This window comes from Prochlorococcus marinus str. MIT 0917 (genome assembly GCF_027359575.1).
In the GTDB taxonomy this organism is placed as follows: Bacteria; Cyanobacteriota; Cyanobacteriia; order PCC-6307; family Cyanobiaceae; genus Prochlorococcus_B; species Prochlorococcus_B marinus_D.
In genome coordinates this window covers 1,123,469-1,180,636 of record NZ_CP114784.1, presented here as the reverse complement: position 1 = coordinate 1,180,636, position 57,168 = coordinate 1,123,469, and the positions used below count along the sequence as shown (strand labels likewise).

At 36.2% G+C, this 57,168-nt stretch carries 59 protein-coding genes, 2 tRNA genes, 1 other RNA gene and 1 riboswitch (2 of these 63 only partly in view); of the genes, 42 read left to right on the top strand and 20 right to left on the bottom strand.

Annotation, left to right across the window (positions count from 1 at the left end; translation table 11 throughout):
• Positions 1–197: the 3' portion of a fluoride efflux transporter FluC gene (locus O5637_RS06870; protein WP_269603670.1), read on the top strand. The gene continues 145 nt to the left of window position 1, outside the view; the window shows 197 of its 342 coding nt (coding positions 146–342); its start codon lies off the left edge, out of view; its stop codon occupies positions 195–197.
• Here O5637_RS06870 and O5637_RS06865 read toward each other — a convergent pair.
• Positions 194–670, bottom strand: coding sequence for a glutathione peroxidase (locus O5637_RS06865; RefSeq protein WP_269603668.1), 477 nt, complete (start codon positions 668–670; stop codon positions 194–196). The genes O5637_RS06870 and O5637_RS06865 overlap by 4 nt on opposite strands.
• Positions 671–733: 63 nt before the next feature.
• Between O5637_RS06865 and mgtE the strand changes: the two genes are divergently transcribed.
• Both mgtE and O5637_RS06855 read left to right on the top strand, forming a co-directional pair.
• Positions 734–2,143, top strand: coding sequence for a magnesium transporter (mgtE, locus tag O5637_RS06860; protein WP_269603666.1), 1,410 nt, complete (start codon positions 734–736; stop codon positions 2,141–2,143).
• A 100-nt stretch (positions 2,144–2,243) separates the two neighbouring features.
• Entirely contained in the window at positions 2,244–3,251 is a 1,008-nt protein-coding gene (locus O5637_RS06855) for an RpoD/SigA family RNA polymerase sigma factor (RefSeq protein WP_269603664.1), read from the top strand.
• On the opposite strand, the gene O5637_RS06850 is transcribed toward O5637_RS06855, so the two are convergent.
• Positions 3,236–4,135 carry an alpha/beta fold hydrolase gene (locus tag O5637_RS06850; RefSeq protein ID WP_269603662.1) on the bottom strand — a complete coding sequence of 300 codons (900 nt, stop codon included), beginning with the start codon at positions 4,133–4,135 and terminating at the stop codon, positions 3,236–3,238. The genes O5637_RS06855 and O5637_RS06850 overlap by 16 nt on opposite strands.
• A gap of 707 nt (positions 4,136–4,842) precedes the next feature.
• Here O5637_RS06850 and O5637_RS06845 point away from each other — a divergent pair.
• From O5637_RS06845 to O5637_RS06835, 3 genes are all read left to right on the top strand, one after another.
• Positions 4,843–6,726, top strand: a complete 1,884-nt coding sequence (locus O5637_RS06845; RefSeq protein ID WP_269603661.1) for a tetratricopeptide repeat protein — start codon at positions 4,843–4,845, stop codon at positions 6,724–6,726.
• Between the two features lie 91 nt (positions 6,727–6,817).
• A complete protein-coding gene (gene mutT / locus O5637_RS06840) occupies positions 6,818–7,243 on the top strand; it encodes an 8-oxo-dGTP diphosphatase MutT (RefSeq protein ID WP_269603659.1) in 426 nt (141 codons plus the stop codon).
• Between the two features lie 46 nt (positions 7,244–7,289).
• The gene (locus tag O5637_RS06835) at positions 7,290–8,306 is read left to right on the top strand and encodes a carbohydrate kinase family protein (RefSeq protein ID WP_269603658.1); all 1,017 of its coding nucleotides are present in this window, start codon (positions 7,290–7,292) and stop codon (positions 8,304–8,306) included.
• On the opposite strand, the gene tsaE is transcribed toward O5637_RS06835, so the two are convergent.
• A complete protein-coding gene (gene tsaE, locus O5637_RS06830; protein ID WP_269603656.1) occupies positions 8,252–8,776 on the bottom strand; it encodes a tRNA (adenosine(37)-N6)-threonylcarbamoyltransferase complex ATPase subunit type 1 TsaE in 525 nt (174 codons plus the stop codon). The two genes, O5637_RS06835 and tsaE, sit on opposite strands and share 55 nt — an antisense overlap.
• Positions 8,777–8,800: 24 nt before the next feature.
• Between tsaE and ahcY the strand changes: the two genes are divergently transcribed.
• Both ahcY and O5637_RS06820 read left to right on the top strand, forming a co-directional pair.
• Positions 8,801–10,234, top strand: a complete 1,434-nt coding sequence (ahcY, locus tag O5637_RS06825; protein ID WP_269603654.1) for an adenosylhomocysteinase — start codon at positions 8,801–8,803, stop codon at positions 10,232–10,234.
• 24 nt (positions 10,235–10,258) lie between these two features.
• Complete coding sequence (locus O5637_RS06820) at positions 10,259–10,915, top strand: DedA family protein (protein WP_269603653.1); 657 nt, start codon at positions 10,259–10,261, stop codon at positions 10,913–10,915.
• A gap of 9 nt (positions 10,916–10,924) precedes the next feature.
• Here O5637_RS06820 and O5637_RS06815 read toward each other — a convergent pair whose 3' ends face one another.
• A complete protein-coding gene (locus O5637_RS06815) occupies positions 10,925–11,314 on the bottom strand; it encodes a single-stranded DNA-binding protein (protein WP_269606944.1) in 390 nt (129 codons plus the stop codon).
• A gap of 85 nt (positions 11,315–11,399) precedes the next feature.
• Here O5637_RS06815 and O5637_RS06810 point away from each other — a divergent pair, with 85 nt between their 5' ends.
• From O5637_RS06810 to O5637_RS06785, 6 genes are all read left to right on the top strand, one after another.
• Entirely contained in the window at positions 11,400–12,452 is a 1,053-nt protein-coding gene (locus O5637_RS06810) for a rod shape-determining protein (protein ID WP_269603652.1), read from the top strand.
• A 3-nt stretch (positions 12,453–12,455) separates the two neighbouring features.
• Positions 12,456–13,211: a rod shape-determining protein MreC gene (gene mreC, locus O5637_RS06805; RefSeq protein ID WP_269603651.1), complete on the top strand. Its 756-nt coding sequence runs from the start codon at positions 12,456–12,458 to the stop codon at positions 13,209–13,211.
• The gene (locus O5637_RS06800) at positions 13,198–13,698 is read left to right on the top strand and encodes a hypothetical protein (protein WP_269603649.1); all 501 of its coding nucleotides are present in this window, start codon (positions 13,198–13,200) and stop codon (positions 13,696–13,698) included. The genes mreC and O5637_RS06800 overlap by 14 nt, the downstream gene beginning before the upstream one ends.
• 179 nt (positions 13,699–13,877) lie before the next feature.
• Entirely contained in the window at positions 13,878–14,618 is a 741-nt protein-coding gene (gene rpaB / locus O5637_RS06795; RefSeq protein ID WP_269603647.1) for a response regulator transcription factor RpaB, read from the top strand.
• Positions 14,619–14,688: 70 nt separating this feature from the next.
• On the top strand, positions 14,689–16,209 hold the full coding sequence (lysS, locus tag O5637_RS06790) for a lysine--tRNA ligase (protein ID WP_269603645.1): 1,521 nt from the start codon (positions 14,689–14,691) through the stop codon (positions 16,207–16,209).
• Between the two features lie 41 nt (positions 16,210–16,250).
• Complete coding sequence (locus O5637_RS06785; RefSeq protein WP_011295538.1) at positions 16,251–16,502, top strand: hypothetical protein; 252 nt, start codon at positions 16,251–16,253, stop codon at positions 16,500–16,502.
• A gap of 64 nt (positions 16,503–16,566) precedes the next feature.
• Here the strand turns inward: O5637_RS06785 and smpB are convergent, their stop codons facing one another.
• Positions 16,567–17,064 (bottom strand): SsrA-binding protein SmpB, encoded by a 498-nt coding sequence (gene smpB, locus O5637_RS06780; RefSeq protein ID WP_269603642.1) that lies wholly within the window; start codon positions 17,062–17,064, stop codon positions 16,567–16,569.
• Positions 17,065–17,111: 47 nt separating this feature from the next.
• On the opposite strand from smpB, the gene ruvB reads away from it, so the two are divergent.
• From ruvB to thiC, 5 genes are all read left to right on the top strand, one after another.
• Positions 17,112–18,182, top strand: coding sequence for a Holliday junction branch migration DNA helicase RuvB (ruvB, locus tag O5637_RS06775; protein WP_269603640.1), 1,071 nt, complete (start codon positions 17,112–17,114; stop codon positions 18,180–18,182).
• Positions 18,179–18,967 (top strand): tetratricopeptide repeat protein, encoded by a 789-nt coding sequence (locus O5637_RS06770; RefSeq protein WP_269603639.1) that lies wholly within the window; start codon positions 18,179–18,181, stop codon positions 18,965–18,967. The genes ruvB and O5637_RS06770 overlap by 4 nt, the downstream gene beginning before the upstream one ends.
• A complete protein-coding gene (locus tag O5637_RS06765) occupies positions 18,964–20,148 on the top strand; it encodes an amidohydrolase (RefSeq protein WP_269603637.1) in 1,185 nt (394 codons plus the stop codon). The genes O5637_RS06770 and O5637_RS06765 overlap by 4 nt, the downstream gene beginning before the upstream one ends.
• A 12-nt stretch (positions 20,149–20,160) precedes the next feature.
• Positions 20,161–20,382: a DUF3188 domain-containing protein gene (locus O5637_RS06760; RefSeq protein WP_269603635.1), complete on the top strand. Its 222-nt coding sequence runs from the start codon at positions 20,161–20,163 to the stop codon at positions 20,380–20,382.
• A gap of 60 nt (positions 20,383–20,442) precedes the next feature.
• Positions 20,443–20,546, top strand: a riboswitch (TPP riboswitch).
• Between the two features lie 44 nt (positions 20,547–20,590).
• Positions 20,591–21,991: a phosphomethylpyrimidine synthase ThiC gene (thiC, locus tag O5637_RS06755; RefSeq protein WP_269603633.1), complete on the top strand. Its 1,401-nt coding sequence runs from the start codon at positions 20,591–20,593 to the stop codon at positions 21,989–21,991.
• 56 nt (positions 21,992–22,047) lie between these two features.
• Here thiC and tkt read toward each other — a convergent pair whose 3' ends face one another.
• From tkt to acpP, 3 genes are read right to left on the bottom strand one after another with little or no spacing between them, the layout of a single operon-like run.
• Positions 22,048–24,060 (bottom strand): transketolase, encoded by a 2,013-nt coding sequence (gene tkt, locus O5637_RS06750; protein WP_269603631.1) that lies wholly within the window; start codon positions 24,058–24,060, stop codon positions 22,048–22,050.
• A 56-nt stretch (positions 24,061–24,116) separates the two neighbouring features.
• Entirely contained in the window at positions 24,117–25,364 is a 1,248-nt protein-coding gene (gene fabF / locus O5637_RS06745; RefSeq protein WP_269603630.1) for a beta-ketoacyl-ACP synthase II, read from the bottom strand.
• Positions 25,365–25,371: 7 nt separating this feature from the next.
• Positions 25,372–25,614, bottom strand: coding sequence for an acyl carrier protein (gene acpP, locus O5637_RS06740; protein ID WP_011295529.1), 243 nt, complete (start codon positions 25,612–25,614; stop codon positions 25,372–25,374).
• Between the two features lie 136 nt (positions 25,615–25,750).
• Here acpP and psaC point away from each other — a divergent pair, with 136 nt between their 5' ends.
• Both psaC and glmS read left to right on the top strand, forming a co-directional pair.
• Positions 25,751–25,996: a photosystem I iron-sulfur center protein PsaC gene (gene psaC, locus O5637_RS06735; RefSeq protein ID WP_011295528.1), complete on the top strand. Its 246-nt coding sequence runs from the start codon at positions 25,751–25,753 to the stop codon at positions 25,994–25,996.
• Between the two features lie 65 nt (positions 25,997–26,061).
• A complete protein-coding gene (gene glmS / locus O5637_RS06730) occupies positions 26,062–27,966 on the top strand; it encodes a glutamine--fructose-6-phosphate transaminase (isomerizing) (protein ID WP_269603628.1) in 1,905 nt (634 codons plus the stop codon).
• A 72-nt stretch (positions 27,967–28,038) separates the two neighbouring features.
• Here glmS and O5637_RS06725 read toward each other — a convergent pair whose 3' ends face one another.
• Together O5637_RS06725 and rimM are read right to left on the bottom strand one after the other, a co-directional pair.
• Positions 28,039–29,493, bottom strand: coding sequence for a mannose-1-phosphate guanylyltransferase/mannose-6-phosphate isomerase (locus tag O5637_RS06725; RefSeq protein WP_269603626.1), 1,455 nt, complete (start codon positions 29,491–29,493; stop codon positions 28,039–28,041).
• Between the two features lie 52 nt (positions 29,494–29,545).
• Entirely contained in the window at positions 29,546–30,076 is a 531-nt protein-coding gene (rimM, locus tag O5637_RS06720; protein WP_269603625.1) for a ribosome maturation factor RimM, read from the bottom strand.
• 44 nt (positions 30,077–30,120) lie between these two features.
• Between rimM and O5637_RS06715 the strand changes: the two genes are divergently transcribed.
• Complete coding sequence (locus O5637_RS06715; protein ID WP_269603623.1) at positions 30,121–30,306, top strand: NAD(P)H dehydrogenase subunit NdhS; 186 nt, start codon at positions 30,121–30,123, stop codon at positions 30,304–30,306.
• Positions 30,307–30,331: 25 nt separating this feature from the next.
• Here the strand turns inward: O5637_RS06715 and rnc are convergent, their stop codons facing one another.
• Positions 30,332–31,075, bottom strand: coding sequence for a ribonuclease III (rnc, locus tag O5637_RS06710; protein WP_269603621.1), 744 nt, complete (start codon positions 31,073–31,075; stop codon positions 30,332–30,334).
• A 76-nt stretch (positions 31,076–31,151) separates the two neighbouring features.
• An RNA gene (gene rnpB, locus O5637_RS06705) (RNase P RNA component class A) lies at positions 31,152–31,555 on the bottom strand.
• 35 nt (positions 31,556–31,590) lie between these two features.
• Here rnpB and O5637_RS06700 point away from each other — a divergent pair.
• From O5637_RS06700 to O5637_RS06690, 3 genes are all read left to right on the top strand, one after another.
• Positions 31,591–31,664 (top strand) — tRNA-Arg (locus tag O5637_RS06700).
• A 100-nt stretch (positions 31,665–31,764) separates the two neighbouring features.
• A complete protein-coding gene (locus O5637_RS06695) occupies positions 31,765–32,103 on the top strand; it encodes a hypothetical protein (RefSeq protein WP_269603619.1) in 339 nt (112 codons plus the stop codon).
• A gap of 37 nt (positions 32,104–32,140) precedes the next feature.
• Entirely contained in the window at positions 32,141–32,593 is a 453-nt protein-coding gene (locus O5637_RS06690; protein WP_269606942.1) for a hypothetical protein, read from the top strand.
• A gap of 4 nt (positions 32,594–32,597) precedes the next feature.
• Here the strand turns inward: O5637_RS06690 and O5637_RS06685 are convergent, their stop codons facing one another.
• Positions 32,598–35,117 carry a glycogen/starch/alpha-glucan phosphorylase gene (locus O5637_RS06685; protein WP_269603617.1) on the bottom strand — a complete coding sequence of 840 codons (2,520 nt, stop codon included), beginning with the start codon at positions 35,115–35,117 and terminating at the stop codon, positions 32,598–32,600.
• 164 nt (positions 35,118–35,281) lie between these two features.
• Here O5637_RS06685 and O5637_RS06680 point away from each other — a divergent pair, with 164 nt between their 5' ends.
• From O5637_RS06680 to O5637_RS06660, 5 genes are all read left to right on the top strand, one after another.
• Positions 35,282–36,655 (top strand): cation:proton antiporter, encoded by a 1,374-nt coding sequence (locus O5637_RS06680; protein ID WP_269603616.1) that lies wholly within the window; start codon positions 35,282–35,284, stop codon positions 36,653–36,655.
• A 117-nt stretch (positions 36,656–36,772) separates the two neighbouring features.
• Positions 36,773–37,684 (top strand): alpha/beta fold hydrolase, encoded by a 912-nt coding sequence (locus O5637_RS06675; RefSeq protein WP_269603614.1) that lies wholly within the window; start codon positions 36,773–36,775, stop codon positions 37,682–37,684.
• Positions 37,685–37,687: 3 nt separating this feature from the next.
• The gene (locus O5637_RS06670) at positions 37,688–38,545 is read left to right on the top strand and encodes a galactose mutarotase (protein ID WP_269603612.1); all 858 of its coding nucleotides are present in this window, start codon (positions 37,688–37,690) and stop codon (positions 38,543–38,545) included.
• Between the two features lie 148 nt (positions 38,546–38,693).
• Entirely contained in the window at positions 38,694–39,875 is a 1,182-nt protein-coding gene (locus tag O5637_RS06665) for an alpha-hydroxy acid oxidase (RefSeq protein ID WP_269603610.1), read from the top strand.
• Positions 39,876–39,908: 33 nt separating this feature from the next.
• Positions 39,909–41,261, top strand: a complete 1,353-nt coding sequence (locus O5637_RS06660) for a four-carbon acid sugar kinase family protein (RefSeq protein WP_269603609.1) — start codon at positions 39,909–39,911, stop codon at positions 41,259–41,261.
• A gap of 28 nt (positions 41,262–41,289) precedes the next feature.
• On the opposite strand, the gene O5637_RS06655 is transcribed toward O5637_RS06660, so the two are convergent.
• Positions 41,290–42,714, bottom strand: a complete 1,425-nt coding sequence (locus O5637_RS06655) for an NADP-dependent isocitrate dehydrogenase (RefSeq protein ID WP_269603607.1) — start codon at positions 42,712–42,714, stop codon at positions 41,290–41,292.
• Between the two features lie 79 nt (positions 42,715–42,793).
• Here O5637_RS06655 and O5637_RS06650 point away from each other — a divergent pair, with 79 nt between their 5' ends.
• From O5637_RS06650 to O5637_RS06635, 4 genes are all read left to right on the top strand, one after another.
• Positions 42,794–43,501, top strand: a complete 708-nt coding sequence (locus O5637_RS06650) for a heme oxygenase (biliverdin-producing) (RefSeq protein ID WP_269603605.1) — start codon at positions 42,794–42,796, stop codon at positions 43,499–43,501.
• A 159-nt stretch (positions 43,502–43,660) separates the two neighbouring features.
• Positions 43,661–44,362, top strand: coding sequence for a 15,16-dihydrobiliverdin:ferredoxin oxidoreductase (locus O5637_RS06645; RefSeq protein WP_269603603.1), 702 nt, complete (start codon positions 43,661–43,663; stop codon positions 44,360–44,362).
• A gap of 26 nt (positions 44,363–44,388) precedes the next feature.
• On the top strand, positions 44,389–45,165 hold the full coding sequence (locus O5637_RS06640; RefSeq protein ID WP_269603601.1) for a phycoerythrobilin:ferredoxin oxidoreductase: 777 nt from the start codon (positions 44,389–44,391) through the stop codon (positions 45,163–45,165).
• Between the two features lie 18 nt (positions 45,166–45,183).
• Positions 45,184–45,657 (top strand): low molecular weight protein-tyrosine-phosphatase, encoded by a 474-nt coding sequence (locus O5637_RS06635; RefSeq protein WP_269603600.1) that lies wholly within the window; start codon positions 45,184–45,186, stop codon positions 45,655–45,657.
• On the opposite strand, the gene O5637_RS06630 is transcribed toward O5637_RS06635, so the two are convergent.
• Positions 45,647–47,197 (bottom strand): bifunctional pantoate--beta-alanine ligase/(d)CMP kinase, encoded by a 1,551-nt coding sequence (locus tag O5637_RS06630; protein ID WP_269603598.1) that lies wholly within the window; start codon positions 47,195–47,197, stop codon positions 45,647–45,649. The genes O5637_RS06635 and O5637_RS06630 overlap by 11 nt on opposite strands.
• Positions 47,198–47,319: 122 nt before the next feature.
• On the opposite strand from O5637_RS06630, the gene purM reads away from it, so the two are divergent.
• Positions 47,320–48,360: a phosphoribosylformylglycinamidine cyclo-ligase gene (gene purM, locus O5637_RS06625; RefSeq protein ID WP_269603596.1), complete on the top strand. Its 1,041-nt coding sequence runs from the start codon at positions 47,320–47,322 to the stop codon at positions 48,358–48,360.
• Between the two features lie 162 nt (positions 48,361–48,522).
• Positions 48,523–49,155, top strand: coding sequence for a histidine phosphotransferase (locus tag O5637_RS06620; RefSeq protein WP_269603594.1), 633 nt, complete (start codon positions 48,523–48,525; stop codon positions 49,153–49,155).
• A 7-nt stretch (positions 49,156–49,162) separates the two neighbouring features.
• On the opposite strand, the gene O5637_RS06615 is transcribed toward O5637_RS06620, so the two are convergent.
• Complete coding sequence (locus O5637_RS06615) at positions 49,163–50,134, bottom strand: aldo/keto reductase (RefSeq protein ID WP_269603592.1); 972 nt, start codon at positions 50,132–50,134, stop codon at positions 49,163–49,165.
• Between the two features lie 50 nt (positions 50,135–50,184).
• Here O5637_RS06615 and O5637_RS06610 point away from each other — a divergent pair, with 50 nt between their 5' ends.
• Positions 50,185–50,364, top strand: a complete 180-nt coding sequence (locus O5637_RS06610) for a hypothetical protein (protein ID WP_269603590.1) — start codon at positions 50,185–50,187, stop codon at positions 50,362–50,364.
• Between the two features lie 13 nt (positions 50,365–50,377).
• Here the strand turns inward: O5637_RS06610 and O5637_RS06605 are convergent, their stop codons facing one another.
• Positions 50,378–50,809 carry a hypothetical protein gene (locus O5637_RS06605; protein WP_269603588.1) on the bottom strand — a complete coding sequence of 144 codons (432 nt, stop codon included), beginning with the start codon at positions 50,807–50,809 and terminating at the stop codon, positions 50,378–50,380.
• Positions 50,810–51,150: 341 nt separating this feature from the next.
• Positions 51,151–51,221 (bottom strand) — tRNA-Cys (locus O5637_RS06600).
• A gap of 57 nt (positions 51,222–51,278) precedes the next feature.
• Here O5637_RS06600 and O5637_RS06595 point away from each other — a divergent pair.
• The gene (locus O5637_RS06595; RefSeq protein WP_269603586.1) at positions 51,279–52,499 is read left to right on the top strand and encodes a lipid-A-disaccharide synthase-related protein; all 1,221 of its coding nucleotides are present in this window, start codon (positions 51,279–51,281) and stop codon (positions 52,497–52,499) included.
• Between the two features lie 57 nt (positions 52,500–52,556).
• Positions 52,557–52,826 (top strand): hypothetical protein, encoded by a 270-nt coding sequence (locus O5637_RS06590; protein ID WP_269603585.1) that lies wholly within the window; start codon positions 52,557–52,559, stop codon positions 52,824–52,826.
• Positions 52,827–52,847: 21 nt separating this feature from the next.
• Here O5637_RS06590 and O5637_RS06585 read toward each other — a convergent pair whose 3' ends face one another.
• Positions 52,848–53,492, bottom strand: coding sequence for a ribonuclease D (locus O5637_RS06585; RefSeq protein WP_269603583.1), 645 nt, complete (start codon positions 53,490–53,492; stop codon positions 52,848–52,850).
• A gap of 187 nt (positions 53,493–53,679) precedes the next feature.
• Between O5637_RS06585 and O5637_RS06580 the strand changes: the two genes are divergently transcribed.
• Together O5637_RS06580 and O5637_RS06575 are read left to right on the top strand one after the other, a co-directional pair.
• On the top strand, positions 53,680–54,237 hold the full coding sequence (locus tag O5637_RS06580) for a cofactor assembly of complex C subunit B (RefSeq protein ID WP_269603581.1): 558 nt from the start codon (positions 53,680–53,682) through the stop codon (positions 54,235–54,237).
• 12 nt (positions 54,238–54,249) lie between these two features.
• Positions 54,250–55,002, top strand: coding sequence for an N-acetylmuramoyl-L-alanine amidase (locus O5637_RS06575; protein WP_269603580.1), 753 nt, complete (start codon positions 54,250–54,252; stop codon positions 55,000–55,002).
• Positions 55,003–55,013: 11 nt separating this feature from the next.
• On the opposite strand, the gene hemF is transcribed toward O5637_RS06575, so the two are convergent.
• Entirely contained in the window at positions 55,014–56,060 is a 1,047-nt protein-coding gene (gene hemF, locus O5637_RS06570) for an oxygen-dependent coproporphyrinogen oxidase (protein WP_269603578.1), read from the bottom strand.
• Positions 56,061–56,240: 180 nt separating this feature from the next.
• Here hemF and O5637_RS06565 point away from each other — a divergent pair, with 180 nt between their 5' ends.
• Positions 56,241–57,168, top strand: the 5' portion of a protein-coding gene (locus O5637_RS06565; protein WP_269603576.1) for an Mrp/NBP35 family ATP-binding protein. It continues 164 nt past the right edge of the window; only the first 928 of its 1,092 coding nucleotides appear in the window; the start codon lies at positions 56,241–56,243; its stop codon lies off the right edge, out of view.

Here is a 57,168-nt window from a genome sequence, read left to right as displayed (position 1 = left end):
CTAGGAGATATAAATTGATTTTTGGATTTGGATTTTGTGGGTCTTTAACTACATTTAGTGGATGGTCTTTTCAACTATTTAAACTAATCAGTCACGGTTTTTACAAATTATTTTTTCTTAATTCAATCCTAACAGTAATAATTGGATTATTGGCTGTTTGTTTAGGACACTTTTTTGCTAAGAAAATAAAAGCCTAATCAAGCAATTGTTCAATTGCTTTTGTGATTTCAATACTGTTGGGCTCTATTGAGCTTTTAAATCTTGCGATTGCATCTCCCTTTCTATTGATTAGAAATTTTTCAAAATTCCATTCAACGTCTCCGGCTGGATCTAGTTTATTCAAAGAAGTAAAAGGTTCTGTTGTGTCGCCTTTAGCATGAACTTTTTGGAAAAGTTGGAAATTTACTCCATAAGTTATTGAACAGAATTTTTTTATTTCTTCCAATTCACCAGGTTCTTGGTTCCCAAAGTCATTACAAGGAAAAGCTAAAACATGGAAGCCTTGTGATTGATACTTATCTTGAAGATTTTGAAGCGCTTTGTATTGCTTAGTAAATCCACACTTGCTTGCGACGTTGACAACCAATAAGACATTTCCTTTGTAATGATCAAAAGTGATTTTCTTATTGTCAAAAGAGATGACCTCAACTTTACTGATATTTACGGACATGGATATGGAAGTAATAAAAATTGTGGGTTAGCCATAAAATAATAAAGGCTTGCTGCTCCAAATATGAACGAACAAAAAGGGGCATCTCGTGAGACTCAATCATTGGCAAATGGCAGTTTGGTCGCTGAGGCGGTTGCTCAGCAATTAGAGGCTATGCTTTCTGCTGGTAATTACGATGGGGTCAAATTACTGCTCAGTCCTGTCCAGCCTGTAGATATAGCTCAGGCTATTGGAACATTGCCGATGATTTTGCAAGCCTTGGCTTTCAGGCTTTTGAGTAAAAACGAAGCAATTGAGGTTTACGAATATTTAGACCCTTCCGTACAACAAAATCTTTTAGATCGCTTGAGGTCAAACGAAGTACTCGATTTAGTGGAGGAAATGTCACCCGATGATCGTGTTCGACTGTTTGATGAATTGCCTGCAAAAGTCGTCAGGCGTTTACTTTCAGAGCTAAGTCCTGAAGAAAGGCGTGTAACTGCTCAGCTGTTGGGGTATGAGTCTGAAACGGCTGGCAGACTCATGACTACGGAATTTATAGATCTTAAAGAATTTCTTAGTGTCTCTCAAGCTTTGAAACTAGTTAGACAAAGAGCTACTTTTTCTGAGACAATTTACAGCCTTTATGTGACTGATAAAGAGAGGCATTTAACCGGAATTTTATCTTTAAGGGATTTAGTAGTTGCTGATCCTGAATCACTTATTGGGGAGGTGATGACAAGAGAGGTTGTCAATGTCAGAACTGATACTGATCAAGAGGAGGTTGCAAGAGCAATTCAAAGATATGATTTTTTAGCTTTACCGGTTGTAGATCTTGAGAAAAGACTAGTTGGCATTGTAACTGTTGATGATGTGATTGATGTCATAGAACAGGAGGCAACTAGGGATATTTATGCGGCTGGAGCTGTTCAAGCTGGGGACGAAGATGATTACTTTCAAAGCAACTTATTCATAGTGGCCAGACGGCGCATTGTCTGGCTTGCCGTTTTGGTTGTAGCAAATGGACTAACAACTCAAGTTATTGCTATGAATGACGAGGTTTTAAAGCAAGTAGTTTTATTGACTGCTTTTATTCCTTTGTTGATTGGCGCGGGGGGCAATGTTGGAGCTCAAAGTTCAACTGTTGTTATTCGAGGTTTAAGTACTCAACGAATACAAAGACTTGGCCTTTTTAGGGCTATTGCAAAAGAAGCCTTGGCAGGGGCTTTGCTGGGAGTTTTGATGGCTTTATTTGTTGTACCTTTCGCTTGGTGGCAAGGTCAGGGACCTTTGGTCGCAACTGCTGTAGGAATAAGCCTGATTGCTATTACAACCCTTGCCGCTACTGCAGGGGCCTCATTACCTTTGCTTTTTGATCGGATGGGTTTAGACCCTGCCTTAATGTCTGCTCCATTTATCACTACCGCAACAGATGTTGCAGGGGTGTTGATTTATCTGAAAACAGCTTCTTGGCTTTTAGGCAGACTGGCGTAGAACCCGAATAAGTGTTTTTACTCAAAGTGTGGGAAGCCGAGCTGTTCTTAATTGATCTTTACAATTCTTAGTAGTAAGCTTAACAAAACTCAATAAACAAATGACAGCGGTAGCAGATCCTGTTCAGGCTAAAAACTCATCCTTTCCTACTGCTGCAAGATCTGTAACAGACATCGACTTAGTTCGTTCTTATCTAAGGGATATCGGAAGAGTTCCCTTGTTGTCACACGAGCAGGAAATAACCTTGGGAAGACAAGTTCAAGATCTTATGGTTCTTGAAAATCTTGAAACCGAACTCGAAAGTGATCTAGGGGAAAAACCAGATATAAATTTTTTCGCTGATAAGGCTGGAATTTCTCCTTTCCAGCTAAAAAAGAAATTGAAAAGTGGTAAAAGAGCAAAAGAGAGAATGGTTGCAGCCAATCTTCGTTTGGTTGTAAGTGTTGCGAAGAAATATACAAAAAGAAATATGGAATTACTCGATTTAATTCAAGAAGGAACTATCGGCTTAGTTCGGGGAGTTGAAAAATTTGATCCCACTCGTGGATATAAGTTTTCAACCTATGCATATTGGTGGATTCGCCAAGGTATTACAAGAGCAATTGCTGAAAAGAGTAGATCTATAAGACTTCCCATTCACATAACTGAAATGCTCAATAAACTGAAGAAAGGTCAAAGAGAATTAAGTCAAGAACTTTCTAGAACTCCAACGTTAAAGGAATTGTCTGAGTATGTTGATTTGCCTGAAAATGAAGTTAAAGATTTAATGAGTAGGGCTGGTCAGCCAGTTAGCTTGGAAACTAAAATTGGCGATGGTGAAGATACTATTTTACTTGACTTATTATCTAACGAAATTGATATGCCCTCTGAGCAAATTGAAAGTGATTGCATGAAAGGTGACTTAGAAACATTACTTGAACAATTACCTGAATTACAAAATCGTGTTTTAAGAATGAGATATGGAATGGATGGTGATGATCCTATGAGTCTTACTGGAATTGGAAGAGTTTTGGGTATCAGTAGAGATAGAGTAAGAAATTTAGAAAGAGATGGATTGAGAGGTCTTAGAAAATCAGGTGAATCGGTAGAAGCCTATATGGCTTCTTGAATAATTTTTTCAAGAATGGGATTTACCTTTTCAGGCATTTCATCATGAGGGCAATGTCCAGCATTTTGAATAACATTTAAACTTTGAATACACTGAAAAGTTTTAAACCATTTTTCAGCCTCTTCAACTGGTTCCCATGGATCTTTTTCTCCCCAAATTAGATGTACTGGATGTTCACAATATCTAAGTAAATCGGGAGCAAGATAATCATCAAATAAATTAATAAATCCCCTGAAAGCTTCTGGAGCTCCTTCGCCTTGAGTTGGCTTTAGAAGTATATTTATTAGTTCTTCATTAACATTATTTCCAGTTGGATAAGCAACTTTTAGGATTTTTTCAATGAAAGTTGGATTTGCTGCATTTTTGAAAAGATTAGCACTTAGGAATCTTTGCCTTACTAATGTTTTAATAATTGGTCTAAGAAAACGCATCAATAAAGATTGCTCTGCTAATCGTTTATCATCCATTGTTCTTTGTGCACAATCAATTAAGATTACACCCAAGCATTTTTCAGATAATCTTTTTGAGGTATTTAATGCAATAACTCCTCCAATAGAATTTCCTATCAAGAAAACAGGCTTTTTAACTATTTCGTTACAGAAATCAAAAATTTGCTGGCTCCAACTATCAAAGCAATAATTAAAATTGTTACTGCTTTTCTTCTCATATAATAACTGTGAATTTGGTTGACTACTTTCTCCAAAACCAACTAAATCTAGAGCATAGCAAGATGCTAATGAACTAATATTTTTTTGATTAAATCTCCAATGATCTTTACATGCGCCGAAACCATGAATTAAAACTATTCCTATTCCATCATTATTAGCATTTTTCTCTACTTGCCATGCAATTTGATAATTTTGCCAATTCCAAAATTGTTTCATCAGTCTCCAATGATTTATTCTATTGTATATTCATTAGCAAAGAATATGTGCTTATGAAATAATTATGCTATAAATAAAAAGAAGACAATGATTTTTTAAGTAAGTATTTTGTTTTAAATATATTTAGAGATTATTTAATTTTTTAGATCTCGTTTTAATTATGAATTTTGATGTATATAAATCCATGTAAATCATGTATTGATTTTATAACTCAATTAAAATTGTATTTTACAATATGGGTTATTATATTTCGGGCTCTAATAAAAATCTAAATCAAATAGTTTAGAATTTCGAAATATATAGATTCTCAATAATCTAGTATTAATATTAATTTAGTAAGTCAAGTTTAAGCTGAAAGAATCCTTCTATTCAGTGTATTAAAATATCATAGGTAAGGATTATAAATTGTGTAGATTAAGCTTTAAATATAGCTAGGAAGTTTTATTTAAAATTGGCCTAAAGATTATGATCTTCTTGTATAGATTATTAGGATGAAATTAGGCTGTTTACTTAATCTACGTATAATAGATATGGGTGTATAAGTAAATGCTAGATTTTATCTTATATAGCACCTCGCCATGGCAATGAAGATGTTTCTGAGAATTCTCTTGTAGTTATGAAGTTACTTACCTATTCAAAGATATATTTTAGATAATAGATATGATGGGAGTATAATTTATTTAAGATGATTTATTGATACAAAAAGAATGAATGGATCTTTCAAAGATGATCAAAAAGAAGAATCAAATCAAATAGATATTTACCCAGTTCCATTATCTTTATTTGATATTAATGTAAATAGTTATATCTTTACAGATAGATTGGCTAACCTAACAAAAGAAGAAATTATTACTAAGGCGGTAAATTATCATTTACAAGAAAATATCACACAAGCAGTCAAATATTATCGATATTTTCTTGATCAAGGCTTCTCAGATCCAACTGTATTTTGTAACTATGGTGTTATTTTTTATACGCTTGGTAAATTAAAAGAAGCAGAGGATTTATTAAGAAAAGCAATTCAAATCGAACCTAACTATGAGCAGGCATATTCAAATCTAGGATTAGTATATAAAGATCTTGGAGAACTCAAAAAAGCAGAACTTTTAATACGTAAAGCTATAGAATTAAATCCTGATTATGTCGATGCTTATATAAATCTTTCTGTAATTTTGAAAGAGCTTGATCAATTACAGGAAGCAGAGAAGGTAATCAAAAAGGCTGTATCTATAAGACCTGATAATCCTATATCATATTATAATCTTGGCAACATACTCTTTGAACTTGATCAATTAGAAGAAGCAGAATTAGCAATTCGTAAATCAATTGAATTGAAACCAAATTCAGCAGAGGCTCATTCTGAACTAGGAAGAATACTTATTGAATTTAATGAATTAGAAGAAGCCGAATTAGTCACTCGTAAAGCAATTAAATTGCAACCAAATTTAGCAGATGCTTATCATAATCTAGGAAAGATATTGTTGGGACTTGGCGAATTAAATGAAGCTGAAATTTATACTAGAAAAGCCATTGAACTGCAGCCAACTGTAGCATTAGGGCATAATAATCTTGCTAGTATATTAAGTGATTTAGGTAAGTTGGAAGAAGCAGAAGTTGCTATAAATCAAGCTATCACACTTAAACCTGATTATCCTGAAGCTATGATTAATCGTGGAGTTATATTTGGAAGACTTGGAAAGATAAAAGAATCAATTTTATCTTTTAAATCAACTATTGAATTGAGATCTGCAAACTCAGAACAAAGGTTGCGAGCTTATTTAGAAATAACTATTTGTAATTTAGTTCAAGGCAACTTTATAGAAACTTACCTTAATTTTAAGAAAACTGAGTATTTCATAAATAAAGGTTGCCTCAATTTGATTAAGGATCATAAGATCAAACAATATACTAATGCATTTTTTAATTTTATTAATAATTTATATCCAAAACTAAAACAAATAAATTATAATTTATCTCAGGCAATGATACCTCATATAGGCGAAAGTAATTGTTTGTCTTTCTCAAATCAAATCCTATCATTAGATGACAAGCAACTACAGGTTCAGCCTGTTTTGATAACTGGTGCAAAAGCATGGCATTTTGCCAGTAAGTATAATAATCAATGGAAATCATCTCTTGATCAGCAAATTATTAATTATATAGATAGTGAAAAAGTACTTATCTCTTTTGGCGAAATAGATTGTAGAAAGGATGAGGGAATTCTTGCATTTTCTAAAAAGAAAAATCAGGATATTTCAACCATTATTTTAAAAACAATTAACCTTTATTTGGATTATATGGAAAAAAAATTAGCTAAATTTTTTTCCAAGAGATATTATTTTGGAGTAGCCGCTCCAGTTGTTCTATCTGGGAAAATAGATGATTTAGATATAAAAAGAAAACAACTTATTAGTGAATATAATTCCATTTTGAAAGCCGAGTTAAAAGTTAGAGGTTCCTATTTTATAGATGTTTATTCATGTACAAGTAATCATCAAGGTTTTAATAATGGGATATATATGTGTGATGATAATCATTTATCACCGGCTGCACTTGATATCTTATTATCAAATTACTTAATTAAACCTTAATTAATTTCTATTTTTACTTTAAGTCTATGTTAGATAATTTGCTTGTGAAACTCATATAAAGTACTATCAAATGTGATTAGTAATCCAATGTATGAAAACAGTAATTCCTAGTGATGTAATAGGTGTTGGTCTTGTTTTAAATAGAAATAAAGAATTACTTATAGACAAGCGTCTTGAAACTTCAAGTATGGGAGGGTTGTGGGAGTTCCCTGGCGGGAAGCAAGAACCTAATGAGTCTATTGAAAATACTATTGAACGAGAATTAAGGGAAGAAATAGGTATAAGGGTAGAAGTGGGAAAAAAACTTATATCGTTTGAATATTCGTATAGCTCTAAGAAACTAAACTTTATAGTCCACTTTTGTGAATGGAAATCTGGACAGCCAAAACCCTTAGCTAGTCAGAAGTTACTTTGGGTATCTGCAAATAGACTTGACGACTATTCTTTCCCTCCTGCTAATACTAAAATAATTGCAGCTTTATACAAATATTTTGATTTGAAAAACAAATTAATTTAAAAAATTGATAATTTATCAATAGTAATTTTATCCAAAATTAAGAAAGATGAATCCAACGAAGGTGATCTCTTTTGGCGAAGCTTTAATAGATCGTCTTGGTCCACTTGGAGGAGATCCTGCTATTGATCAACCCGTAACAAATTGCTTTGGAGGCGCTCCAGCAAATGTTGCTTGTGCTTTAAGTCGTTTAGGAGTGGACGTTACGTTTATTGGGGCTCTGGGTAATGATTCTTTTGGCCACAATTTTAAGAATTTGATAATTGATCGCGAAATCAATACAGTTGGTTTGCAAGAAGATAAGTTACGCCCAACAAGGATTGTATTAGTTCGTCGAGATCATTCAGGAGAAAGAACTTTTGGAGGATTTGCAGGCGAAAAGGGTTTTGGCTTTGCTGATCAAGCTATATCTCTTGACCAAATTGTTAAAGACTGGCCCTTCATCTCTGATCAGGCTAAATGGTTAGTTATTGGAACTATTCCTATGGCTTCTAAAATTTCTGCTGAGGCGTTTTCATGGTGTATTCAAAAAGCTAATCATCAAGGAATTAAAATTGTGCTGGATTTGAACTGGCGGCCAACTTTCTGGCGGAGTGAATTATCTAAAGAAGAAGCTCCTTCTGCGCAAGAAGTAAATATGATTCAACCAATTTTAAATAAAGTATCTTTAATCAAACTTGCCAAGGAGGAAGCTCAGTGGTTTTTCAAGTCTGTTAACCCCCAAGAGATTTCATTAACCATGCCCCAAAAACCATCGGTAATAGTTACTGACGGAGCAAATCCTGTACATTGGTTTATAAATAAAAATTTAGGTAATACGAATTCAATTTCACCACCCAAAATTGTCGATACAACAGGCGCTGGAGATGCTTTCACAGCAGGATTAATTTACAAGCTTTTGTCTGCTGAATTGGATTGCTTAACTTATAAAATGGCTGAGGAAATTATCCGTTTTGCCATCGGCTGTGGAGCCTATGTATGTCAAGGTATTGGAGCAATTGACTCACAACCTTACTTGGAAGATATTGATAATTTATTGTCATTATCCAGTGGAGCAATAAGCTGAAAAAATCGGCCTTGATTTTCTAAGGTATATTCTAATTTGCCTCTCCATGCATCATGCACAGGAAGAGATAATCTTTCTGGCCATTCAACAACCATTAATGCGCCCATCGCTTTGGATTCCTCTTCTTCTATTAAAAAAAATTCGTTTGCCGCATTTGAGTCTTCAATTCTATATAAATCAATATGTACTAATGGAGGGCACCCCATTGGATAATGTTGGGACAAAGAAAAAGTTGGGGAGGTGATTGGCTCACTAATTCTTAGACTTTTTGCTATTCCTTTAACTAATGTGGTTTTTCCTGCCCCAAGAGGTCCATTTAGAAGGAGAATGCTTAGGTTTGGAATTTTTTTTGTTAATGTTGAACCTAGTGACATTGTTGATTCAGGTTTGTCTAGAGTCCAGCAGAAATTATTTGTTTGCTGAGCAAATTCATTAAAAACCTCGAATTGTTTTTCAGAATCTTTTTTCACAATCTCCCATAGAGAGTTTTATTTATGTTTGCAGCAACGAAGTCAAATCTCAACAGTTTTGAGAAAAATATTGATTACGTAGTTAACGATATAACCGAAGCAGAATTCGGGCGAAAAGAACTTTTGATAGCAGAAACAGAAATGCCTGGTTTAATGGCACTTCGAAGAAAATATGGGTCCCAAAAACCATTGAAAGGAGCTTGTATTGCTGGTAGTCTCCACATGACAATACAAACAGGAGTACTTATTGAGACTCTTGTTGAACTTGGTGCAAAAGTTAGATGGGCGTCTTGTAATATTTTTTCGACTCAAGATCATGCTGCTGCTGCTATCGCAAATTCAGGTGTACCAGTATTTGCCAAAAAGGGTGAAACATTAGATGAGTATTGGGAATATACGCATAAAATATTCGAATGGAGTGATGGTGAATCTGCAAATATGATTCTTGACGATGGGGGCGATGCGACTGGATTAATAATTTTGGGGAGCAAAGCGGAGGAAGATATCTCGGTTTTGGATAATCCCTCAAATGAAGAGGAAATTGCATTATTTGCTTCTATAAAGAAAAAACTATCTCAAGATCCAAATTTCTATTCAAAAGCTAAATCCTTTATAAAAGGAGTTACTGAGGAAACTACAACTGGTGTAGCTCGTCTTTACCAAATGGAAAAAAGCGGCGAACTTGTATTCCCAGCAATTAACGTAAATGATTCTGTAACTAAAAGTAAGTTTGACAATCTGTATGGTTGTCGAGAATCCTTGGTTGATGGCATTAAAAGAGCTACAGACGTGATGGTGGCTGGCAAGGTAGCCCTTGTTATGGGGTATGGAGATGTTGGGAAAGGTTCTGCTCAGTCACTCAGGGGATTGGGCGCGACAGTGATGATTTCTGAAATAGATCCTATATGTGCTCTTCAAGCCTCAATGGAGGGTTTTAGAGTTGTGAGATTAGATGAAGTGGTTGAAGATGTTGATATTTTTGTTACGGCCACTGGAAATTTTCAAGTTATTCGTCATGAGCATTTGATCAGGATGAAGAATGAATCAATAGTTTGTAATATTGGCCATTTTGATAATGAAATAGAGGTTGCCTCTTTGAAGTCCTATGAATGGGAAAATATTAAACCTCAAGTTGACCACATAACTTTACCAAGCGGTAACAAAATAATTCTTTTAGCTGAAGGAAGATTGGTGAATCTTGGATGTGCTACTGGACATCCAAGTTTTGTTATGAGTAATTCTTTTACCAATCAAGTATTAGCTCAAATTGAATTATTCAAATACGGAGTTAAATATTTGAATAAAGTTTATGTTTTGCCAAAACATTTAGATGAAATGGTTGCTCTACTTCATTTAGATAAGATAGGAGCAAAGCTAACTAAGTTAACTAAAGAACAAGCTGCATATATTAATGTTCCAATCGAAGGTCCTTATAAGACAGATCAATATCGTTATTAATTCTATTTAAACAATTCAAATTAAATGCACATAACTGAATTTATATCTTCTTTACCAGTATTAATAGGAAATGCAGTTGAGACTAATCAGTGGATAGGTTATGGGGCGATCTTAATAGCAATGTTTTTAGAAAATCTCATTCCCCCGATTCCTTCGGAGTTAATTATGCCTCTTGGTGGCTTTTATGTGTCGCAAGGTCAATTAGATTTTTTACCAGTTGTTTTGGCAGGTTTAATAGGAACTGTTATTGGGGCGCTGCCTTGGTATGGAATTGGCAGATTAGTGAATGAAGAAAGACTTGAGCATTGGCTTGGAAAGAATGGACGTTGGATTGGCATTAAGCCTCAAGAACTTGCTAGAAGTCGTCAATGGTTCAATAGGTATGGGGTTTCGTTAGTGTTTTGGGGAAGATTAGTACCTGGAATTCGTACTTTGATTTCCGTACCCGCAGGTGTTGAGTTGATGCCCATCAGTCCCTTTCTGATTTGGACAACCGCAGGAAGCCTTATCTGGACTTTATTTTTAACGATTACAGGGTTTTATTTGGGAGATAATTATGTAAACATTGAAAAATGGATTAGTCCTTTTTCAAGTATCTTTAAGACAATTATTATTTTAATTATATCTTGTGCTTTGATATCTTTAATTTATAAAACTCTAAGTAAACTAATTAACAATTAAGAATGATTTTTAAAATGGAATTTCGTCATTATTTGACTGCTGATTGTATGAATTATTATTGTTGAAATTACTATTATCTGAATCTCTCTTGGATCCTAATAATTCAAGACGATCAACTCTAACAACTGGCTTATTTCTATCCTCACCAGTATTACGATCTTTCCAACTATCTAATTTGAAGCTTCCAGTTATACCAATTAAAGAGCCTTTTTTTACATAATCAGCTGCGACTTGTGCTTGTTTGCCCCAAATTTCTAAATTGAACCAATCTGGTTCATCGTTTCGATTTCTTCTATTTACAGCCATTGTTAGATTGGCTACTACAGTTCCAGATTCAAAATATCTAACTTCAGGATCTCTTCCTGCTCTGCCTACAAGAGTGACTGAATTTATTGCCATCATTACCTCCTCTGTTTACTGGTTGCTAAATAATATATTTATCTTAGTTCAACTCTCTTTATGATGGCTCAAATGATTGAAATCCGTGTTTTTTAACCGTTTCAAATTCTCCCGAGATATTGGGATTGATTTAGGTACTGCAAATACCTTGATTTATGTCTCTGGTAAGGGAATTGTATTGCAAGAGCCTTCCGTTGTAGCAATGGATTTGGAAGAGGGAGTCCCCCTCGCTGTAGGTGATGATGCAAAGTTAATGTTAGGGCGAACACCAGGAAATATTCGAGCCGTTAGGCCGCTTAGGGATGGGGTTATAGCTGATTTTGATGCAGCGGAGCAAATGCTCAAGACATTTATTCAAAAATGTAATGAGGGTCGTGGAATTATTGCACCCCGACTAGTTGTTGGTATCCCTAGTGGAGTAACTGGTGTAGAGAGAAGAGCAGTTCGTGAAGCTGGTCTTGCGGGAGCAAGAGAGGTGCATTTAATTGATGAACCTGTTGCTGCCGCAATTGGAGCTTCTTTACCGGTGACAGAGCCTATCGGAACAATGATCGTTGATATTGGAGGAGGTACTACTGAAGTAGCTGTTTTAAGTCTTGGCGGAACAGTTTTAAGTGAATCTGTAAGGGTTGCGGGAGATGAAATCAATGATTCCATCGCGACTTATTTAAAAAAAGTACATAACTTAGTAGTTGGTGAAAGGACAGCCGAAGAGATAAAAATTAAAATTGGATCAGCTTTTCCATCTAATGAATTTGATTTGCAATCAATAGATGTAAGGGGATTGCATTTGCTCTCAGGTTTACCTCGTTCTATTAATTTGAAAGCGGGGGATTTACGTGAAGCTATGTCAGAGCCTCTTAATAAGATTGTTGATGCTGTAAAAAGGACTTTAGAGAGAACCCCACCCGAGCTGGCTGCAGATATTGTTGATAGGGGAATAATGCTGGCAGGAGGGGGAGCATTGGTTAGAGGTATTAGTGATCTTTTAAGTCATGAAACAGGAATTTTTACTCACGTAGCTGAGGATCCATTGTTGTGCGTTGTTAATGGATGTGGTCTAGTTTTAGATGATTTTAAATCAATGAGAAGAGTTTTAGATACGCCTGATTTTGCTAGAAATGTAATTAGAGATTGAACAATGATTAAAACCCGAGAGAAAATAGGGTTTCAATTACTTTTGAAAAGTAAGTTTTGGGTATTATTTGTATTGGGATGTTTATTGTTTGGCATTCGCTGGACAAAAGGAGCAGGATATTTAGATTTATATTCTATTTTATTAAAACCCATACTCCCTGGAACTGCTCAACGAGAATGGATTAAAGAAGGAGAAAATATTGAAAGAAATATTCGATTACAATTGCTAGAGGATGATAATACTCGTTTAAGAAGAGCTCTTTCTTTGAAAGAGTTAAATGATGATAAAAGAATTTCAGCTGCTGTAATATCTCGATCTTCAAGAAATTGGTGGCAACAGCTAGAAATTAATAAGGGTGCAAAAGATGGTGTTTTGAAAGGCCAAACAGTAGTTGGACCAGGGGGCTTACTTGGCCTAGTTGAGAATATAACTCCACTTACTGCAAGAGTTAGATTATTGACTGACCCTGGTCATCAAGTAGGAGCTTGGATTGATCGAACCCAGCAACATGGGATTTTGACTGGGATGGGTACAAATAGACCAAAACTAATTTTCCTAAATAAAAATAGTTTGGCTCAAATTGGAGATGCTGTGACGACATCTCCAGCCAGTACTCTATTACCACCAAATTTAACAATTGGAATTGTTCAGTTTGTTAACGAAAAAGCTTTACCGTCTCCATATGCAATAGTCCAATTAACTGCATCACCTGAGGCAATAGATTGGGTTCAGATCTTGATAAATAATGGCCAAAAGTAATAAGAAATTATTAATTTTTTTTACTATACTTTGTTTACAAGCTTGTGTAATTGCATCTCCTGATTGGATTAAAATAAATGGAATAACTCCATGCTGGCCTGTTATTTTATTGTTACCATTTTCACTCAAGAATAGTCCTTGGAAAGCTGCTATAGGTTCAATTTTCTTGGGAATCTTTATAGATTCTTTTACGATTAGTGATGTTTCTTATATTCCATCCTTATTTCTTTTGTCATTAGTTTGGAGCATATATGGATTGCATAATAAAAAAATTGAATTATTTTTAAATATTGGTTTGATGGCTATTTTTGGAACTGCCTTTGTTGGCCTTTCTATTTGGGTTCAAAAAATTATTCTGTATAGCGTATTAAGAAATAATTGGTTTCATTCTTGGTCAATTTATGTATTAATTTCAGAGGTAATAATTACTGGCTTAGTTGCCCCATTTGTCTCCTCTTGGCTTCTAATTACTTATAAAAAAAACTAATGCAAAAAAAATTAAAGCTTTAAAAATAGAATAAATTCTTATTTATTAGTTGGTACTCTGTCTTTTAGATTAGTAAAAGGGCTTTGAATACCTGACTTGAAGATGATATCGTCATATAACAAAAAGCCATTTCGACATAAAATTGCGATGGTCCTGTCACTAAGGCAACAGCTAATATCATGACCTGCATTTTGGTTGTAGATGATGAACCAGCAGTATTGAAAGTCTTGGTCACAAGGCTTAATCTTGCTGGCTATCAAGTTTTATCTGCACAGGACGGAGAGCAAGCACTAGAGGTTTTTCATAAAGAAGCACCAGACTTAGTTGTTCTTGATGTGATGCTCCCTAAGATGGATGGCTTTGCAGTTTGTCGAAGAATAAGAGCAGAATCTTGTGTGCCAATAATATTCTTGACTGCTCTTGAAGCTATTTCAGAAAGAGTAGCAGGGTTAGATTTAGGAGCTGATGATTACCTTGCTAAACCATTTAGTCCCAAGGAGTTAGAAGCAAGAATTGCCACGATTTTGAGAAGAGTGGGCCCTGCTCCGACTATTGATGAACCTAGAGAGGTTCCATCTGGTCAAGGAGTAATGAAGCTTGGTGATCTTGTAGTGGACACTAATAGAAGGCAAGTCAGCAGAGGAGGAGAAAGGATAGGCCTTACCTATACTGAATTTAGTTTGCTGGAATTATTATTTCGTGATCCTGGGCGTGTTGTACCTCGAGCAGAGATTTTGGAACAGCTTTGGGGTTATCCTCCCAGAAGAGCAGCTGATTTAAGGGTTGTGGATGTCTATGTGGCTCGTTTAAGGGGCAAGCTTGAACCTGATCCAAGGAATCCGGAACTGATTCTCACTGTAAGAGGTATTGGCTACGCTTCCCAAAGAATGGGAGAATTTCCTACTGCTATTGCCAGCTAAAGATTAATAGCTCAAAATTAATAGGTTTTTCATTTGATCTCGTTTATTCCTGCCGTATGTATGAATTTCCTTGTCTGAATTAAGAGATACTCGCCTCGGGAAGGCAAAAGCACTAAAAAGCCTTGGCCAAGGTCCTTATGCTTTGAATTTTCGACCAACTGACTCTGCGAATGTTTTGCAGAAAAAATATGTAGATTTGCCAAATGGCGAAGAAAAGAAAGATGAAGTATCAATTGCAGGGCGAGTAATTTCTAGAAGAGTGATGGGAAAACTTGCTTTTTTTACTCTTGCCGATGAAACAGGCACAGTTCAACTCTTTTTAGAAAAGGCGACCTTAAATCAAAATGAAAATAGCGAGAATCTAAAGAATAATTTTGAGAACATTACTTCTCTCGTTGACTCTGGTGATTGGATAGGCGTTAGTGGAATAGTCAGGAGAACTGATAGAGGTGAACTTTCTATAAAGGTTTTTGAATGGTCAATGCTATCAAAATCTTTACAACCTTTACCAGATAAATGGCATGGACTTGCCGATGTAGAAAAGCGCTACAGACAAAGATATTTAGATTTAATTGTGAATCCGCAGTCAAGAAAAACTTTTCGAACTAGGGCTTTATTAGTTAGTTCAATTAGAAGATGGTTAGATGAAAAAGATTTTCTGGAAATTGAGACGCCAGTTTTACAATCAGAAGCTGGTGGAGCAGATGCAAGGCCTTTCATAACTCATCACAACACACTGGATTTGCCTTTGTATTTGAGGATTGCAACAGAATTGCATCTTAAAAGACTTGTGGTGGGTGGATTTCAAAGGGTCTATGAACTTGGAAGAATTTTTAGAAATGAAGGAATTAGCACTAGGCATAATCCTGAATTTACTTCTGTTGAAATTTATGAGGCCTTTGCTGATTATTTCGACATGATGGATTTAACAGAAAAATTACTTTCTTCAGTTTGCGAGAAGATTTGTGGGTCTAAAAAAATTAATTATCAAAAGCAAGAAATTGATTTGCAACCTCCTTGGAGAAGGGCCACGATGCATGAATTAGTTAAGGAATTCACAAGAATTGATTTTGAATTGTTTGGAGATAATGCTGATGATGCTAGAGCTGAAATGCGTCGAGAGGGGCTTCAAGTGCCCGAGAAGGCCGACACTGTTGGAAGGCTCTTAAATGAAGCTTTTGAACAAGTAGTAGAGCCAAATCTGGTTCAACCTACATTTGTTATGGACTATCCAATTGAGATTTCTCCATTGGCTAGAAAACACAGAACTAAGAAAGGTTTAGTTGAAAGATTTGAACTTTTTATTGTTGGTAGAGAAACTGCTAATGCTTTTAGCGAATTAATTGACCCTATTGATCAAAGAGAACGTTTACTTTTGCAGCAAGCGAAAAAGGAAGCAGGTGATCTTGAGGCTCAAAGTTTGGATGAGGATTTTATCAATGCTCTTGAAGTCGGAATGCCTCCAACAGGAGGTCTAGGAATAGGTATAGATAGGTTTGTAATGCTGTTAACAGATAGTCCTTCCATAAGAGATGTAATAGCTTTTCCACTTTTACGACCAGAATCAAATTTAAAACAAACCGGAAAGTGACCCATCAGAGTGGATAATAGGCGAGTAAGTATTTTGTTCAGATGAGTGGCGAGAGAGTTGGTTTCCGTTTCAAGCATGCAGATGCTGTTGTGAAAAGGAACCCCCAGGGGCGTTCAAGACGCGGTTGGGTTATGGAACCTGTTGAGCAAACCACAAGCAGGGGCACAAAAATGCCTGCTTATCGCATTAGATGGAGAGATAGCGAGCGTCCTGAAATCGTTTTACAACATATGCTCATTGCTGATCCTGATCCAACACCTCCACCAGAAAATGTTAGTTTGGATGTCACATGAGAAAAGATAATTAAAGTTTGATTTTTATAAAAATTCTAGTAAAAAGTAATAAATTTTTTTTCTTCTAAAAACGTTTTAGAGCATTGGCTGCATCTCTTTTGTAGTCATTGCTCTTCTCTCGATCTCTTTTGTCATGAAGTTTTCTTCCTTTACCGACTCCTATTTTTAACTTTATCCATGAGCCTTTGAGATAAAGACTTAAAGGTATTATTGCTAAACCTTTTCTCTCTAAATTTATTTTTAATTTCTCAATTTCTTTTCGATGCGCAAGTAGTTTTTTGATTCTCAGAGGTTCGTGATTGAAAAATTTACCGGCATGATTATGAGGTGATATATGAACATTATGTAGTTGAATTTGATCTTTTTTTATAAGGCAAAAACCATCTTTTAAATTTACTTTTCCAGCTCTAATTGATTTGACTTCTGTTCCAAGAAGCTCTAAGCCAGTTTCAAGTGTTTCTAGGATTTCATATTCATATCTTGCTTGTCGATTTTCTGCTAGGCGACGAGTTCCATCGACTGAGGAATTATTTTTGGATTTTTTCTTTCCTTTTTTGCTCATTCTTCTATTTACCTACATTTTTGTTGAGATGCCACTACCCTTCGGTCATGGCAATTGTGTCTTCAATTACTAATCATTCTTCCTTCCCTAATGATAAAGGAGAGGAACGATTGGTTGATCCCAGTCTTTTAAAGGAGGAGCTTAAATTATCTCAACAAGATTCACTCAGGCCTAAATCTTTTGATGATTTTGTAGGTCAATCTGAATTAAAGCAAGTTCTTGAGATTTCAGTTAAAGCATCATTAAAAAGAGGAGAAGCACTTGATCATTTAATGCTTTATGGGCCGCCGGGATTGGGAAAAACTACCATGGCTCTTGTTATTGCGGAGGAGTTGGGCGTTAAAGCTAGAGTTACAAGCGCTCCTGCTCTTGAACGACCAAGGGATATCGTTGGATTATTGATCAATATGCAGCCTCGTGAATTGATTTTTATTGATGAGATTCACAGACTAAATCGTATATCACAGGAACTTTTGTATCCAGCGATGGAAGATAGAAGGTTGGATTTAACAATAGGTAAGGGCACTTCTTCGAGAATGCGATCAATCGAAATCCCCCCTTTTACGTTAGTAGGTGCTACTACAAAACCCGCAGCATTAAGCTCTCCTATTCGAGATCGTTTTGGCATAACTCAGCGACTAGATTTTTACAATTATTTGGACCTTGAAAATATAATTAAAAGATCTGCGAAACTTATTAATTTATTAATTTCAGAGGAAGCATCTCACCAATTAGCGAAAAGAAGTCGAGGTACTCCCCGGATTGCAAATAGGCTCATACGAAGAGTTAGAGATTATGCAGAAGTGCATTCCTCTTCAAAAATGATTGATGTTCAAGTTGTTAACGATGCACTTGATCTGCATCGCGTGGATCAAAGAGGGTTAGATGCAACAGATAGAAGTTATTTAGGGTTGTTATTTAATCAATTTCAAGGTGGTCCAGTAGGACTTGAAACGTTGGCTGCTGCACTTGGAGAGGATTCAACGACTCTTGAAACGGTAGTTGAGCCTTATCTAATGCAAATTGGTTTTTTACAGAGAACATCTAGGGGAAGGGTTGTTACTCCAGCAGCTAAAAAACATTATTTGCTAACTTCCGAAAATAAGATAGATACATGATTGCTGGAAGAGTTGTAAAAGTTCTACTTTTACTTTCTATTATTTTTGTTTTCGTGCCATTTTCGACCCAAGCTAAAATGCTTCCTAAAATTTTATTCGAGAAGGCTCTTCAAGAAAGCAAAGAAGGAGATTTCATTCGAGCTGAAAAAGATTGGAGTTCTTACTTACATGAGAATCCAACTGATGCTGCTGCGTTAAGTAATAGAGGTAATATTCGTCTAGCTCTTGGTGATCCTAAAGGAGCTATAAAAGATCAAACTAAGGCTATTGAAATTTCGCCTGAAGATTTAGATCCTTATCTGAATAGAGGAATTGCTGAAGAAGCCTTGCAGCGTTGGGAGGATGCCAGTAAAGATTACAACTACGTTTTAAACAAGAATCCTAAAGATGTTTCAGCTTTATATAACTTAGGTAATGTGATGGGCTCCATGGACAATTGGATTGAAGCGAAGAAATTGTTTGCTCAAGCTGCCTCTTCCAATAATTCTGTAGCTATGGCTAGGTCTAGTGAGGCGCTTGCGATTTATCAATTGGGCGATATTGAACTCGCTGAAAAGAAAATCAGAATATTAATTCGTAAATATCCTTTATTCGCAGATGCTAGAGCAGCATTAAGTGCTCTTCTATGGAGTAAAGGCTTCTCAGGTGAAGCTGAAAGCAATTGGGCTGCGGCTGCTGGATTAGATATTCGATATCGTGATAAGGATTGGTTGTTGAATATTCGACGCTGGCCTCCAAGACCCATAAATGATTTGATTGCATTTCTTGCATTGGATGATAGATGAAAGATTTAGAAAAAAAAATTGACGTTTTAACCAAGGATATATTGCCTGATTTGATTCAATTACGTCGTCATCTTCATGCTCACCCAGAGCTAAGCGGTCAGGAATATCAAACTGCTGCTCTTGTTGCCGGGGAGCTTAGACAATCAGGTTGGGAAGTAAAAGAAGCTGTTGGTAAAACGGGAGTGGTGGCTGAAATGGGTAATAAAAGCGCACCTGTCGTTGGCTTACGAGTTGATATGGATGCTTTGCCAATTGAGGAGAGAACAGGTTTAGATTATTCCTCTGCAATTCAAGGCCTGATGCATGCATGTGGTCATGATCTGCATACTTGTATCGGTTTGGGAGTGGCGAAAGTATTAGCAAAAAACAAATTTACAAATTCTCGGATCCGAATCATTTTTCAACCTGCTGAAGAGATTGCTCAAGGTGCAAATTGGATGAGAGCTGAAAAGGTTCTTGAGGGAGTACAAGCTCTTTTTGGTGTGCATGTTTATCCAGATTTGTCAGTTGGGAAGATTGGAATAAGAAGTGGTACTTTTACAGCCGCCGCGGCTGAATTGGAAATAGATATTATTGGCAATGGAGGGCATGGAGCCAGACCTCATGAAGGCATAGATTCAATTTGGATTTCTGCGAAAGTTATTAGTGGACTTCAAGAGGCTATTAGTAGACGTATAGATGCTCTTAAGCCTGTAGTTATTAGTTTTGGGAAAATTTCAGGAGGAAATGCTTATAATGTTATTGCTGAGAGGGTTAAGCTTCTTGGCACAGTGAGGTGTCTTGATAGCAACCTTTATGAAAAATTGCCTCAGTGGATTGAGAAAATAGTAAAAAATATAGCTTCTACTTATGGAGCTCAAGCTAATATAAATTTCAAGTCGATCGCGCCTCCAGTTTATAACGATCCAGAGTTGACTAGTTTGTTATCTAACTGTGCGAAGAATTTTATGGATGAAAAAAATATTGTTTATTTAGAAAATCCGTCATTAGGTGCTGAAGATTTTGCTTTCTTCTTGCAAGATGTTCCAGGGACCATGTTTCGATTAGGAGTTGCTGGAGATCAAGGTTGTGCCCCATTGCATAGTGGAAATTTCTCTTTGGATGAAAGAAGCCTGGAATTAGGAATCAACATTTTGTCTCAAGCATTAGTCATGGCATCGAACACTTTGCAAGACATCTAGCCACGTAATTTTATGAACAGATTGGGTAACCCATTAATATCAATTTCTGCACCTTTGCTAATTTTATTAGCAATTACAGGCTTTTTACATAGAGAGGGCAGAGATAAAATCCAAGCCATACCTGCTTTAGTTGTTGGAAGTGGACTGGTTTTGACTGGAGCGACTAGAAGATTTAGGCGACGAAGAATGTTGTTTCTAGAGATAAAAAAAGATATGAATGATCAAAATTTTTAATTCCAAAATTTTTATCTATAAAAACTTTAGGGTTTAGTTGCCGATTTCGAGCTAATTTATATTTATCACTAGGGGTGCCATATCGCTTTGCTATATGGCTGAGATCACACCCTCTGAACTTGATCTGGTTTGAACCAGTGTAAGGAAAGTGAAATCTTGTGATCTTTGATGAATATTACTCCTTGTTTATTCAATAGCTTTTAAGTTCATGCGGAATTCATGGGTGGCTTCCAGAACAGGTAAAAACAATGTTTCTCAGATGTATTTTGCTCGCAAAAGCCAAATTACTGAAGAAATGAGGTATGTGGCAAAGCGTGAGAATCTTCCTGAGTCTCTAGTTATGGAAGAGGTTGCGCGAGGTCGAATGGTTATTCCGGCAAACATTAACCATACGAACTTAGAACCGATGGCAATAGGTATTGCCTCAAAATGTAAAGTTAATGCAAATATTGGGGCCTCGCCTAATGCAAGCGATATTAGTGAAGAATTAAAGAAACTTGAGCTGGCAGTGAAATATGGCGCAGATACTCTAATGGATCTCTCTACTGGAGGGGTTAATTTAGATGAGGTACGAACTGCAATTATTGATGCTTCCCCTATACCGATTGGGACAGTTCCTGTTTATCAAGCTTTAGAAAGTGTTCATGGTTCTATTTCAAGATTAACTGAGGATGATTTTTTACACATAATAGAGAAGCATTGTCAACAAGGAGTTGATTATCAAACCATTCATGCAGGCTTATTGATAGAGCATTTACCAAAGGTTAAAGGTCGTATAACTGGAATAGTGAGTCGTGGCGGAGGAATTCTTGCTCAATGGATGCTCTATCACTACAAGCAAAATCCTTTGTTTACTCGTTTTGATGATATTTGCGAAATATTTAAACGTTATGATTGCACTTTTTCTTTAGGTGATTCACTCAGGCCTGGATGTCTGCATGATGCATCAGATGAAGCTCAACTTGCAGAATTGAAAACTCTTGGTGAATTGACTAGACGTGCTTGGGAGCATGATGTTCAAGTCATGGTTGAAGGTCCCGGTCATGTACCTATGGATCAAATTGAATTTAATGTTAGGAAGCAAATGGAGGAGTGTTCAGAAGCGCCTTTCTATGTTCTAGGTCCATTGGTAACAGATATATCTCCTGGTTATGATCACATTTCAAGTGCGATTGGTGCAGCGATGGCAGGTTGGTACGGGACCGCGATGCTTTGTTACGTAACACCTAAGGAACATCTTGGGTTGCCAAATCCTAATGATGTCAGAGAGGGTTTGATTGCTTATAAAATTGCTGCTCATGCTGCAGATGTCGCAAGACATAGATCAGGAGCTCGTGATCGCGATGATGAATTAAGTAAGGCTCGGAAAGAATTTGACTGGAACAAACAGTTTGAATTGTCTTTGGATCCAGAGAGAGCTAAGCAATATCATGACGAAACTTTACCGGAAGAAATTTTCAAAAAAGCAGAGTTTTGTTCCATGTGTGGCCCTAACCATTGCCCGATGAATACAAAAATCACAGATGAAGATCTTGATCAATTAGACGATCAAATAAAATCAAAAGGTGCAGCTGAATTAACTCCAGTAAAGTTAAACAAAGAAAATTAGTTCTTTGTTTAACTTGTTTTGTTTGGATGAACTATATGGTAATTAAATGATTAATTTTATTTGTTGAGAAGATTTCTAGATTTATCTAGTACGTTCTCAACTGTAAATCCAAATTTCTCCATACATAAGCCACCTGGAGCAGATGCGCCAAAGCTACTCATAGTTACGCTGTCACCATCAAGACCAATATATTTATGCCATCCGAAGCTCTCTGCAGCTTCAACTACTATGCGTTTTCTGATATTTGAAGGCAAAATTTCTTCTTTATAGCTCTCGCTTTGTTCTTCAAAAAGTTCAACGCATGGCATTGAAACAACACGCACTTTTCTTCCTTCTGCAGTTAGCTTTTTCGCTGCTTGAACACATAAATCAAGTTCAGTTCCTGTTCCGATAAGTATTAGTTCTGGGGTGCCTTCGCACTCCTCAAGCACGTATCCACCTAAAGCAACTTTGTCTACGGATGAATTTTGTTGATTGGCCATACCCTGCCTACTTAGGCATAAGGAACTTGGTCTCTTACGATTTTTAATTGCAACTTTATAAGCACCACTTGTTTCATTGCCATCGCCTGGACGGAAAACCATCATGTTTGGCATTGCTCTCAAGGATGGAATTGTTTCTATGGGTTGATGTGTTGGGCCATCTTCACCAACACCTATGGAATCATGGGTTAAAACATAAATAACCCCAAGCTCACTAAGAGCTGAAAGACGCATAGATCCTCTCATGTAGTCTGCGAAGACTAAGAAGGTTCCACCATAAGGAATTAAACCACTATCGTGATAAGCAATACCGTTTAATATGGCTGCCATAGCATGTTCTCTGACACCAAAATGCAAATAACGTTTTTCAGGACTGTCATATTGAAAAGATCCAGTTTCACCTTTGATATCTGTGTAATTTGAATGCGTTAAATCAGCAGAACCTCCTATTAGTTCAGGAATATTTGGACCAAGCGCTCCTAGACATATTTGAGAATGTTTTCTAGTAGCGACCCCTTTGTCATCGGATGTGTAGGTAGGTAAGTCTTTATCCCAGCCTTCAGGGAGTTCACCTCTCAACATGCGCTCAAATTGAGATGATTCATTAGGATATTTTTCTTTGTATGTTGCTAGGGTTTGATTCCACTCTTCTTCTAGTTGTCCTCCTTTTTGAATTGCTTGACGATATTGATCGTAAGCATCTTGGGGAACCTCGAAAGGTTTGTAAGACCAACCCAATTGTTTTCTAGTGAGCTCTGCCTCTTCTTCGCCCAACGGGGCGCCGTGAATACCTGCAGTATCACTTTTATTAGGTGAACCGTAGCCAATAGTTGTTGTGACTTTGATAATTGATGGCTTATTAGTGACGGCTTTGGCCTTTTCTATTGCTTGAGATATTCCTTCAACATCTGTATTCCCCTCAGGTATTTCTTGTACATGCCATCCATATGCTTCATATCTTTTTAAGACATCCTCCGTAAATGAGACATCTGTTCTTCCATCAATAGTTATGTGATTATCGTCATAGAGAGCAATTAATTTTCCAAGTTTTAAATGCCCAGCAAGAGAACAGGCCTCTGAAGAAATACCCTCTTGATTACATCCATCTCCCATTATTACGTAGGTGTAATGATCTACAACTGTTGAATCAGGCTTGTTGAATTTTGCAGCAAGGTGAGCTTCCGCAATAGCTAATCCAACTGCATTTGAGATTCCTGCTCCTAAAGGTCCTGCCGTTACTTCAACTCCAGGAGTTTCGAAGGTCTCTGGATGTCCTGGGGTTTTAGCTCCCCACTGTCTAAATTCTTTTATATCTTCAATGGTGACGGAGTCATAACCAGTCAGATGCAGAAGAGCATACAAAAGCATGCATCCATGTCCCGCTGAAAGAACAAATCTGTCTCGATTAAACCATTTTGGGTTTTTTGGATTGTGTCGTAAGTGTTTGTCCCACAATGCATAACCCATAGGTGCGCAACCCATAGGTAAACCTGGATGACCACTTTTGGATTTATTAATTGCATCAACAGCGAGCATCCTGATGCTGTTGATGCAAAGTGTGTCTAGGGAAGTAGTCAAGGCAACCATTTTGAATTAGTGAGTGTGGGTAAGAAATTTAAGTAAAAAGCGAAAATGAAATTAAGTTAGATCATTTGTCGAAAAGCTAGACAGACATTGTGACCGCCAAACCCGAATGAGTTAGATAGTACGACACCTAATTTCTTTTCTCTTGCTTTGTTGGGCACATAATCAAGATCACAATTTGGGTCTGGATTTGAATAATTAATTGTTGGCGGAATTATTTCATGTTTTATTGCCAGAGCACAAGCAACAGCCTCGATTCCTCCAGACCCTCCTAGTAGATGTCCAGTCATAGATTTGGTTGAGCTTGTAGGGACTTTATACGCATGATGTCCTAAAGCATTTTTTATAGCAGATGTTTCATTGCTGTCATTAGCTGGAGTGCTAGTTCCGTGAGCATTAATGTAATCGACTTCTTCTGGATTAATTTGTCCATCAATTAATGCAAGTTTCATAGCTTCTGCACCTCCTACTCCACCTGGAGTAGGAGAGGTAATGTGATGAGCGTCACAAGTGGTTCCATAGCCAATGATTTCTGCATGGATTGTTGCGTCTCTTTTTTGAGCATGTTCAAGAGTTTCTAAAATTAGTACTCCTGCCCCTTCTCCAATTACAAATCCATCTCGTTGAGAATCAAACGGTCTACTTGCGGTAGATGGGTCATCATTTCTGAAAGATAACGCCTTTGCACTTGCAAATCCTGCTACTCCTAAAGGGGTAATACTTGCTTCTGCTCCGCCGCAAATCATTGCATCTGCTTTGCCTAATTGGAGCAGTCTGAATGCATCACCTATAGCATTTGATCCAGCGGCACAAGCAGTTGAAACTGATGAACTTGGACCTTTGGCGCCGAGTGCAATAGCTGCTAGCCCTGTAGCCATGTTGGGAATCATCATGGGAACAGTAAACGGACTAACTCGACTAGCTCCTTTGTTTTCTAAAACATGAGCTTGGGTTTCCATAGTCAGCAATCCGCCAACTCCAGAACCAATAATTACACCGATTCTTCCAGAATTTGAGTCGTCAATGATTAGCCCGGAATGATTCAAGGCCTCTTTTGCTGCAATGACTCCAAATTTTGAAAAACGATCCCATCTTTTGGATTCTTTTGGCTCTAATTTGCCAGTGGGATCAAAACTTTTCACCTCTGCTGCAAATCTGCATGCATGGGATGAGGCATCAAAGAGTGTTATTTGATCTACCCCATTTTGTCCGGATTGAAGCCCTTGGAGGTAATTTTCGATGTTGTTGCCAATTGGAGTAATGGCGCCAAGACCTGTAATAACAACTCGATGGAGTTTCTCCATCATTTGAACCTCAAGACTGTTTTTCTTCGATGTATTTGACTGCATCACCAACAGTGGCAATGCCTTCAGCAGCCTCGTCGGGGATTTCAATGTCAAATGCCTCTTCAAGAGCCATCACTAATTCGACAGTGTCGAGAGAGTCGGCTCCGAGGTCGTTTTGGAAATTTGAATCCGGTTTGACTTCACCGGCTTCAACGCTTAGTTGTTCTGCGACAATAGAACGAACTTTTTCAAGGATTGCTTCCTGGGACATAACCTTCTTAGACCTGACTTCCAATACTACGGGTTAGAGTGTCGAGTTAACAAAAGTGACGGCATTGCAACTATTTTTTTTTATGTAGCGAAACGTAGGTATAGTTTTATACATCAAGGAAATATGGGTTGGTAATTTGTCACACGCCGTCAAAATCTATGACACCTGTATTGGATGCACCCAATGCGTAAGGGCTTGTCCACTGGATGTTCTTGAAATGGTTCCCTGGGATGGCTGCAAAGCTTCACAGATAGCTTCATCTCCAAGAACAGAAGATTGTGTTGGATGTAAGCGTTGTGAAACTGCTTGTCCAACTGATTTCCTTAGTATTCGGGTTTACTTAGGTGATGAAACAACTAGGAGTATGGGCTTGGCATACTAAAAATTAGTATTTTTCTTAAAGAAGGTTTATTTTATATAAATAATTTGTCATGTTAATTTAAATATATGTGTGGCATATTTGCTGTTATTGGATCAAGAGAAGTTTCTTCTTTACTTATTGATGGATTAAGAAAATTGGAATATCGCGGCTATGACTCTGCAGGTATAGCAACAATTGATAATTTAAATAACGATCAAATTGGACAAATAAATGTTGCAAAAGCAAAAGGAAAGCTAATTAATCTCTCAAATTTAATTAAAAAAAAGCCTCCCAAAGGTCATGTTGGTATCGCCCATACCAGATGGGCTACCCATGGTAAACCTAACGAAAGAAATGCCCATCCTCATCTTGATTCCTCAGGGCAAATTGCAGTTGTGCAAAATGGGATTATCGAAAATTACAGAGAGTTATCTAGCAGCCTTAAACTTAAAGGAATTAAATTAACCTCGGAAACTGACACTGAAATAATTCCACATTTAATCGCTTTAGAGATAGAGCAGTCTATGGGAAATGGAATTTCCCAAAATGAACAGACATTAATAAACGCGGTTCAAAAAGTTTTGACTTTATTAGAAGGGACTTATGCCATAGCAGTGATTTGGTCTAAGGTACCAAATGCTCTAGTAGTAGCTAGAGGACAAGCTCCATTAGTTATTGGTTTTGGGGAAGGTGAGTTTTTTTGTGCAAGTGATACTCCAGCATTGACAGGGTTTACCCGTACATTTTTACCTTTAAGGGATCATGAAATTGCACTTTTAACTCCATTAGGAATTGAACTTTATGATCAGGATGGAAAGAGGCAGCACAGAGCACCATCGATCTTGCAGGGAAAGGAATTTTTTGCGGATAAAAGAAATTTCCGTCATTTCATGCTTAAAGAAATTTATGAGCAGCCAGAGACGGCACAACTATGGATAGATAGATTTTTGCCTATTGATTTGCCCTCCGAAAATCCGGTGGCTTTGCCGATATCTAAATCTATCCTTGAAAAAATAGAACAAATACAAATACTTGCCTGTGGTACAAGCAGACATGCAGGTATGGTTGGTGCTTATTTGTTGGAACAGTTTGCAGGAGTTCCAACAAATGTATATTTTGCTAGTGAATTTAGGTACGCTCCGCCTCCACTTTCCCCAAATACTTTGACAATAGGAGTAAGTCAATCAGGTGAAACGGCAGATACCTTAGCTGCCTTAAGGATGGAAAAGGATAGAAGAGATTCTACTAAAGATGCTAATTTTTCGTTTCATCAATTGGGAATTACTAATAGAGTTGATAGTTCATTTGGTCGCGAATTAGAAAATGTTATTGATATTGGATCAGGCATCGAAATAGGTGTTGCAGCAACCAAAACCTTTCTTGGTCAAATGTTGTCCTTTTATGGTTTAACAATCCTATTTGCTTCGCATAGAAACAAAAGAACCCCTAAAGAAATTTTAGATCTATCTAATGATTTGAGATTAATTCCTAAACAGCTAACAGATCTTATAAAGAAACATGATTCTCTCTCCCAAGAAATAGCACATTTGTTTGTTGAAACAAAGGATGTAATTTTCTTAGGGAGAGGAATAAATTATCCAATTGCACTCGAAGGTGCTCTTAAACTAAAGGAAATAAGCTATATCCATGCGCAAGGTTATCCTGCTGGAGAGTTGAAACACGGACCAATAGCTTTGTTAGATCAACATGTTCCAGTAGTATCTCTAGCTGTTCCTGGAGTTGTCTATGGAAAGGTTCTAAGTAACTCGCAAGAGGCTAAAGCTAGAGATGCCCGTTTAATTGGTGTATCTACATGTGGTCCGGAATCGGAAATGTTTGATGAGTTATTTGCTATTCCAAAAGTTAGTGAATGGGTGAGTCCTCTATTAACCGTTGTACCTTTACAGTTATTTAGTTATCACATAGCAGCTCATAAAGGCTTAGACGTTGATCAGCCTAGGAATTTGGCAAAAAGTGTAACTGTGGAATAAAAATTTTTAATTATAAATTATTTTATAAAATTAATTTCCAAAAATTTTAATTTATAGAGTATAGTTTTTCAACTAAGATTGTTTAATTCTGCCATAAGAATCTTCGAAGCGAATGATATCTTCTTCATCTAAATACGTTCCGCTTTGAACTTCAATAAGCTCAAGTTTCATTTTTCCTGGATTGCTTAATCTATGTTTGCAACCTAAAGGAATGAATGTACTTTCATTTTCACTTAAAAGTTGTTTTTCTCCATTTTTTTCTATCAATGCTGTTCCGTTAACCACAACCCAATGTTCGGCTCTGTGATGATGCATTTGTAAAGAAAGAGAAGCATTTGGCTTTACTTCTATAAGCTTAACGAGCCATCTATTCCCCTCAACTATTGTGGTGTAATTTCCCCAAGGTCTATAAATTTTTTTGTGCATTTTACCTTCTGGAAAGTCTGATGAACTTAGGCTTTTTACTATATTTCCAATATTTTGAGATTGATCTCTATTAGCGACTAAAATAGCATCATTTGTATCTACAACTATTAGATTTTCTATTCCTATTCCTACAATTAGACGTTGTTCACTTTTTAAATAACAATTTTTACTTTTCTCAGCTATTACTCTTCCATTTATGTAGTTGCCATTATTATTTTTTTGACTAATATCCCACAAAGACTTCCAACTTCCTATGTCACTCCATCCTGCATTCAAAGGAAGAACGGTTCCTAATTTTGTTTTTTCCATAACTGCAATATCTAAAGATATTTTTGGACATTTCGTGAATGACTCTTCTTCTAATCTTAGGAAGTCAAGATCTTCTACATCTTTCTCTATAGCAATTTTACAATAATTGATTATTTCTGGAGAGAATTTTTCTAATTCACTTAGAATTGAACTTGCTTTAAAAAGAAACATACCACTATTCCAAGTGTAGCGTGAATCTTTGATTAATTTCTCTGCTATATTTTTATTAGGTTTTTCTATAAATTTGTTTATTTCTAAACCAGTTATTTGATCTTCTTCACTAAGCAATTCTTTTGCTTCAATGTAACCGTAACCAGTTTCTGCGCATGTTGGAACAATACCAAAAGTTACTAGTCTTCCTTGATTTGCATATGTTTTTGCTGATTGAATTACTTTTTGAAACTCAACTATATTTTCTATCAAGTGATCGGCTGCCAAAATTAATAGTAAAGGATCTTTACCAGAAGAAATTGATTGAAGAGCAGCAACTGCAATAGCTGGAGCAGTGTTACGTCCTACTGGCTCTAGAATAATTGCTTGGGGATTAGTATTTATCTCTCTAAATTGTTCTGCAACTATAAATCTATGTTCTTCATTGCATATCAAGATAGGATTTTCAAGTCCCTCTAAACCTAGAAGCCTTTCATAAGTTTTCTGCAAAAGAGTTTTCTTTGTTCGTGAATCTAATGCTAGAAATTGCTTAGGATAACTTTCTCTAGAAAGTGGCCAAAGCCTTGTTCCTGATCCGCCACTAAGAATTACAGGAATAATTGAGTTATGAGTTTTTTTCATAGAGAACTATGCAATCCATGTTTGGAGTTCTGATGAAAAACCTGAATGGTTTTTAGAGTTCCAATAATCCAGGAGGTGGATTGATTAGCAGCCATTTGTCTTTGATTTCTATTTCTGGGACAATTTCTTTAACAAAAGGTACCAAAACTTTCTTACCTTCTACTAACTCTATCTCTAGAAGGTCGTTCCCTCCTTTGATTAAGTCAGTTACATAACCAATTAGGGTCTTTTTTGGGCCTCTTCTCGCCTCTAAACCGATTAAATCAAAGTAATGGTATTCGTCTTTATTCAAAATTGGTCTGCTATCAAATGGTATAACTAATTTCCAACCAATAAATTCCTCTGCTGAACTCCTATTAGATATTCCCTCAATCGAAATTACATAGATTGATTTCCCTGGAATAAGCGTTCCTTTTTTTAAATTAATTTCAGTGGGCAATTCATTAGCTTTTTGAACCCATCGTTTTCCTGGTTTTGTAAACCTTTCAGGAAAGTCGCTGCTAGGTTTAATTCGAACATCTCCTTTTAACCCCTGCGGAGCAACAATTTCTCCTATTGACATCCATTTGTTTTTATCGACCATTTGTGTGTGTAGAATTTTAATAGTTTATTTGGATATATTGAATTATGAATGATTTAAAAGAGCCTATTCTACCTGGGGCAATGGTAACTGTTTTTAACCAAGATTCAATTTACAATGGTTATGAAGGGTTTGTTCAAAGAATAAGTGGTGATAAAGCGGCAGTGCTTTTTGAAGGAGGTAATTGGGATAAATTATTAACACTACCTTTAAAAGATTTAGTGAAAAGCTAATTAATCATTTTTATAAAGAAACTAATTACTGATCAATCATATTATTCTGAAAACGTTCCAAGGCTTTGCCTGCGGCATCTTTTTCTGCTTGTTTTATTGATTTCCCCAAACCTTTAGCAATTAGTCGATTCTTAATATATACAGTACAAAAAAATCGTTTTGGATTGCCATGCTGTTTGTCAATTTCAATTGTTTTGTATACGGGAATTGATAAGCCTTTGCTTTGAGTCAATTCCTGAAGTGCTGATTTGTAATTTTTCTTATGAGGATCAGCTAGGATTTCTTTACTCTTTTCATCCCAAAATGGAATAAGCCAATTTTTTATAGGCTCTAAAATAGTGAGACTTTCATATAAAGCTCCTATTAATGCTTCAGTTGCTTCTGCTTGAATAGTTGCCTTTGCTGATTTATCATTAAGGGCTTTTTTTCCAATAAGTAATACATTTTTGATTTCTATTTTTTTACCAACTTCTTCTAGCCATTGATCACTTACAAGATGTGAACGAAGTTCAGATCTTTCTCCTACTTTCATATATCGATATTTATTTTTTATATAATCTGATGCAATAAGTCGTAAAACTGCATCTCCAAGAAATTCAAAGTTTTCGTAATTAATTTCACTATTTGCTGAACTATGAGTTAGTGATTCATTAATATAAAAAATATTTTTTATATTTTCATTTGTAAATTCATTTTTATATTTCTGATCAAAATTTAGACCTTTAATAAAGTTAATTATTTCTTCTACTCTTTGATTTGAGATTTTCATAATGATTTAAAGCATATGATTTAAGTAGTAAAAGCAATAGGATTTGGACTGTAATTTTTTTTCTGTGAAATTAATAAAGTGAAAGCAGGTCATAAGCCGGGTTCTGTTCATTCTTCTTTTATTAGAAAAAGAATGGGCAATCATCTATCTGGGACTAAAGTTGCCTGTAGCCTCAAGCGGCTCTCCTTAGGGACAAGGTCTATGGCCATCCAGTGCCCCTAGCCTTGCTCCTGGCCGGGGTTTACCTAGCCAGCACCTCTCGATGCTGCTGGTGCGCTCTTACCGCACCTTTGCACCCTTGCCGCGCTTGTTGGGATTTCACCATTAAGCATTAGGCGGTGTGTTTCTGTGGCACTATCCTCACGGTCACCCGCACTGGGAATTACCCAGCAAGCCTGGCCAAATAGGAGCCCGGACTTTCCTCAATAGAATTCATCAGCTTGTTGCTGAAGTTCAATTGCGATCACCTCCCCTGCTTTCTACTCCATCATGCCTCAAGGCATAATTAATTTCAGGGGGCTGTAGCTCAGTTGGATAGAGCGACGGTTTCCTAAACCGTAGGTCGTGGGTTCGAGTCCCGCCAGCCCCGTCTAAAAAACGAATTAAAACTAAAAATATGTAGTCCTATATGTGGTGGGTGTGCAAAATCATTACTCTCTCGCTAGCGTTGTTGTAGTGAATCAGTCAACATGGCCCAGCTTCACGATCTACGCTTGCGATTACTTGTTCAACAAGAGAGTGAACAGATATCTAACTCTCAACCGAGTGATTTAGATTTATCAATTGTTCAAGCTCGATGCTTATGTTGGTTAACACTTCTAGCGGAAGCACATGAAGATCAGTCTAATGATGCGGAAGGAAGAGGTGATACGGAACAAGCGATGGGTTGGTTTGCCGACTCAATGAGATTACGTGATGTTATTCAAGTGGTTACCAGCATTGAAATACCTCTACCCGAGAGCACTGATTCAGATAACAATGACTTAGAAGGAGACTTATTTAACGGTGAGCCCCCTATGACGGCCTGATAAATGCAATGATGGTTCCTAAGCTGCCTTGACGAAGGTGCCGGAAGAGCCATGCCAATGTCCTGATTGCCTCAGGTTTTACAGGGAACATGATCGTTTGATTAGAGAGTTTCCCACTTTGCGTAAACAACAAGAGATTAATTGGGCTGCGCTTCAATCTTTTAGGACTTTGTGTGGTCGGGTTTTAGAAGATTTACAAAAGAAACTAAATTCAAATTCATCCAATCCAGTTGAAGAGAATTTTCAAAAGGGAACTATTGAGAAGGAAGAAAAATCTATTACACAAGTAATCTCTGATCTGGAAAATATTAATGCTCATTTATATTCTATTGAAGCTTTAATGGAAAGAATTTTCGATGTTAAAGTTCCTGTTGAAGTTGAAGATACATTTCGAGAGATAGCTGGTGAACTTGCTCCAGACCCATTAAATATTGATCGCTTAAGGTTGAACAGATTATTGCATCAAACGCCAGACTTACCTGATAAGTAAATATTTATTTTTCACAACTTATTTCTACAGGTAATGGTTTAACTTTCCATATTGATTGACAATATTCTCTTATTGATCTGTCTGAGGAGAAAAAACCTGATCTTGCTGTATTCAATAATGCCATACGGTTCCATTTCTTACTTTTTTTCCAAGCTTTACTAACCTCATCTTGTGCACGAAGGTAATCATCAAAATCTGCCATAACAAAGAAAGGATCGTTCCCTGTCAAAATATTTATTATTGGTCTAAAGAGCTCACTATCACCGTTACTAAAATGTCCAACCTCTATTAAATTAAGAGTTTCTTGTAGTTCATTTGATTCTGTAATAAAGCTATGTGGACTATATCCTTGATCTCTTAATTCCATGATTTCTGATTCTGTCTTGCCGAACAAAAAGAAATTTTCTGCGCCAACTCTTTCTCTGATTTCTACATTGGCTCCATCAAGCGTGCCAATTGTTAATGCACCATTCATTGCGAATTTCATATTTCCAGTTCCTGAAGCTTCTTTACCAGCAGTTGAAATTTGCTCAGAGAGATCAGTAGCTGGATAAACTTGCTCACCTAGTTTCACGTTGTAATCTGGAAGAAAAACTACCCTTAGTAATCCATCCATATCAGGATCGGCATTGACTACATCTGCTATTCCATTTATGAATCTAATCATTAACTTTGCCATGAAATAACCTGGCGCTGCTTTACCACCAAAAATGATGGTTCGTGGTGCAATGTTTTTTGTTATTCCATTTTTTATTCTTAAATATTGTGCAATCACTTGCAAAGCATTTAAGTGTTGTCTTTTATATTGGTGAATTCTTTTAACTTGAACATCAAATAAACTTGAGGGATCTACTAGAACACCAGTTTGTCTATGTATGTAGCCAGCTAGTTTCCTTTTCCCAGATAACTTGGCTGATGCAAAAAGATCTAAAAAATTAGAGTCATTTTCTTTTTTTTCTAATTCTAGTAATAGGTCCATATTAGTAATCCAATTTGGACCAATCTCTTTGTCAAGAAGTTTAGATAGTTCGGGATTTGCTAAGGCTACCCATCTACGTGGAGTAACTCCATTAGTAACGTTAGTAAATTTTTCAGGCCATAGTTCTGCAAATTCAGGTAGTAATTGTCTCTTGATTAAATCTGAATGAAGGGCAGCTACTCCATTTACATGATGTGCTCCAATTGTCGCTAAATGTGCCATGCGAATAGCTTTTCCACCTTCTTCATCAATAATGGAAAGCTTTCTTAAAATCGAGTCATTACCTGGATACTTAAGTCTTACTTGCTGCAAGAATCGTCTATTTATTTCATAAATAAGCTCTAAATGTCTGGGTAATAAGTTTTTGAACAGGCTAAGGTCCCATTTCTCGAGAGCTTCGGGTAATAAAGTGTGGTTTGTATACGCTACGGACCTGTTGGTAATTTCCCAGGCTTTATCCCAATCCAATCTATGTTGATCGATTAAGAGCCTCATCAACTCAGCAACTGCAATAGCAGGATGTGTGTCATTAAGTTGAACTGTCCAATGATTTGGGAACTCCTCAACAGCTATTGATCGCTTTTCTAAACTTCTAAGCATGTCCTGCAAGGAACAACTTACGAAAAAGTGTTGTTGCTTTAAACGTAATCTTCTTCCTTCGTCAGTTCCATCATTGGGGTACAGAACTTTTGACAAAGTTTCTGATGCTACTTTTTCTTCGACAGCACCGTAGTAATCGCCAATATTGAAAGCGTAGAAATCAAAACTTTCGGTTGCATCAGCTCTCCATAATCTCAACCGATCGCAGCTGTTTACTCGATAGCCAAGAACAGGAACATCATGTGGAACACCAATAGCATGTTCGCTTGGAATCCATCGAGATCGATAATTTCCATTGTCATCTGTATAGCTCTCAGTTTGACCTCCAAAACCTACTAGGCAAGCTTCATCTGGTTGGGGTAATTCCCAGGGCCAACCACCTTTGAGCCATTTGTCAGTAACTTCTACTTGCCAGCCATCTCTTATTAATTGGTTGAAAATACCAAATTCGTACCTTATTCCGTATCCCACTGCAGGGACCTGAAGGCTTGCAAGTGATTCCATGTAGCAAGCTGCAAGTCTGCCTAATCCTCCATTCCCAAGACCAGGCTCTTCTTCTACTTCCAAAATCTCATTTAAAGATTCAATTCCAAACCTTTTAAGTGCTTCTTCTGCCTCTTTTTTGATGCCTAGATTTAGTAAATTATTATTGAGTTGAGGTCCTATGAGGAATTCAGCGGAAAGATATGCAACTGTTTTTTGAGGTCTTGCTCTTATTGTTTCTTGACTTGTTAAATATCTACTCATCAATCTATCTCTAACAGCAAAGCTCAAAGCCATATAGAGATCTCTAAGGCTTGCCGATGTAGCAAGTTTGCCAAGAGTAAAAAAGAGATGTTCAGTCATTCCATCGAAGACTGCATCAGCATCCATGCCAGCCCGAACAGGATCCGCGTAGCATCCTGGGGTCGGCAGACGCAGGTCTATTGACTGGGAGCTGCTCATAAAGGCATCAAATGTTTCTGGACGCTAGCCAATAAGTTCTTAGTAATCAGTTAGTAACTTCAGATCCACACCTTATTAATTAAGTCACCTTTGATACTTATGCCAAATATGCCCTGTGATTAGGTAATTTATGTTTTAAAGAAAAGGCTTTTCTAGAAAACCTGATGGTATTAACTCCTTTAGTCTCAGCCCTAAATACGCATGATGTTGAGGTCGCGGAAACACTTATAGGGGTCATTAATTTCTTAATGATCTTCGTTGCGGCAAGGACTTTGGCTGAAATCTTAGTTCGACTAAGTTTGCCTACAATCGTCGGTGAACTTCTTGCGGGAGTTTTAATTGGTGCCTCAGGATTACATCTTCTATTGCCTCCAAGTGCGCATGCTGAATTAAATCAAGGCTTTGTATCGCTGATAAGTTCTCTTGCTTCAATTCCTAAAGAAGCTGTTCCGGATATCTATTTTGAAACTTTTCCTTCATTACAGGCAGTAGCAACCTTAGGGCTTTATGCATTGCTATTTCTTACCGGTCTGGAGAGTGAATTAGAAGAACTTGTTGCAGTGGGAGCACAGGCCTTCACAGTCGCAATGGCAGGAGTGATTTTGCCATTCGCTTTTGGAACTTTTGGATTAATGTTTATTTTTCAAGTAGATATCATTCCTGCAATATTTGCAGGTGCATCTATGACTGCGACGAGCATAGGGATAACAGCAAGTGTTTTTGGTGAGCTTGGGTACCTAAAAACGCGTGAGGGGCAGATTGTTATTGGTGCAGCTGTACTAGATGACATTCTTGGAATTGTGATTCTTGCAGTTGTAGTTGCGCTCGCAACCGGTGGATCTCTCCAAATAGCCCCTATTGTCAAGTTGGTATTGGCTGCAACTGTTTTTGTTATCGCTGCAATAGCCTTAAGTAGAACAGCTGCTCCAGCATTTGATTGGCTGCTAGAAAGGTTAAAAGCCCCTGGCGCTGTTGTGGTTGCATCTTTCGTGATATTAGTTTTAAGTTGTTTTATTGCTACTGCAATTGGTTTAGAAGCAGCATTGGGAGCTTTCGCAGCTGGTTTGATTCTTAGTAGCTCAAAAAATAATCACGCCATACAACAATCTGTTTTGCCTTTGGTTTCATTATTCGCAACAATTTTCTTTGTATTAGTTGGTGCTGGAATGGATCTTTCAGTAATCAACCCTTTAGATCCAGAGAGTCGATCTGCCTTGGTTGTGGCAGGTTTTCTTTTCCTTGTTGCAATTGTTGGAAAAATTGCAGCTGGATGGTCATTCATTATTGATAAACCAACAAATAGATTAGTTGTTGGTTTGGGAATGATGCCTAGAGGAGAGGTTGGTTTGATTTTCCTTGGGTTGGGAACAAGTGCTGGTTTGCTTACTCCCTCTCTCGAGGCTGCAATTTTGTTAATGGTTATTGGAACGACATTTTTAGCGCCTGTTTTGCTTAGGGTTGTTCTGAAAGATAAGCCACCTTCAGGAGGGAATTCCATTCCAGATGAGATCGCAGCTGATCCAGTTGGACTAGTCTAAAAATTACTTAATTTCTAATTTTTAATAGGTGAGGAAATTTCGAAAAAAATAAATAAAATCAGTAATCTATTCTTATCAATGATTTACTAAGATCTATTCGTGTCAGTTTATTCTTAAATGGTTTCCTTAGTTCTAGAAAAAAATCTTTCTGATTGGAAATTCTTAGGTCATGCTGTTCACAGTTTGAGCATCATACCTCCATCACATAAAACGAAGACTGATGAAGAAAAAGGGCCAGCGATTCTTTTAATTCATGGCTTTGGTGCATCAACAACACATTGGAGACATAACTTACCTGTACTAGGAAAGGAGTATGAAGTTCACGCTTTGGATCTCCTTGGTTTTGGTAAAAGTTCTAAACCGGGAGGGCTTGCTTATGGAGGTCCACTTTGGAAAGATCAAATAGTTTCATACATAAAAGAAAACATCGGAAGACCAACAATACTTGTTGGCAACTCTCTTGGAGGATATGCAGCGCTTGCAAGTGGCGCTGAATTGGGTACTGAGGCAGCAGGTGTTGTTTTATTAAATGCAGCTGGTTATTTCAGTGAAGATAAAAAACCGACCAAAGGATTTTGGGCTACTGCTAGAAAAACTGTTGCTGGGATCTTTCTAAAAAATGCTTTATTGCAAAGGATAATTTTTGAAAACCTTAGACAACCTTCTACAATTAAACGTACCTTGAAACAAGTGTATATAGACACATCAAATGTTGATGATGAATTGGTAGAAGCTATTCGAAAACCATCTTTGGATGCTGGCGCTTTTAATGTCTTCAAAAGTGTTTTTGATCCCGCAGGGCCTCAGGGAAGACCCCTTGATGAATTGTTTGCTCAGTTGAAAGCACCATTGTTATTGCTCTGGGGTAATCGAGACCCTTGGATGAATGCACCTGGTAAACGAGCAACCTATAAAAAACACACCCCAAAAAATACAAAAGAAGTTGTTTTAGATGCTGGTCATTGTCCTCATGATGAAGTTCCTGATCAGGTTAATTCCGCTCTTTTAGAATGGATTGACCAGCTTTAACCAATGCCCTTCAGTTTTACGAAGAAGACAAGTCCTTATCCTCATTGGGAATATTCAAATACTGAATACGATTCATTAATAAGAATTGTCCCTGAAAGAGGAGGATTGATTAGTGAATGGCGAAGTGAAGGTAAAGACCTTTTGTATTTTGATTTAGAGCGTTTCCTAGATGAAGACAAAAGCGTCAGAGGTGGAATACCTATCCTTTTCCCTATATGCGGTGATTTATCTGAGAGTTATTTCATAGGTGGTAATAAGCATTGTTTAAAACAGCACGGTTTCGCAAGAGATTTGCCTTGGTCAATTGATTTATTAAAAGATAAATTAGGAATCAGGTTAAAGCTAGTTGATACAAAAGATTCGCGCTCTTGTTTCCCTTTCTTTTTTACCCTATTAATGGATGTTTACTTGAAAGAAAAAAGTCTTCATCTATCCGTCAAGATTTATAATCAGGGTCAAGAATCTATGCCTTTCAGTTTTGGTCTGCATCCATATTTTCAGGTTTCAAATTTGCAAAAAGTAAAGATAGATGGGTTGCCTGAAAAATGTATTGATCAGACAAATATGAAAGTTACTAATGCCTCTGACCAAATAAGAATTTTAGATAAAGGAGTTGATTTCCTGTCTTATCCTTCTAATTCGGTTAAAATTTTCGATTGTGTATCTAGACACGTAATTGAATTAATTCAGCAAGAGCCAATGGATACAAATGTAATATGGACTGATCCACCTAGGGAAATGGTTTGTCTTGAGCCTTGGACTGGCCCAAGGGATTCATTGGTGACTGGAGATAGAAAACTTGAAATTAAACCAGACGAATATATAGAATTATTTACAACTTTTAAGCATGATTCTTTTTAGTTATTTGCGTTTTTGAGTAGTATAATTTGTCACTAATTAAATTTTAATTTATAATTTTTTGTTATGACAAATATTTCAATATTTTGTTCGTTTTTGCATCTATGATCAATATATTATAGATTCATCATTCATGAATTTGTGATGAATAATGTTAGGAGCAGATGTTTCCTCTCCAGGCGTACTTAATATTGAGGACCTCAGGTCTAGAGCTAAAAATCGTCTACCGGCAATGGTTTTTAACTATATAGATAGTGGTGCAGATAGAGAACAAACACTTTCACAAAATTGCAACGCGTATAATGAAATTTTATTTAGACCGAGATGTGCAGTTTCTGTTCCATCGTGTGATCTTGGAATATCTGTTTTAGATCAGAAATTCCAACTTCCTTTTTTGTTGGGACCGGTAGGAAGTAGCAGAATGTTCTATCCCCAAGGAGAAGTAGTTGCGGCTAGAGAGGCAGGTAAAGCAGGAACTGGATATACTTTGTCTACTCTCTCAGGTTGTTTGTTAGAAGATGTTAAAGCGGCTACAAACGGGCCAGCTTGGTATCAGCTTTATTTACTAGGTGGTAAAGAAGTCGCGTTAAAAACAATTGCTAGAGCTAAAGAAGCAGGATTTTCAGCAATAGTTGTAACTATTGATACGCCCGTATCTGGTTTGAGGGAAAGAGATATGCGATCAGGAACCCAACAGCTTTTATCGATGAACCCTTTTGAAATGCTTCCTTATATTCCTCAAATATTAGTTAAACCATGCTGGATGACTCAATGGTTAAGTGATGGAGGCTTAATGAGTTTTCCAAATGTTCAACTTGATGATGGCCCTATGGGATACACGGCAATTGGTCCTGCTTTAGAACAATCAGTTGTTACTTGGGAGGATCTTCAATGGATACGGAAAGCATGGGGTGGGAAAATTATTGTTAAGGGTATACATATTGGTGATGACGCAAAAAAAGCGGCAGAGCTAGGTGCTGATGCGATTGTTATTTCTAATCATGGAGCCAGGCAACTTGATAGTGTGGCTCCCACGATCCGTGTTTTGCCCGAAATTTTAGCTGCAGTTGATGAGAAAATAGATGTGTTGCTAGATGGAGGTATTCGCAGGGGTAGTGATGTAGTAAAAGTATTATGTCTTGGTGCGAAAGGAGTTTTGATAGGTAGAGCTTATGCGTATGGACTTGCTGCTGCAGGAGGGAAAGGCGTCGCTAGAGCTATAGAAATTCTTCAAACAGATATAGTGAGAACTATGAAACTATTAGGTTGTGGGTCCGTTGCTGATTTAAATAAGTCTTATATTCAAGTTCCTGAAAGTTGGGAAAGATTCTAATAAATCATTGATTAAACAATAGATTAATTTTTTATGAAAATAATTATTTTTGATGATGATCCCACAGGATCTCAAACGGTTTATGGATGCCCATTATTATTAAATTGGGATGAAAAAACTCTTGAGAAAGCATTTACAAAATCTTCGCCTTTAATATTTATACTTGCTAATACAAGATCTTTATCTTCTGTTTTGGCTGTTAAGAGAACAAGAGAAATATGCTCATCTATTAAGAAGTTTTTTTTAAGGAAAGGATATTCCAAAGATGATTACTTTTATATTAGTAGAGGTGATTCAACTTTACGTGGTCACGGTGTTTTGGAACCTGAAATTATTGCGGAAGAATTAGGACCATTTAATGCAACATTTCATATCCCAGCTTTTTTGGAAGGTGGAAGAACAACTGAAAACGGTATTCATTATTTAAATGGAATACCAGTTCATAAGACGGATTTTGGTCGTGATAATATTTTTGGATTTTCTACTAGTGATTTAGCTAAATGGATTGAAGAAAAAAGTTTTGGAAAGATACAGGCGGATAATATCTTGCACGTTGAAATTAAACAATTAGATATGGCTTATAATAATGAAGATTGCTTTAAATCTCTTTTAAGCTTTTTGTATAAATTAGAAAATAATATTTCAGTAGTTGTGGATGCTAAATTACCGCATCACTTAGAAACACTAGTTAGGGCGATTAAAGTAGTTTCTAAAGAAAAAAGATTTCTTTTTAGAACAGCAGCAAGCTTTATAAATTCTTTATCTGAATTACCACCTAACCCTCAAGATACTGCAAATTTAGTATCTTTAAAATCGAAAAATAATCAGTTTGAATATAAGCCAGGTTTGATAATGGTTGGCTCCCATGTGAAATTAGCGACAGATCAATTAGAGGTTTTATTGAAAGATAATTCCTGTGAAGGTTTGGAAATACCAGTCTATAAATTGGCTGATATTTTTGCTTTAGAAGATTGTCAAGAGGAAATCTTAGATCTGGAGGAAATTTTATTATCGAGAATAGATGAAATTTTGTATATGAAAAAAGTACCGGTTTTATATACTACTCGAGAAGAAATGAAGTTTCATTCTGATTCTATAAGAATGAATTTTGGACTGGAACTTGCTGAGTTTATGGCAATTCTAGTTGGAAAAATAAATCGTAAGTTTGGTTATATTATTAGTAAAGGAGGTATTACAACACAAATCTTGCTTCAAAAGGGGTTGAATTTTAATCAAGTTGATTTAAAGGGCCAAATACTAACAGGATTGTCAATAGTAACAAGTAATTCTGATCAATATGATTTACCAGTAGTTACTTTCCCAGGTAATTTAGGCAATGAGAAAACACTTCTCGAAGCATTTAGATTGATGGAGTCAATTTTCTAATTGTTGAAATATACTAAACAATATTTAATTAAAATCTTTCAATAATTGATTTAGCAAAATCACTACAACTAAGAGGCGCTACGCGCGGTTCCATTAATCGTGCCAGATCGTAAGTCACTTGTTTATCTGAAATAGATTTGCTCAATCCGTTTGTAATTAATTTTGCTGCCTCACTCCAACCTAAATATTCCAGCATCATTACTCCACTAAGTATTACTGAACCTGGATTGATTCTGTCCAAGCCTGCATGTTTTGGAGCTGTTCCATGGGTGGCTTCGAAAATAGCCGCCTTATCTCCAATGTTTGCTCCTGGTGCCATCCCCAGTCCACCAACAATTGCTGCTGCCGCATCTGATATGTAATCACCATTAAGATTAAGAGTTGCAAGTATGGAATACTCTTGAGGACGAGTTTGAATTTGTTGGAAAATACTGTCTGCTATTCGGTCATCAACCATCACCATGACCTTCCATTTTCCATCTCCATGAGTACTTCCAATGCTTGAAATAACTGAGCAAACTTCATCGCAAATAGCTTTCTTTTTCTCTTCTGTTAAAGATGAATAACCTGGATCAATTAACTCAGCATTCTCCTCATAGGAGATGCGAGGATTTTTTTCTAAGTTATCTAAAATCCAACTTTCTCTCTCGGTTACGCATTCATTCCTAAATTCTGTGGTTGCTAATTCGTATCCCCAATCTCTGAAAGCTCCTTCAGTAAATTTCATGATATTTCCCTTATGAACTAAGGTCACATGTCTTTTGCTCCCCTCAAGGGTTAGTGCATGTTTAATTGCTCGCCTGATATGTCTTTGACTACCACTTTTGCTAACGGGTTTAATTCCTATTCCTGCTCCGTTAGGAATTTTCCTGTTTTTTAGCTTTTGGCTGGCTGGAATTATTGTATTATTGAGTTGATCAATCAATTTGATGCATTCGGGATCATCAGATTCCCATTCAATGCCCATATAAATATCTTCAGTATTTTCTCGATAAACAATTACATCTAAATCTTGCGGCTTTTTATGAGGGCTTGGGGTCCCTTCGTAATATTTGCATGGTCTAACGCATGAATATAAATCAAAAATCTGTCTTAGAGATACGTTTAAAGATCTAATCCCTCCACCCACAGGCGTTGTTAAAGGTCCTTTGATTGCTATACCGTAAGTTCGTATCGCCTCAAGAGTGTCGTTTGGTAAGTATTGATAAGTTCCATATAAGTCGCAAGCTTCATCACCTGCATAGATTTTGAACCATTCTATGGATCTCTTTCTTCCATAAGCTTTTTCAATAGCTTTATCGATTACTAATTGTGTAGCAGGCCAAATATCTATTCCTGTTCCATCACCTCTGATAAATGGAATAATTGGATGGTCTGGGACTACTGGGTTTCCATCAACAAAAGTAATTCTTTGGCCTTCTGATGGAGCAATGAGCTTTTCAAAATTTGCCATAATTTTTATTCAACGATTAATAGATCTAGTGTTGAGCTTATGCCTAAGTGGTAAGTTTTGATTAAATGATTTTGAACTCATGGCAGTAGCCTTGGCTAGGCAACTTCGTGAAGGGACTAAAAAGTCTCATACGATGGCTGAAAATACAGGTTTTATCAGTTGTTTTCTCAAGGGAGTAGTTGATAAGGCCTCATACAGAAATTTATTAGCTGATTTATATTTTGTTTACTCTGCGATGGAGGAAGAGATAGAAAAACTTTGTGAAAATTCTCATCCGATAATTTCTCCAATTGGATTTAAAGAGCTTTTTCGTAAGGAAAAATTGGAACAAGATCTTTCGTTCTACTTTGGTAGTGAGTGGTCTGAATTGGTAAAGCCCTCTAAGCCAGCTGTTGCATATGAAGCAAGAATTAGAGAAATTGCTAAAGATAATCCTGAACTTTTAATTGGACATCATTACAGCAGATATATAGGTGACTTGTCTGGGGGGCAGCTGTTGAAAACCATCACTAAAAAAGCCATGAATCTACCTGGTGATAAGGGACTTAGCTTTTATATTTTTGAGGAAATTAGAGATGAAAAGGAATTTAAAATCAAATATCGAAATACCTTAGATAATCTTCCGATTGATCAAAAGATAGCAGATTCAATTATTGAAGAAGCTAATAGATCTTTTAAATACAATATGGATATTTTTAATGAATTGGAAGGAAATTTAATTGCTGCTATAGGAAAAGTTTTATTTAGATTTTTTGCAAATAAAAAGCGAAAAGGTAGTACCGAGTAATGAAATTAATATTTTCTCAAGACTATTTCTTTCTTTATATTCAGTATCTATTAAGATGTATCTTAGAATAGTACAAAAGTTTTGTATTTATTCTTTTTAACTGATTTAATCACTTTAATGGAGAGCAAATTATTAACACCTCTAAGGAGATGAATGTAGATGTTTGACGATCTTTTAAGTGAGTTAACTAAAAATATTCTTGATCATGGCGGTAAGAAGTTGATTGTTCCAGATGAATTTTGTGAACGCGTTTCTACAAAAGGCAATTATAAACTGAATAGCTGGTTATGGGACGTCCCTGGATTTCGCAGGTGGAGAGTGACCAGATTGGACGCAGGAGAGCGTCTTCAAGTATTAAATTCAGTTGCTTATCCTCATGATCAAAATGATATGCCAATTATGGGTATTGATCTTTTGTGGTTTGAGAAAAAAGAAAAGCTAGTTGCTATTCTTGATTTCCAGCCTCTTGTTCAAGATAAAGAATATTTTGATAGATACTTTGATGGCTTAAAAAGCCTAAAACAATCTTTTAATGAGTTTAATTCTGATATAAAAAGTAATATATATGATCCAAGCAAGTACTTTTCTCCATGGGCTCTATTTTGCAAAGGTGGTAATTTTGAAGCGGTAAATATTTTACCAAATGTTTTTAGCTCTTTTCTTAAATATTATTGGTTAAATCTTGATTTATCTAAAGTTAATGAAAATTATATTAAATCTCAAGAGGTCAGCTTATTGCATATAGATTATAATAAATATAGCGCTGAAAAAGATCCAGCTCATGGTTTATTTTCTGGTTTTTTTGGTAAAGAATGGTCAGATAAATATATGAATGAGTTTTTATTTCCTCTAAGCCTATAAAAATCAATTATTCATTTTATTTTTAAATGCAAAGTAACCGAAATAATAGTCTTGAGCCTATTTCAATAAGTAATTGGCGTTGGGCTTCTTTCTTAGATGAAACTATTAAGAAGCTTTCTATTTTTGAACCTAGACCTTATCCAATAAATAATGATTTTCTTTTTAGAGAATCATTCTTTGGCTCAAGTTCTAATCCTAAAAAAGTTGTTTTGGAAACATGGGGTCTAAAGACAGAAAAAATACGACAGGCTAGATGCGCTTGTCTTCAAGCTGGAGAAATAACTTCTGTCATGAATTTGGTAATCTCACCTTTCAATAATTATGACTTGCCTTTTTTTGGAGCCGATTTTGTAACACTTCCAAATGGACATCTTATTGCTTTAGATCTTCAACCTGCATTAAAAGATGATACAGTTCATACTAAATATTTTTTAGGAAAGTTAAAATCTATTCATTCTAATTGGCAATCGAAAATTCCTTCAGGAGGAGATATTCCATTGGAGGCTAGACAATATTTTTCTCCAGGCTTTCTTTGGTCTAGAATTCCCATAGGAGCCGAGGGTGATCAATTAATTAGTAAGATAATTAAACCAGCTTTTGATGAGTATTTGAATTTTTTCTTGGATTTAACTGCTAATGCAAAAAGCATGTCATTAGAAAGATCTTCAAAGGTTTTAAATGGTCAGAAAAAATATATGCGATATCGAGCTGAAAAAGATCCTGCAAGAGGAATGTTAAGAGGCTTCTTTGGTGATGAATGGACTGAAAATTATATAAATAATATTCTTTTTGACTTACAATAAAGTTGATAAATAAAGAATATGGTAAAGAAAATTCTCTTTGTTTGTTTAGGCAACATTTGCCGTTCTCCTGCAGCTGAAGCCGTCTTTAAGCAAAAAATTAAAGAGAGAGATCTAGAAAAACTTTTTGTGGTCGATTCTGCAGGAACTGGTGGTTGGCATGTTGGGAATCTTGCAGATCCACGCATGCGTGAAACAGCATTATCAAGAGGTATAGAACTGACCAGTAGATCGAGAAAAATCGAAGAAAATGATTTATATGAATTTGATCATATCTTGGTTATGGATCATGATAATCTTGACGCTGTTAGATTATTAATTAAAGATCATAAGAATACTGTAAATTCTAAAATCAAACTTATTCTAAGTTACTCAAAAAACTCTCAATTAGAAGAAGTCCCTGATCCTTATTATGGCGGTCAAAATGGCTTCGATAAGGTTATAGATTTACTTGATGATGCTATGGATGGATTCATAGATAGTCTCATGGATTAGGAGTTGGCCAGACTTCTTCTGGAATCTTTGATCTGAAAATATAAATCAGTTCTTTTAATACATCTTCAATATTCATTCCATCTGTTAAAAGTTCTATTGCATCTTGAGCTTTTTTTAAAGGAGCTATTTCCCTTTCACTATCTTTTTTATCTCTTTCTTTAATTTCTTGTTCAAGATCTTCAATGCTGGAGAATTTATAACCTCTTTTCTGTAAGTCAAGTGCTCTTCTTTTTGCTCTTTCTGTGGGAGAAGCAGTAAGAAAAATTTTTACATCTGCATCTGGAAAGACAGCTGAGCCTATATCTCTTCCTTCTGCAACTAAACCTCCATCCTCCCCAAATCCCTGTTGTTGTTTTGTGAGTAAATCTCTTACATATTGTTGTTTTGCAATTTCAGAAACCATTGAAGTCACTTGTGGTGATCGTATCTTATCTGTTACGTCAATATTATTTATTAATATTTTTTGCTCAACAAAGCTTGAGTTTTGAAATTCTAATTTTGAATCTTTCAAGATATTTTTGATTGCCGATTGATCATTTGGATCAATCGAATTGCTTATTATTAACCAAGTCACCGCTCTATACATTGCGCCGGTATCTAAATAAAGAAAACCAAGTTGTTTGGCAAATTCTTTAGTTACTGTGCTTTTTCCTGCACCTGCTGGACCATCAATCGCAATTATTGGTTTTCGTTGCATAAGAAAAGTGTGATCGATTAGCCTAGTAGAACCGCATTTTACTGATGCTGCTAAAAGGCACAGGTTATTTATATTTTCTGTTTCTTTTAATGAAAATGGATCTACGACTTTAAGATATTCAATTTTTAAATTTTTTTCTTTAAGTATAGAAGCTATTTTTGTTAGATTGATTACTTTCTCTTTCTCAAATTCTGTTTTTGCTTCTTTGAGTGCACTAGGTAATGATTGAGCACTTACTCTTTCTGAATCGCTCAGATAAGAATTCCTTGAACTATAGGCAAATCCACTTTGGTCTCTTTGTGTGGCATAGGATTCAATTTTTATAGGTATGGATAGTTCTTGAAACAGCTTTCTAATAATAATCAATTGTTGCCAATCTTTTTCTCCTAGGATTAGTTTATCTGGTCTGATAATTCTGACGAGACGAATAATAACTGTTGCTACTCCATCAAAATGCCCTGCTCTCTTTATACCGCATAATTGATTATGCAATGTTTGCGGAACTTGAATTTTAAAATGTGAATTTTCTCCTCCAGGAAAAACTTCAAAATAATCTGGAGCCCAAATTGCATCTGCTCCGGCATTAAAAGCTAATTCAGCATCTTTGCTTATATTTCTGGGATATTGTTTGAAGTCTTCATCTTTTCCAAATTGCAATGGATTTACAAAAATACTTACAAGTATTATTTGGTTTCTTTTTGTTTTTCTTTCTTTTGCTCTCTCAATTAAATATTGATGGCCAGGATGAATTCCTCCCATCGTAGGAATGAAAATTATTGCTGAATTTTGTTTACTAAGCCAATCTTTTAATTCAGCATTAGTTTGGAAGATTTTTTGTACCACTATGTTGGTAAATAAATTAATTTGATCAACTTATGATTGAAATGAAATAAGTTGATTGCATACTGATCCCATATGGATTTCATATTAGGGTTCATATCTTTTAATAAGAAAGCTTTTTACTGATGGATTACAAAACTGCGGGAGTTGATGTTACTGCTGGAAGAGCCTTTGTGGAGAGAATTAAATCATGCGTTGAAAAAACTCATAAAAGTGAGGTCATCGGCGGGTTAGGAGGTTTTGGAGGATGTATAAGAATTCCAAAAGGCTATGAAAGTCCTGTCTTGGTATCCGGGACGGATGGTGTTGGTACAAAATTAGAATTGGCTCAAAAATTTGGTTGTCATTTTGGAGTTGGAATAGATCTGGTTGCAATGTGCGTTAATGATGTAATAACTAATGGCGCTCGACCCTTATTTTTTCTTGATTACATAGCAAGCGGAACTTTGACTCCTGATGCTTTGGCTGAAGTGATAGAGGGGATTGCAGCAGGCTGTGGTCAATCGGATTGTTCTCTTTTGGGAGGAGAAACTGCTGAAATGCCAGGTTTTTATCCCAGTGGAAGATATGACCTAGCAGGTTTTTGTGTGGGGATCGTTGAACATCGTCACTTAATAGACGGCACGAAAATTGATTGTGATGATCAGATTATAGGGATAAAAAGTAATGGTGTTCATAGCAATGGTTTTAGTCTTGTTCGTAAAGTCCTTTCCATTGCGAATGTGGACGAAAATACTCTTTATGGGAAAAATCAAAGGAACTTGATTAAATCTTTGCTAGAACCAACCGCAATTTATTTTCAAATTGTAGACAAATTGTTGAGAGAAAATTTATCCATTCATGGAATGACGCATATAACAGGTGGAGGTTTACCAGAGAATCTTCCTAGAATCTTCCCCTCTGGATTACTACCATATATAGATATAACTAGCTGGGAAATATCTGAAATCTTTAATTGGTTACAAAACGCAGGTGATATTCCTGAAATTGATCTTTGGAATACTTTCAATATGGGGATAGGGTTTTGTCTAATTGTTCCAAAAAATGCAGTGAATTCTGCTTTAGAAATATGTATTCAAAATGATTTTGAGGCTTGGAATATAGGACAAGTTGTCGAAAGTCAAAATAATTCAAAGCATATCGATATTTTAGGAATACCTAGGTAATGTTTTAAGCGTAGTTTTATCAAAACCTCTAGTACAGTTTTTTCACGAAATCAAATGAAGGTTAAAAAAGATTTTCTATAACGGAAAAAAAACAGTAAGATATAAGAAAACGCAAGCCGGATATTAGTTCGGGTAATGCGAAGTTAGATCTTAATTAGCTCTATGCCTTTTGAAAATCAACAGCGTCTAACGCGCAGGAGAAGTTCTGCAGGTCCAACACCTCCTAAGAGGCCTTTAGGTGGCCAAGCAGATTCGGGTATGCGACAAAATGGTGGTCCAAGACCAACTTTTTTAACTCTTAGAGATCATGGGAAAGTGTATGTAGCTGATTTACCAAACTTATCTGATGGACAACTTTCTCATATTGGTAAAGAAGCTGATGAAGTGCTTACAAGTTTGGAGAGTAGAATTAATGATCTAGAACAAGAAGCAACTAATGGGCAAAGAGACAATGACACGTTGATTAAAGCGTCGACTAAGCATGAAGTCACTCTCAGATTTATACGAGCCATTCAGGACGAACAAGAGCATAGAAAAAATAATCCTGCATTAAAAGATGCGGCATCCGAGTCTTTACCACTCACATTCCTTGAGGTGGCTAGGCATAGATTGCCAGGTGCAACTTTTGACTCGTTGTTGAGAGAAGCATTAGAAGCTTGTGCTAAAGAGGATAATGAGCCTGAAAAAGAAATAATTGAAAAAAGCACAAATTCACAGCCCATCCCACCAGCTAAAGTGATTAGTCTTCCTACTCCCTCAGATTCAATGAAGGTTATTGTCAGCCCAGATACTTGAATGTTTATTAGGGACTAGTGAAAGGGTTTTGAGGCATATTTTCTAGACATTTAGTCCTGTAAAAATCAAGACTTTCTTTTTCACTTTTAGTTAAGGACCATTTAAGTGCGGAACTTGCATCTTTAGCTTGAAATGGAGTACGAATTCCGACTATTGGTTTGGCTCCATGAGACCTTACCCAATTCAAAGCAACTTGTGCTTGAGATGCTGAATATTTTTTACCAATATTAGCTATTAATGTTCTCAATTCTATAGTTTTTGGAAGTATTCTTTGGAATAACTTTTGTCGTATGAATGTGCTAGGTCTGGGAGATTTATTTGGTGGAATTGTTAGGATTCCCAGCCCTAATGGACTATAAGCTAAATATTCAATTTCATTCTCATCACATATATTTTTGATCTCTTCATCTTTTAAAGATGGTTTGGATAGTAACGAAAGTTGAATTTGTATACTATTAATCTTAATTCCTCTTTCTTTCATTTTTTGATATAAAAAATTTAGTCTTTTTGGACCAATATTAGAGAGCCCGATTTCTTTAATTAAACCTTTTTCGTATAAATCTCCTAGGCCATATAGCAACTGCTCTTCTTGCCAAGGTGCATAACGATAAGTACTCCAATGAAGCTGTACTCTTGTCATATTCCCTTTTAATCGCTGATTGCTTTCTTGAAAAGCTTTATTTAGTCCATTGCGACCAATTCTCCATGGAAAGGGTGCTAGCTTTGTAGCAATAGTAATTTCTTTAAGCTTTCTCTTGGGTAACTCCTCCAGGAAATCGCCAATTAGCTTTTCGCTTTGCCCAAATAAAATCCCAGTGCCATATGAATCTGCACTGTCAACAAAATCTAATCCCCTATCTATTGCATCAAAAAAAGTTTTTTTAAGTAAAATATCATCTGTTTTAGCTTCGTAGCCCCAAACAAGCTTATTTCCCCAGGCCCAAGTCCCAAAACCAATCCCAATTTTCCTCTTAGTCATGATTTCATTTATGTTATTTCAACTAAAGAAAACTAATATCATTATCTTACATGAATAAATTAAATAGTTTTCAAGATTCTTTTTTTGAAAAAAAAAATAATAATGAAGAAAGTCTCAAAGACAATGGAAGTAAAGATCAAAAAGAAAAAGTTCTATGTAATCATTGTGGAAGAACTTCTAGTAATGGAATAAGATGTCTAGGTATTTGTGTCGCAGATAATGATTATTAATCTGAATTTAACACTATTCAATTACATCAATAATTCCTTCAGTTATGTATCTTGCCATTTTAGTTATATGCTTTCTTATTTCACCCTCTTTAATATTCCACTTATTAGACATTTCCTTTACTTTTTTATGTTCTTTAATGTACTCAATCATTTTATTTGCTAGGTATACAGGTAATTCTTGTTGATTTTTAGAAGATAAATTTTCCCATCCTTCTTTATCTATTATCCCGATTTCTTGGAGATCTGTTGTATTAGTAAAATTATATAATTCGGTAATTCCTATAGAGAGATAAAGAGATCCTAATTCATCCAGAAAACTTTTCGAGTTATTACCATTTTTGAATTCATTGATTTTTTCATCGAGTAAAGATATTTGTTTAGATTCACCTTCCTTAATTGAATTTAATAATTTATAAAAAGAACTGAATTCAATTTGATCAGACACTGTTCTTATTGGTTAATCTGATTAATATTAATCTATGAATAATGTTTCTATGTTAATTATTCTATTTAATTGTAATGAAAAAAAACCTTAAAAACATGGACAAAAAATGTTCAATCAAGTAGTGATAATAAGATGTAAATATTTGTCAGCCTGATTACCCACAAGATTTTCGCTAGTGGTTCTTTTAGAGGCTAACTGTAAGAATGGATATATGATCAATATTTAGATCTACTACCAAAATCAATTTATTAATTTCTGAAACTTCTTGAAACTTGCTACTCGCTACACATGGAGCATAGTGCTGGAAGGCTTCCTCAGGAAAATTAAACTAATAATAATTAAGGCGGCACCCAGATTCGAACTGGGGATAAAGGATTTGCAATCCTCTGCCTTACCACTTGGCCATGCCGCCGAAAATGAAATTTTCATTTCCAATTCAAATCGTATCAGTCAAACCGAACAAAATCTTTTGTTTCTTTGTAATGGACATGGAGAAGACACGATTGCTTGCAGGGTTATCGAAGCTCTCCATGAAATTAATCCAGATATCTCCCATGAGGTTCTCCCGATGGTTGGAGACGGAAAAGCATTTTCAAAGCTTGTAAAAAATGGCTGGCTTTCCAAGATTGGTACTTCAACATTTTTGCCAAGTGGGGGATTTAGTAATCAGAGTTTTAGTGGCTTGTTTTTAGATTTAAAAGCTGGATTGTTAGGCAGTCTTTGGAGACAATGGACTTTGATTCATGGATCAGCCAAAAATGGAAGAATTATCGTTGCAGTTGGAGATTTATTACCTCTTCTTTTTGCATGGGCTAGTGGTGCAAATTATTTTTTTATTGGCACTCCCAAAAGTGATTACACATGGGCGAGTGGGCCAAGATACGCCTTAAGTGATTGTTACCATCGCTTGAAAGGAACTGAGTGGGATCCATGGGAATTTTGGTTGATGCGATCTACTCGATGCAAGATGGTTGCAGTAAGAGATAAAATCACCGCTCGAGGTTTGAGAAATCATGGTGTAAAGGCACTGTCTCCGGGTAACCCAATGATGGATGGAATTTCTAAGAGTGAATGTCCAAATGACTTTAAAAAATATAGACGTTTGATTTTGTTATGTGGAAGTCGTTTGCCTGAGGCGTATCAGAATTTTAAAAAACTTTTAATTGCAATCCAGTTTATTCAAATTTCATCTCCCATTGCAGTATTTGTGCCTTTAAGTTCTTCTGCAATGCGAAAAAAAATAGAATTAATAATGATGGACTTAGGTTTTAAACCTACTTATCAGTCAACAGTTGAAAATGGGATTTCGGGAATATGGAAAAAAAACTCATTACTCATAATGATAGGCTTTAACCAATTTTCTTGTTGGGCTAAGTGGGGAGAAGTAGGAGTAGCTAATGCAGGCACAGCTACAGAACAGTTAGTAGGTTTAGGTATCCCATGCGTGTCCTTGCCAGGGAAAGGGCATCAATTTAATTTTAATTTTGCTAAGCGTCAAAGTCGTTTATTAGGAGGTACTGTAGCTATTGCTAAGGGTTATGAAACTCTCGCAAAACAAGTGGTCTTTTTACTGAATTCTGATTTTGATAGAGAGATTATTGGCTTAAGAGGGTCTAAAAGAATGGGTCCTGAGGGTGGAAGTCAGGCTATAGCCCTTAGTATTTCGAATCACTTGTCCAAGGGTTTATAGTGCGGTGTAATCTAGTAGAAGATTTTTTTTGAAGATTTTCTATTCAAGCTTCTGCATATGCCACTAATTGAAGATCATCATTATCTTAAAATTTGTGCTCAGTTAGCATCTTCTTTAAGTATTAGTATTTCAGCTGCTCGACGAAAAGTAGAGGTCGCGGCAGCTAAAGAAGGAAAAAAAGATTTGCAATCTAGAAAGGAAATTGCCCAAAAGATCCTTGAGCAAACTTTAAATGAGGATAAAAAACAAATTGTATCGGCCTCTGCATCTTTTGATCAATTATTAAAGGCTCTAAAAGAAGAGGAGAATTTTATGCTTGAGGATTAATAGATCTGTAGGTTGAAAAAATTAATGATCAAAAATATTGGAAAATCTTCTTCTATCAAGCTCGGACAAAACAGGTACGCATTGGAAACATTTTTTGGCTAATTCCCATCTTTCTTCACGTTTCAACATCTCTTCAAGCTTGTATTTTGCTCCTAGTAAATATCTAACGTCATTTGCTGCATAGATAAGTTGTTTTTGAGTTAAATCACCAACTTTTCCCCAGTCACTGCTTTGAGCTTGTTTATCTAATTCCACTCCAACAGTTTCCATAATTACTTCTTTCAAACCATGTCTTGGACTGTAAGTTCTTCCTATTTTACTTGCGATTTTTGTACAAAAAATTGGATTAACATAGATATTTAGATTACTTGCTAAAGCAGCAACATCAAATCTTGCAAAATGAAAGACTTTTTCAATTGTGTTTTTCTCAAGAATAGATTTTAAGTGTGGTGCTGAATGTTGATTTCGTTCTGTACGAATACAAATAACATTATCAAATTCATCACATATTTGTATTAAACATAGCCTGTCTCTACCATGTATTAATCCCATGGCTTCGGTATCAATTGCTAAAGCCATAGATGAGCTTAAAGCAATTTCAGTTTCATTATCGATGTCTTTATTAAAGATCTTGAAAGTAGATGGTTTACCAAGTTTTTTTGTCATAACAAATTTAATGGGAATTTGATTAATCAGTTATTTCTTTATGATTTAATTCTAATACCTCAAATGATGAAAAATACTTATGAAATTCATCGGTTTTATCTTTACTCATGTCTTTTGATTTTTTTTAGCTCACTTTTGTAGATATGTTTCCCAGAACAATTAAGATAAAAGAGATCGTATTTTTGAGATGCAATCTGCATTCTCCTCAACATTATTTCTAACTATCCTATTGGCGATAGGTTTGGGGTTTTTTTTGCGAGCTGCAAGTAAGGACCGTACAACAGTTGTAGATGTTCAGTCTCCTTTGCCTCCTCTTGAGGTTTTGCAAGGCGTTAGTTTGTGGTTGGAAGAACGTGGTTGGAAGAAAAATGGAGGTAATGCTGAAGAGAAATTGTTGATCTTTAATGGAAATGTTGCTTCTAGTACTTTTTTGGTGATCTTTTTATCCTGCTTAGGAGGACTGGGCTCGGCCTGTTTAGGTCTTGTGCTGATTCAGCTTTATCCCTCTTTAAGTTGGTGGCCTTTACTGCTGGCTGCAATTGGTGCACCTCTAGCTGGAATTATTTATCGTGTCAAATCCAAACGAGAGGAATCATTAGAAGTTAAGTTGTTAAGTTCAGATCTATCTGATAACAGTATTTTACGAATTAAAGCTCATCGTGATGAGCTGATAGCAATTCAGTTGGAATTATCTGAAAGTCTTGAACTCAGTAGTGAAAACTCTCTACTTTCTTCCCCTATTTAATTAGTATTTGAGGTGAAAAATAAAGTATTAAATAATTTAAAATTAATAGTATTTTTAATTATTTTTTTTACTTTTTCTCAACTTTATTATACCAGGAATTTTAATTATACTGAAGATTTTGAACTAATCATTGGTGAAAGTTCAAATCTTCCTGCAACCTGGATTGGCAGTAGAGATGTAGATAAAAATATCCCTATTTTAATATTAGCTGGCCATGCTGATTCTCAGGGCTTGGCTGGTGCTGGTACACCTGGCGAAGCTGTTGATAAGTTTGGTTTGAATCCAATGCATCCTGAAATTAGTGATGAACTTTTTTGGAATTTAAAATTACAAGAATCAATTGTTAACCTTGGCAAAAAGAAAGGTTTGAATATTAGAGCGTATGACCCAAAAATAAGAAATATAGATGATGCTAACGATCCAAGAACGAATTGGTCAGTAGGTAGGAGATTTTCCAAACGCGGTGGTTATGCGCTTGAAATTCATTTTGATGCATATGGTAAGTATGGAGTTGGTTCAGGCTTAATCCCTCCCTTTTCTGAGATGCCAAATAAAATAGACGAGTCAATCGCAAGAACATTTGGAAGGTTTCCTGTTTCATTTAGAGGAGGTTTAGGTGCTCCAAGAAGGCAAATAAGGATTCTTGAAATTGGGAAATTAGAGGGCTTGCTAGAACAAAACCTCAGAAATTTAAAAACACGAAAAAAAACAATAAAACTCCTTGCTAATGAAATAGTTCAGGCTTTTTTAAATGGAATAATTTAGAAGTGTAGTATCTAATCCAATGCTTGATGAGTTAAACATCTCTCTTCCAGAGATTTATCTGTAAACCAATCTTGAGGCTTAGTAAATAAATCTGTTAGAAGCGCCTCACGTGAATTTTTTTCTGGCTTATAGCCATACTCCCATCTTGCTAAGGGCGGTAATGACATCAATATTGACTCTGTTCTTCCATTCGTTTGTAATCCAAAAATGGTGCCTCTATCCCATACCAAATTGAACTCAGCATATCTACCTCTCCTATAAAGTTGAAAGTCTCTTTCTTTTGTTGAAAAGCTTTGATTTTTTCGCTTTTTGATTATTGGCTCATAGGAGGGCAGAAATGCCTGCCCGCATGCTTTGGCAAGTGAAAAAAGATTTTCCCAATTCAAAGAATATTTCCCTAGCTCTTTTGAGATTCTAGAGGCGTTCCCGTTGGGATTTTGACCTTTATAAAGTAAGCCGGTTCCATCTTGATAGTCATAAAAAATACCTCCAACTCCTCTTGTCTCATTTCTATGTTTTAGAAAGAAATATTCGTCACACCAAGGTTTAAAAACCTTATGAAGATCTTTGTTGATTGTGTCACATGCAGCTTTATGGCATGAGTGAAAGTGACGCGTGTCAGATAGATATGGATAGAATGGTGTTAAATCAGCTCCTCCCCCAAACCACCAAACAGGACCTGCTTCGAAATATCTGTAATTAAGATGAACAGTTGGTATATAGGGACTTTTGGGGTGCAGAACCATTGAGGTGCCTGTCGCAAACCAAGAGTGACCTTTAGCTTCTGGACGTTGGCTAATGATTGATGGTGGAAGTTCATTGCCATGCACTTCAGAGAAATTAACCCCTCCCTGTTCAAAGATTTTTCCATTTTTCAAGACTCTTGAGCGTCCACCACCACCCTCTGGTCTCTCCCAAGATTCTTCTAGGAATTTGCCTTCTCCATCGATAGTCTCCAAACCAGCACAAATTTCATCTTGAAGCCCTAAAACAAGCTTTTTGGCTCGATCTCTTGAGTTTTTTGCCGGTAAATTGGCTTGATCTTTTAAGGAGGACAAAATTAATTGTATTTTGCTTTCTTTAAAAAAATACTTTCAAATGATGCAAATTTCACACCAATATTGGAAAAGTTTGTATTGCGAATGTTTTTTACTTATGAATAAAGGCAATATTATTGGATAAAGAGGTGCAATATAGGTCGATTTTTTTACTATCATCAAATGTAATAGAAACTAAGAATGAAAACCAACGAGAAGGTTTTAAAAGCATTTGATTCAGTCAAAGATGTCGGAAGTAAACGATCTATTGTTGAACTTGGATGGCTGGAAATAGTTTCAGTAAAGCCACCGAAAATTGTTGTAAGACTGACTCTCCCTAATTTTGCGTTAGCTCAAAGAAGTCAAATAGCAAATGATATTAGGGAAAGCATTAAGTCTTTGGAAGATGTAGAAGAAGTACAAATTGAGATAGGAGATGCATCTCCATCTGAGGAGTCTCCTTCTCCTATTGGTCAAGCCGGACATGGTGGTCAATCTCAGGGATTAACTCCAATACCAAAAGTGAAAAATGTTATCGCCATAAGTAGCGGTAAAGGTGGTGTCGGTAAAAGTACTGTTGCCGTGAATTTGGCTTGTGCCCTTAGTCAAAAGGGTTTTAAGGTTGGCTTGCTTGATGCTGATATCTATGGACCCAATACGCCTTATATGCTTGGCGTTAGCGAAATAACTCCAGAAGTCAGTGGCTCGGGCGCAGAGCAAAAGATTATTCCCATTGAGACATGTGGGATCGGAATGGTTTCAATGGGATTATTAATTGATCAAAATCAGCCAGTCATTTGGCGGGGGCCAATGCTTAATGGAATTATTCGACAATTTTTATATCAAGCTTCTTGGGGTGAACGTGATTTTTTAATAGTAGATCTACCTCCAGGGACAGGAGATGCCCAACTTTCTTTGGCGCAGGCAGTTCCTATGGCAGGTGTGATAATAGTCACTACTCCACAAAATGTATCGCTTCAAGACTCAAGAAGAGGGTTGTCAATGTTTAAACAAATGAATATTCCTGTACTCGGAGTGATTGAAAACATGACTTATTTTATCCCTCCAGATCAACCACAAAAATCATATGAGATTTTTGGTTCAGGAGGAGGGAATCAATTAGCTAAAG

Bases quoted from the DNA above. Each gene is read 5' to 3' on its own strand.
- O5637_RS06580 (WP_269603581.1), top strand. From the start codon at position 53,680: ATGCAATCTGCATTCTCCTCAACATTATTTCTAACTATCCTATTGGCG.
- rimM (WP_269603625.1), bottom strand. From the start codon at position 30,076: ATGGTCGATAAAAACAAATGGATGTCAATAGGAGAAATTGTTGCTCCG.
- O5637_RS06650 (WP_269603605.1), top strand. From the start codon at position 42,794: ATGGCAGTAGCCTTGGCTAGGCAACTTCGTGAAGGGACTAAAAAGTCT.
- ahcY (WP_269603654.1), top strand. From the start codon at position 8,801: ATGTTTGCAGCAACGAAGTCAAATCTCAACAGTTTTGAGAAAAATATT.
- purM (WP_269603596.1), top strand. From the start codon at position 47,320: ATGGATTACAAAACTGCGGGAGTTGATGTTACTGCTGGAAGAGCCTTT.
- O5637_RS06615 (WP_269603592.1), bottom strand. From the start codon at position 50,134: ATGACTAAGAGGAAAATTGGGATTGGTTTTGGGACTTGGGCCTGGGGA.
- O5637_RS06800 (WP_269603649.1), top strand. From the start codon at position 13,198: ATGGCCAAAAGTAATAAGAAATTATTAATTTTTTTTACTATACTTTGT.
- rpaB (WP_269603647.1), top strand. From the start codon at position 13,878: ATGACCTGCATTTTGGTTGTAGATGATGAACCAGCAGTATTGAAAGTC.
- O5637_RS06760 (WP_269603635.1), top strand. From the start codon at position 20,161: ATGAACAGATTGGGTAACCCATTAATATCAATTTCTGCACCTTTGCTA.
- O5637_RS06845 (WP_269603661.1), top strand. From the start codon at position 4,843: ATGAATGGATCTTTCAAAGATGATCAAAAAGAAGAATCAAATCAAATA.
- O5637_RS06590 (WP_269603585.1), top strand. From the start codon at position 52,557: ATGCCACTAATTGAAGATCATCATTATCTTAAAATTTGTGCTCAGTTA.
- rnc (WP_269603621.1), bottom strand. From the start codon at position 31,075: ATGAAAATCTCAAATCAAAGAGTAGAAGAAATAATTAACTTTATTAAA.
- O5637_RS06850 (WP_269603662.1), bottom strand. From the start codon at position 4,135: ATGAAACAATTTTGGAATTGGCAAAATTATCAAATTGCATGGCAAGTA.
- ruvB (WP_269603640.1), top strand. From the start codon at position 17,112: ATGGCAATTGTGTCTTCAATTACTAATCATTCTTCCTTCCCTAATGAT.
- O5637_RS06725 (WP_269603626.1), bottom strand. From the start codon at position 29,493: ATGAAAAAAACTCATAACTCAATTATTCCTGTAATTCTTAGTGGCGGA.
- O5637_RS06685 (WP_269603617.1), bottom strand. From the start codon at position 35,117: ATGAGCAGCTCCCAGTCAATAGACCTGCGTCTGCCGACCCCAGGATGC.
- O5637_RS06695 (WP_269603619.1), top strand. From the start codon at position 31,765: ATGGCCCAGCTTCACGATCTACGCTTGCGATTACTTGTTCAACAAGAG.
- O5637_RS06610 (WP_269603590.1), top strand. From the start codon at position 50,185: ATGAATAAATTAAATAGTTTTCAAGATTCTTTTTTTGAAAAAAAAAAT.
- O5637_RS06865 (WP_269603668.1), bottom strand. From the start codon at position 670: ATGTCCGTAAATATCAGTAAAGTTGAGGTCATCTCTTTTGACAATAAG.
- O5637_RS06655 (WP_269603607.1), bottom strand. From the start codon at position 42,714: ATGGCAAATTTTGAAAAGCTCATTGCTCCATCAGAAGGCCAAAGAATT.
- O5637_RS06715 (WP_269603623.1), top strand. From the start codon at position 30,121: ATGAATGATTTAAAAGAGCCTATTCTACCTGGGGCAATGGTAACTGTT.
- O5637_RS06665 (WP_269603610.1), top strand. From the start codon at position 38,694: ATGTTAGGAGCAGATGTTTCCTCTCCAGGCGTACTTAATATTGAGGAC.
- mgtE (WP_269603666.1), top strand. From the start codon at position 734: ATGAACGAACAAAAAGGGGCATCTCGTGAGACTCAATCATTGGCAAAT.
- fabF (WP_269603630.1), bottom strand. From the start codon at position 25,364: ATGATGGAGAAACTCCATCGAGTTGTTATTACAGGTCTTGGCGCCATT.
- O5637_RS06670 (WP_269603612.1), top strand. From the start codon at position 37,688: ATGCCCTTCAGTTTTACGAAGAAGACAAGTCCTTATCCTCATTGGGAA.
- thiC (WP_269603633.1), top strand. From the start codon at position 20,591: ATGCGGAATTCATGGGTGGCTTCCAGAACAGGTAAAAACAATGTTTCT.
- O5637_RS06815 (WP_269606944.1), bottom strand. From the start codon at position 11,314: ATGGCAATAAATTCAGTCACTCTTGTAGGCAGAGCAGGAAGAGATCCT.
- O5637_RS06660 (WP_269603609.1), top strand. From the start codon at position 39,909: ATGAAAATAATTATTTTTGATGATGATCCCACAGGATCTCAAACGGTT.
- O5637_RS06675 (WP_269603614.1), top strand. From the start codon at position 36,773: ATGGTTTCCTTAGTTCTAGAAAAAAATCTTTCTGATTGGAAATTCTTA.
- O5637_RS06620 (WP_269603594.1), top strand. From the start codon at position 48,523: ATGCCTTTTGAAAATCAACAGCGTCTAACGCGCAGGAGAAGTTCTGCA.
- tkt (WP_269603631.1), bottom strand. From the start codon at position 24,060: ATGGTTGCCTTGACTACTTCCCTAGACACACTTTGCATCAACAGCATC.
- O5637_RS06585 (WP_269603583.1), bottom strand. From the start codon at position 53,492: ATGACAAAAAAACTTGGTAAACCATCTACTTTCAAGATCTTTAATAAA.
- mreC (WP_269603651.1), top strand. From the start codon at position 12,456: ATGATTAAAACCCGAGAGAAAATAGGGTTTCAATTACTTTTGAAAAGT.
- acpP (WP_011295529.1), bottom strand. From the start codon at position 25,614: ATGTCCCAGGAAGCAATCCTTGAAAAAGTTCGTTCTATTGTCGCAGAA.
- O5637_RS06635 (WP_269603600.1), top strand. From the start codon at position 45,184: ATGGTAAAGAAAATTCTCTTTGTTTGTTTAGGCAACATTTGCCGTTCT.
- O5637_RS06770 (WP_269603639.1), top strand. From the start codon at position 18,179: ATGATTGCTGGAAGAGTTGTAAAAGTTCTACTTTTACTTTCTATTATT.
- mutT (WP_269603659.1), top strand. From the start codon at position 6,818: ATGAAAACAGTAATTCCTAGTGATGTAATAGGTGTTGGTCTTGTTTTA.
- smpB (WP_269603642.1), bottom strand. From the start codon at position 17,064: ATGAGCAAAAAAGGAAAGAAAAAATCCAAAAATAATTCCTCAGTCGAT.
- glmS (WP_269603628.1), top strand. From the start codon at position 26,062: ATGTGTGGCATATTTGCTGTTATTGGATCAAGAGAAGTTTCTTCTTTA.
- O5637_RS06765 (WP_269603637.1), top strand. From the start codon at position 18,964: ATGAAAGATTTAGAAAAAAAAATTGACGTTTTAACCAAGGATATATTG.
- O5637_RS06785 (WP_011295538.1), top strand. From the start codon at position 16,251: ATGAGTGGCGAGAGAGTTGGTTTCCGTTTCAAGCATGCAGATGCTGTT.
- O5637_RS06645 (WP_269603603.1), top strand. From the start codon at position 43,661: ATGTTTGACGATCTTTTAAGTGAGTTAACTAAAAATATTCTTGATCAT.
- O5637_RS06640 (WP_269603601.1), top strand. From the start codon at position 44,389: ATGCAAAGTAACCGAAATAATAGTCTTGAGCCTATTTCAATAAGTAAT.
- O5637_RS06820 (WP_269603653.1), top strand. From the start codon at position 10,259: ATGCACATAACTGAATTTATATCTTCTTTACCAGTATTAATAGGAAAT.
- O5637_RS06680 (WP_269603616.1), top strand. From the start codon at position 35,282: ATGGTATTAACTCCTTTAGTCTCAGCCCTAAATACGCATGATGTTGAG.
- O5637_RS06855 (WP_269603664.1), top strand. From the start codon at position 2,244: ATGACAGCGGTAGCAGATCCTGTTCAGGCTAAAAACTCATCCTTTCCT.
- O5637_RS06835 (WP_269603658.1), top strand. From the start codon at position 7,290: ATGAATCCAACGAAGGTGATCTCTTTTGGCGAAGCTTTAATAGATCGT.